The sequence below is a fragment of the Burkholderia sp. YHN3-13 genome (assembly GCF_055810675.1).
Map to the genome: position 1 here is coordinate 286707 of NZ_JBVVNQ010000007.1, position 56526 is coordinate 343232.

Sequence of the window (56526 nt, forward strand, 5' to 3'; positions counted from 1 at the left end):
GAACTGGCCCGTGAGCATGCGGAGGCGCTGTCCGACGCGCTGCTCGACCTCGGCGCGCTGTCGGTGTCCGTCGAGGACGCCGACGCCGACACGCCCGACGAACAGCCGCTCTTCGGCGAGCCGGGCCTCGTGCCCGACCGCACCGCGTGGCAGCACTCGCGCGTGGTCGCGCTGCTGTCGGCCGACCATGAGCCGGCCGTGCTGCTCGCCGCGGCCGCGAACGAGATCGGCATCGCCGAAACGCCGAAGTTCGTCGTCCGCGAAGTCGAGGAACAGGACTGGGTGCGGCTCACGCAATCGCAGTTCGAGCCGATCCCGATCGGCGAGCGGATCTGGGTCGTGCCGTCGTGGCACGACGCGCCCGATCCCGATGCGCTCGTCCTCGAGCTCGATCCGGGCCTCGCATTCGGCACCGGCAGCCACCCCACTACCCGTCTGTGCATGGAGTGGCTCGAACAGTCGGTGAAGCCCGGCCAGTCGGTGCTCGACTACGGCTGCGGCTCGGGCATTCTCGCGATCCTCGCGAAGAAATGCGGGGCGAACCCCGTCATCGGCATCGACATCGATCCGCAAGCCGTCGAATCGGCGCGGCAGAACAGCGAGCGCAACCGTGCGGAAGTCACGTACGGGTTGCCCGACGCATGCCCGGACGGCGAGTTCGACATCGTCGTCGCGAACATCCTGTCGAACCCGCTGAAGCTGATGGCGTCGATGCTCGCATCGAAGGTCAAACCGGGCGGGCGCATCGCGCTGTCGGGCGTGCTCGCACGCCAGGCGGACGAAGTCGCGGCCGTCTACGCGCGCTACGTCGACATCTCGGTCTGGCGTGAACACGAAGGTTGGGTATGCCTCGCCGGAACCCGGCGGGAAAGCCATTAGAATAGCGCTGTCCTTCACTCTGGCCAGCAGGCCGCCCGGCTCGACATGCTTCTTGCGACGCGCTGCCCTCATTGCGAAACCGTCTTCCGGCTGCAGCAGGAACAGCTCTCGCTGCATGACGGGATCGTGCGCTGCGGCCATTGCCACGAAGTCTTCAACGCGTCCGAATCGCTCGTTCCCGAGCACGCGCCGCAGCCCGAACCGGCCCTGACCGACGCGGCTGCGGCGCCGGACCACGGCGACGCGCATCATCAGGCCCCGCCCGCACGGCTGTTCACCGCCGACGCGCCGGCCGCGTCGCCGTCCCACACCGATTACAAGCCGGAAGGCTGGGACATGTGGGCGCCGTGGCTCGATGCCGGCGTCGATCCGTCGCTGCAGCACAGCGTCGAGACCGTCCGCGTCGAGCCGCTGGTGCCGCTCGCGCTCCCGGCCGCGGAAGCCGGCGTCGTTCATCTGTCGGGCACGCCCGTGCCGTTCCCGTCCCCGACCGAACTCGACGCCGCTTCCACTGGCGTCGAGCAACCGGCCGAACCGCATTCGCAGCCGACGGAACACGACACCGCTGCCTCGCCCGCGCCGATCGAGCGCGACCCGCGCGAGCCGCGCTTCGTCGCCCACCTCCCGTCGGAGCCGCAAGCCACGCCCGATGCCGCCGAACCCGCCGGCCACGCGCACTTCGCCGTGCCGGACGACGAACGCGCACCGCGCGAGCCGCGTTTTGCGTTCACGCCGGCGCCGGCCGTCACCGAACCCGAACCCGCAACCGGATCCGGATCCGACGCGTTCCCCCGTCATGATCAGGCCGCGCCCGCGGCGGCAGCCGAGCCGGCGGCACCGTTCCCGGCCGCACTGTCCGACGACGACCGTCCGCACTTCGCCGTCACGCGCGAGACGCGCGCGCCGCAGCCGCGCGGGATGCTCGGCGGTTTCTTCGGCGGCCTCGTCGCGGCGGTGCTGGCCGTGCTGCTCGTCACGCAGCTCGCGTGGTGGCAACGTGAAACGTTGATGATCGACTGGCCCGTCACGCAGGGCTGGTTCCGGCAGGCTTGCGCGCCGCTCGGCTGCACGGTCGCGCCCCCGCGCGCGATCGACGGCCTGCGGCTCGACGCGACCGACCTGCGCCAGCTCGACGGGCCGCGCGAACTCGAATTGAAGGTACCGCTGACGAACCGCTACCGCGTCGCGCTCGCGTACCCGTCGCTCGAACTCACGCTGCTCGACGACGCCAATCGCGTCACCGTGCGCCGCGTGCTCGCGCCGCGCGACTACGTGCGCCCGGGCACGCCGATCGACGCCGGGCTGCCGCCCGGCACCACGCAGACGATGGTCGTCCGCCTCGAAACGAACGGCACGCCCGCCTCGAATTTCCGCGTCCAGATCTTCTATCCGTGACGCACCGCGGCGCGCGCATGCGCGCCCGTCTCAACCCGCGCGCCTCAAGCGGCGCGCTATTTCGGAGCACGAACATGAGCAAAGTTACGCTGGGTGGCAACCCGATCGATCTCGCCGGCACGTTCCCGGCCGTCGGCGCCCAAGCCGCCGATTTCAAGCTGGTCGGCAAGGACCTCGCCGACCTGTCGCTCGCCAGCTTCGCCGGCAAGCGCAAAGTGCTGAACATCGTGCCGAGCCTCGACACGCCGACCTGCGCGACGTCGACCCGCAAGTTCAACGAAGCCGCGTCGTCGCTCGACAACACGGTCGTGGTCGTCGTGTCCGCCGACCTGCCGTTCGCCGCCACGCGCTTCTGCACGACCGAGGGTCTCGCCAACGTCGTGACGGCCTCGACGTTCCGCACCGGCCGCGCGTTCGCGAACGCGTACGGCGTCGACGTGACGAGCGGCCCGCTGAACGGCCTGACCGCCCGTGCCGTCGTCGTGCTCGACGCGCAGGACAAGGTGATCCACGCGGAACTCGTCGGCGAAATCAAGGACGAGCCGAACTACGATGCAGCGCTCGCCGCACTGAAGTAAGCTTTCTACCGCTTTCCCCTGCCGCGCCGCGCCCTTCGCGCGGCGTTGTCGCGCAGGGTCCCTCATTTCTACAGGAACGCACACCTTGGCTACGCTGATTTGCGGCTCGATCGCCTACGACTCCATCATGACCTTCGAAGGGCGGTTCCGCGAGCACATCCTGCCCGACCAGGTGCACCTCATCAACCTGAGCTTCCTCGTGCCGACGATGCGCCGCGAATTCGGCGGCTGCGCGGGCAACATCGCGTATGCGCTGCACCTGCTGGGCGGCGATGCGCGCATGATGGGGACGATGGGCGCGCTCGACGCGCAGCCGTATCTCGACCGGCTCGACCAGCTCGGCCTGCGCCGCGACCACGTTCGCGTGCTGCCCGATACGTATACGGCGCAGGCGATGATCACGACCGATCTCGACAACAACCAGATCGCCGCGTTCCACCCGGGCGCGATGATGCAGTCGCACCTGAACCATGCGGGCGACGCGCCGGACATCCAGCTCGCGATCGTCGGCCCGGACGGCTTCGACGGGATGGTGCAGCACGTGGAAGAACTGGCCAAGGCCGGTGTGCCGTTCGTGTTCGACCCGGGCCAGGGTCTCCCGCTGTTCGACGGTGCGACGCTGCGCCGCAGCATTGAACTTGCGACCTATGTGGCGGTCAACGACTACGAGGCCAAGCTGGTGAGCGACAAGACGGGATGGTCCGAAGATGAAATCGCCAGCCGGGTCGACGCCCTCGTCATTACGCGTGGCGAGCACGGCGCGACCATCCGCCACAAGCAGGGCACGGAGCAGATTCCTGTCGTACCGGCCGAGCGCATCGCCGATCCGACCGGCTGCGGCGACGCCTTCCGGGGCGGCCTGCTGTACGGCATCGAGCATGGCCTCGACTGGGCGACCACGGGGCGCCTCGCCAGCCTGATGGGCTCGCTCAAGATCGCCCACCAGGGGCCCCAGAGTTACGTACTGACGCGCGCGGAAATCGACGCACGCTTCGAGACTGCATTCGGTTACAGTCTCAAATGAATATTGTGGGAGAGCAAAGATGTTGACGAACAAAACCCTCACGCTCGCGGCCATGCTGACGGCCACGCTGACGCTCGCCGGCTGCTTCACGGCACCCGGTTCCGCCGATGTCTATAGCGTCGGCCAGGCGCAGCGCGAACAGACGGTCCGCATGGGCACGGTCGAAAGCGTCCGCGCGGTACGCATCCAGTCCGACGGCGGCGGCAGCGCGATCGGCACGCTCGGCGGCGGCGCACTCGGCGCGGTCGCAGGCAGCGCGATCGGCGGCGGCAAGGGCTCGATCCTGACGGCGATCGCGGGCGGCCTCGTCGGCGCGGTCGCGGGTAACGCCGTGGGCGAAAACCTCAGCACGGCGAACGGTGTCGAAATCACCGTGCGCCTCGACAACGGCGATCTGCGCTCGATCACGCAGGCGGCCAGCGGCGAAGCGTTCCGTGCAGGCGAGCGCGTACGACTGCTGTCGAGCGGCGGCGTCACGCGCGTCACGCACTAACCGGTATCCTCAGCACGCGGCGCAAGCCGCGGTCGAACGCATGTGCGACGCTGCACATGCGTTTTTTTTCGTCCGTACTCACCGCAGCCGACACCTCGGCGAGTACGGACGAAAAAAATCCCGCCACCTGAGCCAGATGGCGGGACTGATTGAGTAGCGCTACTCAACCCGCGGACACCACGTGAGTGTCCGGGTGGTGCTGGTCAGCCGCGATTACGGACGGCTGCCGGTCGGGAACGGCCATGCCGCTGCCGGGTTGAGCGCGGTCTTCACGCCCGATGCCGGCGCAACCGATGCGGTCGACGCGGTCGTTGCCGGCGCAGCCTTCTTCACGACGGCCTTCTTCGGTGCAGCAGCCTTCTTCGCCGGCGCAGCAGCCGCCTTCGCAGGGGCAGCAGCCGCCTTCGCAGGGGCAGCCTTCTTGGCAGGCGCAGCCTTCTTCGCGGCAGCCTTCTTCGCAGGCGCAGCCTTCTTCGCGGCAGCCTTCTTCGCCGGTGCCGCCTTCTTCGCGGCAGCCTTCTTAGCCGGTGCCGCCTTCTTCGCAGCAACCTTCTTCACGGCGACCTTCTTCGCTGCAACTTTCTTCGCAGCAGCCTTCTTCGCCGGTGCCGCCTTCTTTGCAGCAACCTTCTTCACGGCGACTTTCTTCGCTGCGACCTTCTTGGCTGCAACCTTCTTCGTTGCGACCTTCTTGGCTGCAACCTTCTTCGCTGCGGCCTTCTTCGCCGGTGCTGCCTTCTTCGCAGCAACCTTCTTCACGGCGACTTTCTTCGCTGCGACCTTCTTCACTGCAGCGGCCTTCTTCGCCGGAGCAGCAGCCTTCTTCGCAACGGTCTTCTTGGCAGCAACCTTCTTAGCAGCCGGTTTCTTCTTGGCAGTAGCCATGTTGTTCTCCTTCAGGTTCAGATGAGAGTCAGTTCAAACTACACCCTTCGTCAAAACCCGCTTCCCGCGGACGCTGTTCAGGACGTGCGCTTCGAAGCGGGCTATTCATCGGCGTACGCAGATACCGCGCGCTTACGCTAATGAATACGGTATGGCGCGCGTGACCACTCGGCCTCGCGCGCCAAATCAAGTCGGTAGCCGGCGCACCGCGCGCCGCTACCCCTAATCGCTTGATCAAGCGGACCGCCACACGGCCGTCCGCTTTATCCGGAGGGAAGTTTGCCCATCCCACTGAAGGGTTCGCAAAGTGCCTGTCGTATCGTTGGGCCGTTAAGGCACCGGGCATGCTTTGCATCAGGCGTTCTTGCTCCTAAACCTTGGGCCGGGGCCGAGAGGCCACCGGCTGCTCACATCATGTGACGGGTTCGCTGCTGCGGGTTATTCCCAGGACAGCGCGCCCCCCGTCTGATACTCGATCACACGCGTCTCGAAGAAGTTGCGTTCCTTCTTCAGGTCGATCATCTCGCTCATCCACGGGAACGGGTTTTCCTCGTTCGGGTACAGCGGATCGAGGCCGATCTGCTGGCAACGGCGGTTGCTGATGAAACGCAGGTAGCTCTTGAACATCGACGCGTTCAAACCCAGCACGCCGCGCGGCATCGTGTCTTCGGCGTAGCGGTATTCGAGTTCGACAGCCTGCTTGAACAGCTCGCGGATCTCGGCGCGGAATTCCGCGGTCCAGAGATGCGGATTCTCGAGCTTGATCTGGTTGATCAGGTCGATGCCGAAGTTGCAGTGCATCGACTCGTCGCGCAGGATGTACTGATATTGCTCTGCAGCACCCGTCATCTTGTTCTGGCGGCCGAGTGCGAGGATCTGCGTGAACCCGACATAGAAGAACAGGCCTTCCATGATGCAGGCGAACACGATCAGCGACTTCAGCAGCTTCTGATCCGCTTCGAGCGTGCCGGTCTTGAAGGCCGGGTCCGTCAGCGTGTGGATGAACGGAATCAGGAATTCGTCCTTCGCGCGGATCGACGTGACCTCGTGGTACGCGTTGAAGATCTCGCCTTCGTCGAGACCGAGCGATTCGACAATGTATTGGTACGCGTGCGTGTGGATCGCTTCCTCGAACGCCTGGCGCAGCAGGAACTGCCGGCACTCGGGCGCCGTGATGTGGCGGTACGTGCCGAGCACGATGTTGTTCGCCGCGAGCGAATCGGCCGTCACGAAGAAGCCGAGGTTGCGCTTCACGATGCGGCGCTCGTCCTCGGTCAGACCGTTCGGATCCTTCCACAGAGCGATGTCGCGGGACATGTTGATTTCCTGCGGCATCCAGTGGTTCGCGCAACCGGCCAGATACTTTTCCCACGCCCACTTGTACTTGAACGGCACCAGCTGATTCACGTCAGTCTGGCCGTTGATGATGCGCTTGTCGGCGACATTGACCCGCGCTTCCGTACCGCCGGCGGGAACAGCCGATGCTTGCGGCGGCACCGCAAGATCGCCTTCGAAAATGTCACGGACCTGATGGGCGGCAGGCGCAGCGGCCTGCATTCCGACAGCCATCCCGGCGGAGGTGCGCAACGCGTTTTGCTGCGCTCCGCTCGCGGGGGTTACGGCAGTCTTCTCGTCATCCCAGTTGAGCATAAATTCTCACCATCAATTTAGAACGGTTTGTACCATCTTTTCCTGAGCGATAAAAGGGTTCGCTCACGAAAAATCCTTTTTTCGATTCGCGTTGCGACCTCGATACAACACTTTGAGCAACGCATCGTCGTTCATGCAGCGCGCGAAGTGAGTTGCGCATGTATCGCGAGGTGCGCCCGACGCATCGAACGCCGATCGAAACGCGACGCCGTCGGGGATGTTTCGATCGCTTGTCACTGCCTGCAACGCAGGTGGCGCGTTACAGATTCCTTATCATTTTTTTAGTTGAGAGCGGCGCACACTTCAACCTCGATCGGTCGTCGTGTGCGCGGCCTTTGCCTGCTTCTCAGGTCAGGCGCACTGCGTTACTGGCACGCTTCGCACTCGTCGAAGCCCGGATCGCCCGGACGCATCGTGCACACCGGACCGTCCGCCTCGACCGGCGCGAGTGCCGGCGCTGCATTGATCGCGCCCGACGACACATCGCCACCCGCCGCACCGAAGCCGCCTGCCGCGCCTTGCGCGCCGCCGCTGCCCGAACCGCCGTTGCCCGCGCCGCCCGTCGGCACGGCGTTCAGCGCGCCGTGTGCGACCGTCGACTTCTCGACGTGCGTCGCCGCCATCGTGCGGAGGTAGTAGGTCGTCTTCAGGCCGCGCAGCCATGCGAGCTTGTAGACCTCGTCGAGCTTCTTGCCCGACGCGCCGCCCATGTAGATGTTCAGCGACTGCGCCTGGTCGATCCACTTCTGGCGACGCGATGCGGCTTCAACCAGCCACGTCGGGTCGACTTCGAACGCGGTCGCGTAGATCGCGCGCAGGTCGGCCGGGATGCGGTCGATGCGCGACAGCATGCCGTCGAAGTACTTCAGGTCGGCGACCATCACTTCGTCCCACAGGCCGCGTTCCTTCAGGTCGCGCACCAGGTACTCGTTCACCACCGTGAATTCGCCCGACAGGTTCGACTTCACGTACAGGTTCTGGAAGGTCGGCTCGATACAGGCCGACACGCCGATGATGTTCGAGATCGTCGCCGTCGGCGCGATCGCGACGCAGTTCGAGTTGCGCATGCCGTGCGCGGCGATCCGCGAACGCAGGGTCGTCCAGTCGAGCGACTCCGACGTGTCGACCTCGACATAGCCGCCGCGCGCTTCCGTCAGCAGCTTCAGCGTGTCCTGCGGAAGGATGCCGCGATCCCACAGCGAGCCGCGGTAGCTCGAGTAGCGGCCGCGCTCTTCGGCCAGCTCGGTCGACGCGTAGTACGCGTAGTAGCAGACCGCTTCCATCGACCGGTCCGCGAACTCGACCGCCGCTTCCGACGCGTACGGCGTGCGCAGCAGGTGCAGGCAGTCCTGGAAGCCCATGATGCCCATGCCGACCGGGCGGTGCTTCAGGTTCGAGTTACGCGCCTTCGGCACCGCGTAGTAGTTGATGTCGATCACGTTGTCGAGCATGCGCATCGCGACGCTGATCGTGCGCTTCAGCTTGTCGTGGTCGAGCGCGTAGCTGCCGTCGGCCTGCTTCACCAGGTGGGCGACGAGGTTCACCGAGCCGAGGTTGCACACCGCGATTTCGGTGTCGCTCGTGTTCAGCGTGATTTCCGTGCACAGGTTCGACGAGTGGACGACGCCGACGTGCTGCTGCGGCGAGCGGACGTTGCACGGATCCTTGAACGTGATCCACGGGTGACCCGTCTCGAACAGCATGCCGAGCATCTTGCGCCAGAGCTGCTGCGCCGGGATCTTCTTGAACAGCTTGATCTCGCCGCGCGCGACCTTCTCTTCGTAAGCCGTGTAAGCCTTCTCGAAGTCGGCACCGAACTTGTCGTGCAGGTCCGGGCAGGTCGACGGCGAGAACAGCGTCCAGTCGGCGCCTTCCATCACGCGCTTCATGAACAGGTCGGGAATCCAGTTCGCCGTGTTCATGTCGTGCGTACGGCGACGGTCGTCACCGGTGTTCTTGCGCAGCTCGAGGAACTCCTCGATGTCGAGGTGCCACGATTCGAGGTACGCGCAGACCGCGCCCTTGCGCTTGCCGCCCTGGTTCACCGCGACGGCCGTGTCGTTCACGACCTTCAGGAACGGGACCACGCCTTGCGACTTGCCGTTCGTGCCCTTGATATGCGAGCCGAGTGCGCGCACACGCGTCCAGTCGTTGCCGAGGCCGCCGGCGAACTTCGACAGCAGCGCGTTTTCCTTCAGCGCTTCATAGATGCCGTCGAGATCGTCCGCGACCGTCGTCAGGTAGCACGACGACAGTTGCGAGCGGTGCGTGCCCGAGTTGAACAGCGTCGGCGTCGAGCTCATGAAGTCGAAGCTCGACAGCACGTTGTAGAACTCGATCGCACGCGTTTCGCGGTCGATCTCGTTCAGCGACAAGCCCATCGCGACGCGCATGAAGAATGCCTGCGGCATTTCGATGCGGGTGCCTTCGACGTGCAGGAAGTAGCGGTCGTACAGCGTCTGCAGGCCCAGGTAGCCGAACTGCAGGTCGCGGTTCGCGTCGAGGGCTTCGCCGAGGCGCTTCAGGTCGAACTGCAGCAGCTTGTCGTCGAGCAGGCCGGCGTCGACGCCGCGCTTCAGGAACTGCGGGAAGTATTCCGCGTAGCGGGTCGACATCTCGGCCTGCACGACTTCCTCGCCGAGGATCTCGCGACGGATCGTGTGCAGCAGGATGCGGGCCGTGACCTGGCTGTAGGCCGGGTCCTTCTCGATCATCGTGCGCGCCGCGAGGATCGCCGAGTCGTAGACCTGGCTCATCGGCACGCCGTCGTACAGGTTCTTCACCGTCTCCGCGACGATCGGGTCAGGGTTAACCGCAGCACCGAGGCCGTCGCATGCCGACACGATCAGCGCGCGCAGCGCGTTCAGGTCGAGCGGGCGCGTGACGCCGTTGTCGACGACGTTGATGCCGGTGCTCGACTCGCCGCCCGCTGCCGCTGCGTCCTCGCCCGCATGCTGGCGCTCGAGGTGACGCTTCTCGCGATACAGCACGTACGCACGCGCGACGTTGTGCTCGCCGCCGCGCATCAGCGCGAGTTCGACCTGGTCCTGGATGTCTTCGATATGGAACGTACCGCCGTTCGGGCGGCTGCGCACGAGTGCGCGCACGACGTTGTGCGTCAGCTGTTCGACCTGCTCGCGCACGCGCGCCGAAGCCGCGCCCTGCCCGCCGTTGACGGCCAGGAAAGCCTTGGTCACCGCGATCGCGATCTTCGAGGGTTCGAACGACACCACGCTGCCGTTGCGGCGGATCACCTTGTAGTCGGCGAACGTGGCCTGCGGCGCGAGCGCCTTCGCGCCCTGGTCGGTCCCGCCGAGCGGACGGCTCGAGGCGCTCTCGTACTGGGACGTCGCGTTGTCGGTGGTTTGCATGTGCAAAGCTCCTGGTGTTGGATGGTGCGGAGAGAAAGAACCGCGGATTAAAACGAACGCTGCGCAACGCGGTGCGCGAGCGGTAAGAGGCGAGCGATGCGCCGGGGAAGCCGGTTCGGTCGATGCGCGACAACCTGGCCGGTCGTGTGCTTCGTCATGTCTACCCTGCCCCGTCGATGTTCGCTGCGCTGATCGCGACGCCCGGACCGCCCGGCCTGACGCGCCGCCCTGAGAACCCTGTCCGCCGGCGTTGCCCGCCGGCCGGTGCCGCTCGGGTTTTCCCCTGCGACACACACTATATCTAGTACAGAACTGCTCAACTGGCACCAAGTATAGTGGACATTCGGACGAGGTCAAAACGGATAATTTGCGGTGAAGGTCTTGACATCGCTCACGCGCAGACACGACAAGGCATTGGTCGGAGAAAAAACTTTCTCCGCTCAAAAAACCCCGCGATCAGTGCTGACGGAAAGGAAAGTATTCGGCGGAAAAACCGGCATCGCTCGCGAAGCGTTGCCAATCGAAGTGCGGGCCCGGGTCGGTCTTGCGGCCCGGCGCGACGTCCGAGTGCCCGGCGAATGCGTCGACCGGGTAACGCGCGGCGAGCGCGCGGGACAGCGCGGCGAGCACCGCGTATTGCGCGTCGTCGAACGGCACGTCGTCCGCGCCTTCGAGCTCGATGCCGATCGAGAAGTCGTTGCAGCGCGTCCGGCCGAAGAACTCGGACGAGCCCGCGTGCCACGCGCGCTCGTCGCACGACACGAACTGCACGAGCTCGCCGCCGCGGCGGATCAGGAAATGGGCGGACACGCGCACGCCGCGCAGGTGGCGCTGGTAATACGGGTGCGCATCGCAGTCGAGGCGGTTCAGGAACAGCGACTCGATCGCGTCGCCGCCGAATTCGCCGGGCGGCAGGCTGATGTTGTGGACGACCACGAGCGTCGGCACCGCGCCCGCGGGCCGCCTCTCGAAGTTCGGCGACGGCGCATGGCGCGCTTCGCGCACCCAGCCGTTCGCGTCGACCGACAACGTCGGCGCGTCGCTCATCGCACGTCGCGACCGTTCGCGCGCGCGGCGTGGCGCTGCGCGTGCTCGGCGCTGCAGAAGTAGTCGCCGCCCGCGGCGACCGCTTCGCCCTTCGGCGCATGCACGCCGCATTCGGCGCAGCGCACCATCGGCTCGGGCAGCGACCGCGCGTCGCCGTTCGGCCGCGCGGCTCCGGGGCCGCCGGCGCCGGACGCGCCGTCGTAACCGGCGCCGCGGCCGGTGCGCGCCTGCGCATGCTCCTGCGCGTGGCGCAGCTTGCGCGCGAGCCACGAACCCGCGAAGAAGAGAAGGATCAGGAGAAGAATCTGTCGCATCGGAAACCTGCGGTCAAACCACGGAACGGTGCAGCAGCACCTCGAAAACGAACCGGCTGCCGACATACGCGAGCAGCAGCGCGGCGAACGACACGAGCACCCAGCGCGCGGCGCCGCGGCCGCGCCAGCCCGATGTCTTGCGGGCAACCAGCAGGCCGCCGAACATCAGCCACGACAGGATCGCGAACACGGTCTTGTGGTCGAGCCGCAGCGCGCGCGCGTCGATCTGCTCGCTGAACAGGATGCCCGACGCGAGCGTCAGCGTGAGCAGCACGAAGCCGGCGCCGATCAGGCGAAACAGCAGCTTCTCGAGCGTGAGCAGCGGCGGCAGCGTTTCGAGCCAGCTCGCGATCCAGCCCGTCGAGCCGTCGCGGCCGCCGCTGCGCAGCGACTGCAGCCGCCGCTCGACCATCAGCATCAGGATCGCGTGCAGCGCGGCGATCGCGAACAGCCCGTACGCGATGTTCGCAATCAGGAAGTGCAGCTTGAACAGCGGCGCCGCGGCATAAGGAAGCACCCGCACGCCGCCGAACACGAGCGGCAGCAGCGACGCGCCGCACGCGAGCGGCAAGACCAGCAGGCGCAGGCTGTCGAGCGGGAAGAAGAAGCTCTCGATCCAGTAGATGCCGGCGCCGAGCCAGAACATCGCGGACAGCGCGAACGCGAAGCCGAACACCATCGCGTCGTTCGGAAAGATCGTCATGTGGAGCAGTACGCCGTGCGCGACGAGCGCGGCGAACAGCAGCGCGCGGCCGGCCCCGCTCATCCCCGACGCGGCGGACGCGGGAACCGGCACGGCCGGCACGCTCGCGACGAGCGGCGTCGCACCCTGGCGGTGCGTGCGCCAGCCTGCGACGGCGAGGCCGCCGTACAGGAATGCGGTGAGGGCATACAGTACAATATCCATGTTCGAAGTTTACACTAGGCCCCCTTCCCGCGACGGCTCCCTTTGTTCGGTTCCGCCGCGCCTTCGGGCCCCACTGTCCATCGCTCCCCATGCTCGACAATCTCACTCAACGGATGGCGCGCGTCGTCAAGACGCTGCGCGGCGAGGCCCGGCTCACCGAGGCGAACACGCAGGAGATGCTCCGCGAGGTGCGTCTCGCGCTGCTCGAGGCCGACGTTTCGCTGCCGGTCGTCCGCGAATTCATCGCCAAGGTCAAGGAAAAGGCGCTCGGCGAAGAAGTGATCAGCAGCCTGTCGCCGGGCCAGGCGCTCGTCGGCGTGGTCCAGAAGGAACTGACCGCCGTGATCGGCGGCGACTACGAAGGCAAGGCCGCCGAGCTGAACCTCGCGGTCACGCCGCCCGCCGTGATCCTGATGGCCGGCCTGCAGGGCGCGGGCAAGACCACGACCGCCGGCAAGCTCGCGAAGCTGCTGCGCGAGAAGTACAAGAAGAAGGTGCTGACCGTGTCGTGCGACGTGTATCGCCCGGCCGCGATCATGCAGCTGAAAACGGTGAGCGAACAGGTCGGCGCCGACTTCTTCCCGTCCACGCCCGACCAGAAACCCGTCGACATCGCAATTGCGGCCGTCGACTGGGCGAAGCGCCACTACCACGACGTACTGATCGTCGACACGGCCGGCCGCCTCGGTATCGACGAGGCGATGATGCAGGAAATCGCCGCGCTGCACGGCACGCTGAAGCCGGCCGAAACGCTGTTCGTCGTCGACGCGATGCTCGGCCAGGATGCGGTCAACACCGCGAAGGCGTTCAACGACACGCTGCCGCTCACCGGCGTCGTGCTGACCAAGCTCGACGGCGACTCACGCGGCGGCGCCGCGCTGTCGGTGCGCCACATCACGGGCAAGCCGATCAAGTTCGTCGGCGTCGCCGAGAAGCTCGACGGCCTGGAAGTGTTCCACCCCGACCGGATGGCGAACCGGATCCTCGGCATGGGCGACATCCTCGCGCTCGTCGAGGAGGCACAGCGCGGCGTCGACGTGCAGGCCGCGCAGAAGCTGGCCGACAAGGTCAAGAAAGGCGGCGACTTCGACCTGAACGATTTCCGCGCGCAGATCTCGCAGATGAAGAACATGGGCGGCCTGTCGTCCCTGATGGACAAGCTGCCCGCGCAGTTCCAGCAGGCGGCCGCCGGGGCCGACATGGGCCAGGCCGAAAAGCAGATCCGCCGGATGGAAGGCATCATCAGCTCGATGACGCCGGCCGAGCGCGCCAAACCCGAAATCATCAAGGCGACGCGCAAGCGCCGCATTGCAGCCGGCGCGGGCGTGCCGGTGCAGGAAGTCAACCGGATGCTGAACCAGTACGATCAGATGCGTACGATGATGAAGAAGCTGAAGGGCGGCAACATGCAGAAGATGATGCGCGGCCTGAAGGGCATGATGCCCGGCATGCGCTGATTCCGCCCGCCGGCCGGGCGCGCGGGTTTTTGCTGTAGCGCGCGCCCGCCGTTCTGCTTCATTCTTATTTGTATACCGACTGCCCGCCAGAACACATGAACCGCGAAGAAGCCCTCCACATTTTCAACCACTCCGAAGAGATCGTGTCGGCCGATGCCGTCAACGCGTCGATCTCCAAGATGGCCGACGCGATCCGCGCCGAGATCGGCGACGCGTTCCCGCTCGTTCTCTCGGTGATGGGCGGCGCCGCGGTGTTTACCGGGATGCTGCTGCCGCATCTCGATTTCCCGCTCGAATTCGACTACATCCACCTGACCCGCTACCGCAACACGACGCAGGGCAGCCCGGAAATGCACTGGCGCGTCGCGCCGCGCGAATCGGTGAAGGACCGGATCGTGCTCGTGCTCGACGATATCCTCGACGAGGGCGAGACGATGGCCGCGATCCGCGACCGGATCCTCGACATGGGCGCGCAGCGCTTCATGTCGGCCGTGCTGTGCGAGAAGACGCTCGCGAAGGCGAAGCCGCTGCACCCCGACTTCTGCGGCTTCTCGGTGCCGGACCGCTACGTGTTCGGCTGCGGGATGGACGCAAAGGGCTACTGGCGCAACCTGCCGACGATCCGCGCGCTGACCGCCGACGTCTGATCGCCGCCCTGCCGGCCCCATAAGAAAAGCGGCGCGCCGGTTTCCCGGCGCGCCGCTTTTTTTCGTGCGTACGCGGCCTGCCCTACAACTGGTGCACGAACGCGCGAATGCCGGCCAGCAGCATCTCGACCGAGATCGCGACGAGCACGAGGCCCATCAGCCGCTCGAACGCCGCGACCGTCCGCTCGCCGAGCCATTGCTGGATCCGCTCGGCCAGCACCAGCGTGATCGCGCAGACGAGCATCGTGACCGTCAGCGCGCCGGCCCACTCGAGCATCTTGCCGGGCGCCTGCGACGTCAGCAGCATCACCGTCGCCAGCGCGGACGGCCCGGCGAGTGCCGGAATCGCGAGCGGCACGATGAACGGTTCGCCGCCCGCGCGCGGATCGCTGCCGAGCGCGCCGTCCGGGTGCGGGAAGATCATCCGCAGCGCGATCAGGAACAGCACGATCCCGCCGCCAAGCCGCAGCGACAGGTCGGTGAGGCTCATCATCCGCAGGAAGCGGTCGCCGACCACCATGAAGAACAACAGGATCACGAACGCGATCCCCACTTCACGCAGGATCAGCTTCACGCGCCGCTCGCGCGGCACGTCCCGCATCGCCGAAATGAACAGCGGGATGTTGCCGAGCGGATCGGTGATCAGCACCAGGAGCACGGTGGCCGACAGGAACGTGTATTCCATCGTGTCCCCCGGGCGCCGAGCTTAGCGTGCGAGCGCGGCGCGGATCTTCTCCGCGACCGTCGCCGCAGCCGCGTCGGCCGGCAACAGCGTCGCTTCGGCGTCGCGGCGGCCCTGGTACTCGATCTTGCCTTCCTTCAGGCCGCGCTCGCCGATCACCAGGCGGTGCGGCACGCCGATCAGTTCCCAGTCGGCGAACATCACGCCCGGGCGCTCGCCGCGGTCGTCGAGGATCACGTCGATGCCGGCCGCGACGAGTTCCGCGTACAGCTTGTCGGCCGTCTCGCGCACCATCTCGCTGCGGTCATAGCCCATCGGACACAGCACGACTTCAAACGGCGCGATCGACTCGGGCCAGATGATGCCCTTGTCGTCGAAGTTCTGTTCGATCGCCGCGCCGAGAATGCGCGTGACGCCGACACCGTAGCAGCCCATCAGCATCGGCTGCGGCTTGCCCGACTCGTCGAGGAACGTCGCACCCATCGCTTCCGAATACTTGGTGCCGAGCTGGAACACGTGGCCGACCTCGATCCCGCGGCAGATGTCGATCACGCCCTTGCCGTCCGGCGACGCGTCGCCCTTCTTCACGTTGCGCACGTCGGCGACGTCCGGCTCCGGCAGGTCGCGGCCCCAGTTCACGCCGGCGATGTGATAGTCGACCTCGTTCGCGCCGACGACGAAGTCGCTCATGTTCGCGACCGTACGGTCCGCGATCACCTTCACGGGCTTCTTCGTGCCGACCGGGCCGAGGTAGCCCGGCGGCGTGCCGAACCACTCGACGATTTCCTGTTCGGTCGCGAAGCGGTGGTTCTTCAGGCCCGGCAGCTTCGACACCTTGATCTCGTTCAGGTCGTGGTCGCCGCGCAGCATCACCAGCCAGATCGTCGGCTCGGCGCCTTCGTTGTCGGTCGCGAGCACGATCGACTTGATCGTGCGCTCGAGCGGGATCGCCAGCAGTTCGGCAACGGCTTCGCACTTCGCCTTGCCGGGCGTCGCGACCTTTTCCAGCGCTTGCGCCGGCGCCGCGCGTTCGGCGATCAGCGGCAGCGCTTCGGCCGCTTCGATGTTCGCCGCGAAGTCGGAGGTCGGGCAGTAGGCGATCGCGTCCTCGCCGGTGTCGGCGATCACGTGGAACTCGTGCGAGAAATTGCCGCCGATCGAGCCGCTGTCGGCCGCGACCGCGCGGAACTCGAGGCCGAGGCGCGTGAAGATGCGCACGTACGCGTCGTACATCTTGCGATACGACTCGTTCAGGCCGGCCGCGTCCTTGTCGAACGAATACGCGTCCTTCATGATGAATTCGCGGCCGCGCATCACGCCGAAGCGCGGACGGATCTCGTCGCGGAACTTCGTCTGGATCTGGTAGAAGTTCACCGGCATCTGCCGGTAGCTCTTGATCTGGTTGCGCGCGATGTCGGTAATGACTTCCTCGTGCGTCGGCCCGATCACGAAGTCGTTGTCCTTGCGGTCCTTGAAGCGCAGCAACTCGGGGCCGTACTGTTCCCAGCGGCCCGATTCCTGCCACAGCTCGGCCGGCTGCACGGCCGGCATCAGCAGCTCGATGGCGCCCGCCCGGTTCATTTCCTCGCGCACGATCGCCTCGACCTTGCGAATCGAACGCAAGCCGACCGGCAGGTAGTTATAGATGCCGCCGGCGACGCGACGGATCATGCCGGCGCGGACCATCAGCTTGTGGCTGACGATCTCCGCGTCGGCGGGAGCTTCTTTCAGGGTGCCGATAAAGAAACGGGAAGCTTTCATGCGGACGGTTCCAAAAACGGCGCCCCCAGGCGGGGCGCCCGAAAAAGTTTCAAGGTGAAAAAGCTGCGCGCGACGAACGACGATGGCGCAGATGACGTAGCAGACTAATCAGGGACAATTCAGTCGGTGCACCCCGCGCGGTTTCGCTCCGTCACGGTGCGCAGCGCCCGTTATCTGTTTATAATCAAAGCAATTTTAAAGGATTCGAAGGTGGTTGTATGCTGGATCGTGAAGGCTTTCGCCCGAACGTCGGCATCATCCTCTTGAACGCGCGCAACGAGGTGTTTTGGGGCAAGCGGCTCCGCGAGCATTCCTGGCAGTTTCCTCAAGGTGGGATCAAGTACGGCGAGACCCCCATGCAGGCGATGTACCGGGAACTGCACGAGGAAACGGGCCTGCATCCGGAACACGTCAAGATAATCGGCCGCACTCGCGACTGGTTGCGTTACGAGGTGCCTGACAAGTTCATCAAACGCGAAGTACGCGGTCATTACCGCGGCCAGAAGCAGATCTGGTTCCTGCTGCGGATGGTTGGACGCGATTGCGACATTTGCTTGCGCGCGACCGATCACCCGGAGTTCGATGCGTGGCGCTGGAACGAGTACTGGGTACCGCTCGATGCGGTGATCGAGTTCAAGCGGGATGTCTATCAGTTGGCGCTGACGGAACTGTCGCGCTTCCTGCGCCGCCCGGCGCAGCGAGCCGAGAAGCCGCGCGGGCCGCGAATGTCGCGCTATCCGCGCGTCATTGGCGTACAGGCCCAGCAGACGCTGACGATTGTCGACACATCGGTAGTGTGTTCGGAGATCGAAGTGGAGGCGAGCACGCTCGACGAGATGCCGCCCCACGTGATCGTCGGCAAATGACGAGTCGGACTGCATGACCGGGCGCGACCATGGTGTCGCGCCCTTTTTTTACGAGGAATGCATATTGAAAGCGATTGCTCTCGCGCTCGCATCGATCGCCGCGATGGCTGCCCTGGCCGGCTGCGCGAATTCGAAAGCGCCGTCCAACAAGGATGACAGCGAGTTCGTCTATCTGCTGGACCGCCAGGGGAACTGGAAGGAAAACACGGTCGACACGCTGCCGCCGCTGCCGCAAACGGGCGACCTGCTGCCGTTCAACGTATCGCAGAACACGCCGCTCAAGTTCTTCGTCGACGCGAAGTCGCTCGACGTCGGCTCCGATGGCGTCGTGCGCTACGCGGTCGTCATCACGAGCCCGGCCGGCGCGCGCAACGTGAACTACGAAGGCATCCGCTGCGACACCTACGAATGGCGCCAGTACGCGGGCCTGAACTCGGACCACAACGGCTGGGATCGCACGGTCGAGAACGACTGGCGGCGCATCGAGAACGGCGAACTGAACGCTTACCACTCCGCGCTGTATCAGGACTACTTCTGCTCGAACAAGATGCCGCAAGGCTCGACCCGGCAGATCCTGGAAAACATCCGGTTCCACCGCACCGCGATGACGCAGTTGCGTTGACGGCGCACGGTGCGGGCCCTCCGCATCGCATGCCACTCGAAAAAGCCCGCGTCGCGCGGGCTTTTTCATTGGACTGCCTGGACACCCGAAACCTGGCCGGCGATCACACCAGCACGAGGTTGTCGCGATGGATCAGTTCCGGCTCCAGCATGTAGCCGAGCACCGCCTCGATCTCGCCGCTCGGCTTGCGGTGAATCAGCTTCGTTTCCGCGCTGCTGTAGTTCGTGAGCCCGCGCGCCACTTCGCGCCCGTCGGGGCCGACACACGCGATCACCTCGCCGCGCGCGAACGCGCCCTGCACGTCGATCACGCCGATCGGCAGCAGGCTCTTGCCGCCGGCCGTCAGCTTTTCGACCGCGCCGGCGTCGATCACGACATGGCCGCGCACCTGCAGATGGTCGGCCATCCATTGCTTGCGCGCCGCCATGCGCGCGGTACGCGCGATCAGCTGGGTGCCGATCGCCTCGCCGGCCGCCAGGCGCACGAGCACGTCGGCCTCCCGGCCGCTCGCGATCACGGTGTTCGCGCCGCTGTGTGCCGCACGCTTCGCCGCGAGGATCTTCGTCAGCATCCCGCCGCGACCGAGGCTCGAACCGGCGCCGCCGGCCATCGCCTCGAGCTCCGGCGCGCCCGCATTGGCCTCGGCGACGAGCGTCGCGTTCGGGTCCTTGCGCGGATCGGCCGTGAACAGCCCGGTCTGGTCGGTCAGGATGATCAGCGCATCGCCTTCGATCAGGTTCGCGACGAGCGCGCCGAGCGTGTCGTTGTCGCCGAACTTGATTTCGTCGGTGACGACCGTGTCGTTCTCGTTGATGATCGGCACGACGCCGAGCCGCAGCAGCGTGAGCAGCGTCGAGCGCGCATTCAGGTAGCGCTCGCGATCGGCCAGGTCGGCGTGCGTGAGCAGGATCTGCGCGGTGCGGATGTCGTGCTCGGTGAAGCGGCTCTCATAGACCTGCGCGAGCCCCATCTGGCCGACCGCCGCGGCGGCCTGCAACTCGTCGATTTCGCGCGGCCGCTTGCTCCAGCCGAGGCGCTGCATCCCTTCCGCGATCGCGCCCGAACTGACGAGCACGACTTCCTTGCCCTGCGCGCGCAATGCGGCGATCTGGGCTGCCCAGCGGCCGATTGCAGCATGATCGAGCCCCTTGCCGTCGTTGGTCACGAGGCTGGAACCCACCTTCACCACCAATCGCTTCGAATCCGCGATGATCGAACGCATCCTGCACTGTCTCCTGTATCTGATGCCTGCCCGGCAGGGCGCGATTGAACGCCGACGCCGGGCGGCACGCCCGGCGCGTTCCGGAACCGCTCAGGCGTCGTCGCCCGGCGCCGCACCGCCGTTCGCCGGCGGCGCATCGCGGAAACGCACGTCCGCCGCGAGATCTTCCGCTTCCGCCGCACGGTGTGCATCCGAATGCTCGGACAGGTAATCGTAGATCGCGTAGCACAGCGCTTCGCACCCCTGGCCCGTCAACGCCGAAATCTCGAACACGGGGCCGTCCCAGCCGAAACGGTCGAGGAAATCGGCGACGCGCGCCTCGCGCTCGTCTTCCGGCACCATGTCGAGCTTGTTGAGCACGAGCCAGCGCGGCTTTTCGTACAGCGCTTCGTCGTACTTGCGCAGCTCGCCGACGATCGCGGTGGCTTCCGCGACCGGATCGACGCTTTCGTCGAACGGCGCCAGATCGACCAGATGCAGCAGCACGCCGGTGCGCTGCAGGTGGCGCAGGAACTGATGCCCGAGGCCCGCGCCTTCGGCCGCGCCCTCGATCAGCCCCGGGATGTCGGCGATCACAAAGCTCTTGCTCGGGCCGACCCGCACCACGCCGAGGTTCGGCGCAAGCGTCGTGAACGGGTAGTCGGCGATCTTCGGCCGCGCGTTCGACACCGACGAGATGAACGTCGACTTGCCCGCGTTCGGCATGCCGAGCAGACCGACGTCGGCGAGCACCTTCAGCTCGAGCTTCAGCATGCGCCGCTCGCCCGGCTTGCCGTCCGTCTTCTGGCGCGGCGCACGGTTCGTGCTCGATTTGAAATGCAGGTTGCCGAGCCCGCCGGCACCACCCTGGGCAAGCATCACCTGCTGGTCGTGCTCGGTCAGGTCGGCGATCAGCTCGCCGGTATCCATGTCGCTGATGATCGTGCCGACCGGCATGCGCAGCGTAACGTCGTCGCCGCCCTTGCCGTAGCAATCCGAGCCGCGACCGTTTTCGCCATTGCGCGCGAGATGCTTCTTCGCGTATCGGTAGTCGATCAGCGTATTGATGTTGCGGTCGGCGATCGCGTAGACGCTGCCGCCCCGGCCGCCGTCGCCGCCGTCCGGCCCGCCGAACGGGACGAACTTCTCGCGGCGCATCGACGCGCTGCCATCACCCCCGTCTCCGGCGATGACTTCGATTCGTGCTTCGTCAATGAACTTCATTCGTCACTCCGCCCAGTATTTCCGCTATTGTGCCGCGCGCCGGCACGCTTGAACAATCTGCCGTTCGGCCGATCGTACGCCGGTTGCGCGAGGGTCGCCGGCCCGCGCATGCGCCCGGCGACCAAATAAAAAAAGGCCCCGCGAAGACTGCGGGGCCTTTCGGCTACGAAGCCCGTGGGTGCCTGACTTAGGCAGCCGCCGGGACGACGATGACCAGATGCTTCTTGTCCGCGCCCTTCGTCGCGAACTTGACGTGACCGTCGACCAGCGCGAACAGGGTGTGATCCTTGCCCATGCCGACGTTCTCGCCTGCGTGCATGCGCGTACCGCGCTGACGCACGATGATGCCGCCGGCATTGATTGCCTGGCCGCCGTACACTTTCACGCCGAGACGCTTCGACTCGGAGTCGCGGCCGTTCCGGGAAGAGCCGCCTGCCTTTTTGTGTGCCATCTGATTGCTCCTTTACCGAGGCGCTTACGCGTTGATCGCGTCGATGCGCAGCTCAGTGTAGTTCTGGCGGTGGCCGCCGTGCTTTTGGTAGTGCTTCCGGCGACGCATCTTGAAGATGGTGACCTTGGCATGACGACCGTGCGACACAACGGTGGCCTTGACGGAAGCCCCACTGACCAGCGGCGCACCGAACTTAATCGATTCGCCTTCGCCCACTGCGAGAACCTGGTCGAGCGTGATTTCAGCGTCAATGTCAGCCGGTATCTGTTCTACTTTGAGTTTTTCGCCAACGGCAACCTTGTACTGCTTGCCGCCGGTTTTTATGACCGCGTACATTGAGAACCTCACTCTGGATCCAATTTTTCCGCACACCACGCGCGGAAAACACGTGATTATACATGGGGTTAGCACCGAAGTCAAAACCGATCGACGATTGCCGCGCACAAGCCCCGGCCGAACGGCCAAAATCACGGCTGCGGCACGTCTGACAGACCGGGATTTCGCGGATTCGACTTATAATCCGCCGCATCACCCAATTCCATCATCATGTCGTCGTCCACCGCCTCCCCCACCCTCAGCGCCGCCCACCTGCTCGCTCCGATCACCAGCGACATGGAGCAGGTAAATCGCGTTATCCGGCAAAGCCTCGCGTCCGACGTGCTGCTGATCAACCAGATCGCCGAGTACATCATCGGGGCGGGCGGCAAGCGGCTGCGTCCGGCGTTGCTGCTGCTCGTCGCCGGCGCGCTCGGCGAAACGTCGCATCAGCGGCACGTGCTGGCCGCCGTCGTCGAGTTCATCCACACGGCCACGCTGCTGCATGACGACGTCGTCGACGAATCCGAGCTGCGCCGCGGCCGCCAGACCGCCAATGCGCTGTTCGGCAACGCGGCGAGCGTGCTGGTAGGCGATTACCTCTACTCGCGCTCGTTCGAGATGATGGTCGGCGTCGGCAAGATGCGCGTGATGGAGATCCTGTCCGAAGCGACGACGATCATTTCCGAAGGCGAGGTGCTGCAGCTCCTCAACATGCACGACGCGGACGTCGACGAAACGCGCTACATGCAGGTGATCCGCTACAAGACGGCCAAGCTGTTCGAGGCGTCGGCCCGCCTGGGCGCCGTGCTCGCGGGCGCCGATGCGCCGACCGAGGCCGCCGCCGCCGAATACGGGCGCCGCATCGGTACCGCGTTCCAGATCATGGACGACTGGCTCGACTACGCAGGCACCGTCGAGGCCATGGGCAAGAACGCCGGCGACGACCTGCGCGAAGGCAAGCCGACGCTGCCGCTCATCTATCTGATCGAACGCGGCACGCCCGAGCAGTCGGCACTGGCGCGCGAAGCGATCGAACAGGGCGGCACCGATCGTTTCGACACGATCTTCGACGCGATCACGCGCTCCGGCGCACTCGATCACACGCTCGAATGCGCGCGTCAGGAAGCGCAGGCCGCAGCCGCCGCGATCGCCGCGTTCCCCGATTCGATCTACAAGGAGAGCCTGCTCGCGCTGTGCTCGTATTCGACGTCGCGACAGTCGTAAGCCGATCGCGTGCGTCGCCGCCACGGCTGCGACGACGCACCGTCGACACGGGAAATTCACCTGTCTCGAAAATTTTCTTCTCCAAGGCCTTCCCTTTTTAAAGAAACGTCGTTATAGTTATGTTCTTGCTCGACGACGCAGCGGTCTTGAAGAAGACGGCAAAATCGGAAGAGTCCAAATCGGGGTGTAGCTTAGCCTGGTAGAGCGCTACGTTCGGGACGTAGAGGCCGGAGGTTCGAATCCTCTCACCCCGACCAGATTTGTAAAAAACCGTGCACCGTGTGCACGGTTTTTTTTTGCCCGGCCGCCTCAGGCCCCATGTGTCGCGCACGACACATCGCGGTCGCCGGCCTCTGCTATATTCCCTCCATCCCTGTCCTTCACTGCCCATCCGACGCGTGGACCAAATTCCCTTATGGGCGCAAATCGGCGCCGTCTTCCTGCTTCTCCTCTGTTCCAGCTTCTTTTCGATTTCCGAGACCGCGATGATGGCGCTCAACCGCCATCGGCTGAAGCATCTCGCCGGCCAGGGCGCGCTCGGCGCGAAAACCACGCAAGGCCTGCTCACGCGCACTGACCTGCTGCTCAGCGTGATCCTGATCGGCAACAACCTGTTCAACACGATCATCCCGGTCCTGACGACGTCGCTCGCGCTGCATACGTTCGGCCGCAACAACCTCGCGCTGTCGATCGCGACCGGCATCGTCGCGTTCCTGATCATCGTGTTCGCGGAAATCGCACCGAAGATCGTCGGCGCGACCTTCCCCGAACGCATCGCCCTGCCCGCGAGCCTCGTGATCGCGCCGCTGATGCGCGTGTTCAAGCCGGTCGTCTGGTTCGTCAACGCGCTCGCGAACGGCGTGCTGTGGGTGCTGCGCATCAACACGAAGAAGGGTCGCGACCAGCGGATGTCGGCCGACGAGCTGCGCGCCATCGTGCTCGAGTCGAGCAGCTTCATGCCGACCAAGCACCGCAGCATCCTGCTCAACCTGTTCGACCTCGAGAACATCACGGTCGATGACGTGATGGTGCCGCGCCGCCAGATCGAGTCGCTCAACTTCTACGCGCCGCTCGACGACGTCCTGCACCAGCTCGAGACCTGCTATCACAACCGGCTCGTCGTCTACGAAGGCGACATCGACAAGGTGCTCGGCGTGCTGCACGTGCGCAAGACGCTGACCGCGCTCCACAATCAGGAGTTCGACCGCGAGACGCTGCGCACGCTGCTCGCCGAGCCGTACTACGTGCCGTCGGGCACGCCGGTGGTCCAGCAGCTCCAGTTCTTCCAGGAAACACGGCAACGCACCGCGCTCGTCGTCAACGAGTACGGCGAGCTCGAAGGGCTCGTCACGCCCGAAGACATCATCGAGGAACTGATCGGCGAATTCACGACGTCGATGCCGCGCAGCGAACGCGCGGGCGGCTGGGACGAGAACGGCGAATGCATCGTGTCGGCCAGCATGCCGCTGCGCGAACTGAACCGCTGGCTGCACCTGAAGCTGCCGACCGACGGTCCGAAGACGCTGAACGGACTGGTGCTCGAAATCCTCGAGGAAATTCCGGAAGACGACGTGTGCCTGAAGATCGGCGACGTGATGCTCGAGGTGATGCGCAGCGACGATCAGGCCGTGCGCACCGTCAAGCTCTTCAAGCCGCGCGGCGCGCGCACCGCACGCGCCGCCACCCGCTAGCCGAACGGCCGACTGCCGGCACCGCCCGCGACGCGCGACCATCTGCAGGTCACGGTCAACAGGCGGCCAGCGTGCCGGCTCACATGCCTTTTCCTCCTTCCGGGGCGCCGCTGCGCATGCAGCCGCCGCCCGCCCGCTCCGCCGCGCCGCCTGCCGCCGTGCCTCCCGCACTCGACGCGGCCCAGCTCGACGATGCGCCGGCCGTGCGGCTGCTGACGGACACGCTGCACGCGGCACGCGTGCGCGATGCATCCGACATCCACGTCGAGCCGTTCGAAACCGGCTGGCGCATCCGCCTGCGTATCGACGGCGTGCTGCACGACCACGCGCGGCCGCCCGCGCACCTGCGCGACGCGCTCGTCACGCGAATCAAGGTGCTCGCGCGCATGGACATCGCCGAGCGGCGACTTCCGCAGGACGGCAGGCTGCGCATCGCGATCGACGGCGGCACGCGCGGCGACTATCGCGTCAGCTCGCTGCCGACGCTGTTCGGCGAAAAGCTCGTGTTGCGGCGCCTCGACACGCTGCCGCCCGATCTCACGCTCGCCCGTCTCGGCTTCGACGCGCAGCAGGCCGCCGCGATGGAGGCCGCGATACGCGCACCGCATGGCCTCGTGCTCGTCACCGGCCCGACCGGCAGCGGCAAGACGCTATCGCTCTACTGCGCGCTGCAGATGCTCGATCGCGACGCGCACAACGTCTGCACGGTCGAGGATCCCGCCGAGATCCAGCTCGACGGGATCAACCAGGTCGGTGTCGCCGAAAAGGCCGGGCTCACGTTCGCGACGGCGCTGCGTGCGCTGTTGCGGCAGGATCCGGACATCATCATGGTCGGCGAGATACGCGATGCCGAAACGGCCGACGTCGCGATCAAGGCCGCGCAGACCGGCCATCTCGTGCTGTCGACGCTGCACACGAACGACGCGCCGGCCGCCATCGCCCGCATGCTCGATATCGGCGTCGCGCCGTACAACCTCGCGGCCGCGCTGCAGCTCGTCACCGCGCAGCGCCTCGTCCGGCGCCTGTGCGTCGCATGCCGTGTCCCGTCGGACGCACCGGCGCGCGGGCTGCGGGAAGCCGGCTGCGACCCGGCGGCGCTGGCGGCCGGATGGCGGCCGTTCGTCGCGCGCGGCTGCGCCGCCTGTCACGGGATCGGCTATCGCGGCCGCATCGGGCTGCATCAGACGATGCCGGTCTCGCCGGAACTCGCGGAGCGCATCGTCGCGCGCGCAAGCGTCGGGGCGCTCGCGCAATGCGCGGCAGCCGAAGGCGTGCGCAACCTGCGCGATGCCGCATTCGCACGCGTGCGGGACGGCACGACGAGCCTCGCGGAAGCCGTCGCCGCCACCCCCGCCGTATGAGCACGCCCACGCCGCCGCGCGAAACCCGCTTCGCGTGGCGCGGCCGCCGTCGCGACGGCACACCGCACCGCGGAACCGTCGTCGCCTTCGACGCCGCAGCCGCGCGCGCCACGCTCGCACGCGACGGCATCGCGGTGTTGTCGCTCGACGTCCGCGGGCCGGCCCGACCGCCGACGGCCGGCGCGCGGGAGATCACGCGTTTCACGCGCCAGCTCGCGAGCCTGTTGCAGGCCGGGCTGCCGATCGCACCGTCGCTCGAGATGCTCGCGCGTACACGGTCGCGCGACGGCGTGCCGCGCATCGCCGCGGGCCTCGCCCGCGAGATCGTCGGCGGGCGGCGCTTCGCCGACGCGCTCGCGCGCTATCCGTCGCAGTTCGGCACGCTGTACCGTCAGTTGATCGAAGTCGGCGAAGCGTCCGGCTCGCTCGGGATCGTGCTGACGCGCGTCGCCGAACACCGCGAGCGCGCCGATACGCAATGGCGCAAACTGCGGGCCGCCCTCGCGTATCCGGCCGCCGTCATCCTGTTCGCGCTCGCGATCTCGGCCGCGCTGATGGTGTGGGTCGTGCCGACGTTCCGGCAGATCTTCGACGGTTTCGGCGCAGCCCTGCCCGCGCCGACCCGCGTGCTGCTCGCGCTGTCTTCCGCATTGTCGGCGTGGGGCGGCGCGCTCGTGGCCGGCGCCGCGGCAGCGGCACTCGCCGCGCATCGCGCGCTTCGGCGGTCCGCACCGTTGCGCCATGCGGTCGCGCGCCGCCTGCTGCGGGCGCCGCTCGCGGGCAGCGCGCTCGAGCGATACGCGGCCGCACGCTGGTGCCGTTCGCTTGCAACGCTGCTCGGCGCCGGCGTGCCGCTCGCCGACGCCTTCGCCACCCTCGAGCGCACGGCCGGCCATCCGGTGTTCGCGCACGCCACCGCGCACGTCGCGGCACGCGTGTTGCGCGGCGCGCGCCTCGCCGATGCGATGCGCTCGGCCGGCTGCTTTCCGGACGACGTCGTCCAGCCGATCGCCGTCGCCGAGGAAACCGGTGCGCTCGACACGATGCTCGCCGACATCGCGGCGCTCTGCGAACGCCAGCTCGACGCGCGTCTCGATGCGCTCGCGGCGCTCGGCGAACCGCTGATCGTGATCGTCCTGGGCGCACTCGTCGGCGGCCTCGTGATCGCGATGTACCTGCCCATCCTTCAGCTCGGCAACGTGGTGTAGCATCGCAACCGATTCTGTCGCCTTTTAAGTCCGAACCTTGAGCCTCATGACGCCCGCGCCCCTGTCCGCCGTTTCCGAATCGCCCGAGAGCACGCTGCTCGTGCTGGCGATGCTGCCGCCCGCGCTGCAGTACGCGTTCGCGGTCGTCATCGGCCTGTGCGTCGGCAGCTTCCTGAACGTGGTCGTGCACCGGCTGCCCGTGATGATGCAGCGCGCGTGGCAGGCCGAGATCGACGAAGCGACCGGCAACGCCGGCGCCGCGCCCGACGACGGTTATCCGCCGCGCTACGACCTGTGGCGCCCGCGCAGCGCCTGCCCGCATTGCGGCCACGTGCTGCGCGCATGGGAGAACATCCCGCTCGTCAGCTATCTGATGCTGCGAGGGCGCTGCCGCCGCTGCGGCCACGCGATCGGCATCGGTTATCCCCTCGTCGAGCTCGCGTGCGCGCTGCTCGCTGCCGGCTCGCTCGCCGCGTTCGGTCCGACCGTCGCCGCGCTCGCCGCATTCGCACTGTGCGCCGCGCTGCTCGCGATGAGCGCGATCGACATCCGCACCGGCTACCTGCCCGACTCGATGACGCTGCCGCTGCTCTGGGCCGGGCTCGTGCTGAATCTCGGCGGCACGTTCACGTCGCTGCGCTCGGCCGTGATCGGCGCGATGGCCGGCTATCTGTTCCTGTGGTCCATCTACTGGCTGTTCAAATGGCTGCGCGGCATCGAGGGCATCGGCTTCGGCGACCTGAAGCTGCTTGCCGCGCTCGGCGCGTGGATGGGCTGGGCCGCGCTGCCGCAGGTCGTGCTGTTCGCCGCCGTGACGGGCGCGATCGTCGGGCTCGTCGCGACCTGGCGCGGCCGCATGCGCTTCGAGGAGCCGATTCCGTTCGGCCCGTTCCTCGCGGCCGGCGGCGCCGCGACGCTGTTTTTCGGCACGCCGTTCTATTTCGCGCTCGGAGGCTGACATGTACGCAGTAGGACTCACGGGCGGCATCGGCAGCGGCAAGACGACCGTCGCCGACCTGTTCGGCGCCCGCGGCGCGTCGCTCGTCGATACCGATCTGATCGCCCACCGCATCACCGCCCCCGGCGGCCTCGCGATGCCCGCGATCGAACAGGCGTTCGGCCACGACTACGTTGCCGCCGACGGCTCGCTCGATCGCGCGAAGATGCGCACGCTGATCTTCAGCGACGACGATGCGCGCCGGCGCCTCGAAGCGATCACGCATCCGCTGATCCGCGCGGAAACCGATCGCGAAGCACGCGACGCGCAGGGCCCGTACGTGATGTTCGTCGTGCCGCTGCTCGTCGAGTCGGGCAACTGGAAGGCGCGCAGCGATCGCGTGCTCGTCGTCGATTGCCCGGTCGAAACGCAGATTGCGCGCGTGATGCGGCGCAACGGCTTCACACGCGAGCAGGTCGAAGCGATCATCGCGCGACAGGCGTCACGCGAAGCCCGCCTCGCGGCGGCCGACGACGTGATCGTCAACGACGCGGTGACGCCCGATGCACTCGCCGCGCAGGTCGATGCACTGCACCAACGTTATGTCGCGTTCGCGGCCGCCGCGCACTGAGCATCGCGCGCGATCGTGATGGTGTACGAAATTGGCGCGTTGCTAGGGTAGAGAGTGAGCATTAGAATGTCCTGCATTGTTTCCATCCCTACCCAAGAGGCGAGCGCGCTTGATTCTTTACGAGTATCCGTTCAACGAGCGAATTCGCACGCTGTTGCGCCTCGAAGATCTGTTCGAGCGCTTCGCGTTCTTTTTGGCTCAGGAGGACCCGCGTGAACACCACGTCGCGCTGACGACGCTGTTCGAAATCGCCGAGGTAACGGGCCGCGCGGACCTGAAATCGGATCTGATGAAGGAGCTCGAACGTCAACGCCAGACGCTCGCCCCCTTTCGCGGCAATCCGGGCATCGAGCAGAACGCGCTCGAAGCCGTGCTCGGCGAAATCGAGCAGACGCTGGCCAATCTCGCGCAGATGCAGGGCAAGACCGGCCAGCACCTCGTGGACAACGAATGGCTCGCCAGCATCCGCAGCCGTGCGGTGATTCCCGGCGGCACGTGCAAGTTCGACCTGCCGTCGTACTACGCGTGGCAGCAATGGCCCGCCGAGCAACGGCGCCGGGACATCGCGAAATGGATTCTGCCGATGCTGCCGCTGCGCGACGCCGCGTCGATCGTGCTGCGGCTCGCGCGCGAATCGGGTCAGGCGTCGAAGGTCATGGCGATGCAGGGCAGCTACCAACAGATGCTGTCGGGCCGCACCTACCAGCTGATGCAGGTCCGCGTGCCGCCGGAGCTGCGCGTCATTCCCGAAGCGAGCGCCAACAAATACATGCTGTGGGTACGGTTCACCATGCAGGACGGCGATGTGCGGCCGCGCGCGGTGGATATCGACGTGCCGTTCCATCTGACACTGTGCAATCTGTAACGGCCGTGTGCCGGATCGCTTTCGTATGACTACCGTTGTGAAATGCCCGTCGTGCGGCGCCGCAGTGCGCTGGACGCCTGAAAATCAGTTCCGCCCGTTCTGTTCGGCCCGCTGCAAGCAACTCGACCTCGGGGCCTGGGCCGCGGAAAAGTACCGGATCGGCGGGTCTTCCGACGAGGGCCCCTCGTCGGAAGAAGACGGCACGGACGACCGTCGCAATAGCTGAGACAGCCGAGCGGCACCGCCCGTCGGCGATATGGCCCGCCTTTCCGGCAGGCCGCCACGGCGTCAGTTCGACGCCGCTTCCTTCTCGAGCAATTCGAGCACCGGCAGCGCCGCCGGCAGCAGCGGCGCAACGGCGACCGGCAGTTTCTGCCAGACGAACGCCTGCCCTTCCTTGCTGTGCGGCTCGCCCGTCCAGCCCGTCACCTTGCAGAAATAGAGCCGCACGTACGCATGCGGATAATCGTGCTCGAGCGTGTGCCAGCGATGGCTGGCCGTGACCTCGATGCCGAGCTCCTCGTGGAGTTCGCGCGCGAGCGCGTCCTCGACGCTTTCGCCGGCCTCCAGCTTGCCGCCCGGAAACTCCCAGTACCCTTCATACGGCTTGCCCTGCAGGCGTTGCGCGAGCAGGTAGCTGCCGTCCGGCTGAACCATCACGCCGACCGCGACTTCCGTCACCTTGCGGCCGTCCGGTGCGCGCACGGCGCCTTGTGCGAGATCCGCGCTCATGCCTGCTCCTTGCGGCCCGACCAGTCACGCGCGAACTGCCACGCGACGCGCCCCGACCGCGAACCGCGCTCGAGCGCCCACACGAGCGCGTCGCCGCGCGCGGACTCGATCTCCGCGTCCGGGCAGCCGAAGTGGCCCAGCCAGTGCCCGACGATGTCGAGATAATCGTCCTGCTTGAACGGATAGAAGCTGACCCACAGGCCGAAGCGCTCCGACAGCGAGATCTTCTCCTCGACGACTTCGCCGGGGTGAATCTCGCCATCCGGGAGATGCTTGTACGACTCGTTGTCGCTCATGTACTCGGGCAGCAGATGGCGGCGGTTCGACGTCGCGTAGATCAGCACGTTGTCCGACTGCGCGGCGATCGAGCCGTCGAGCGCGACCTTCAGCGCCTTGTAGCCCGATTCGCCCTCCTCGAACGACAGGTCGTCGCAGAACACGATGAACCGCTCCGGACGCTGCGAGATCAGGTCGACGATGTCGCCGAGATCGTGCAGGTCGTCCTTGTCGACTTCGATCAGGCGCAGCCCGTCGTTCGCGTACGCGTTCAGGCATGCCTTGATCAGCGACGACTTGCCGGTACCGCGCGCGCCGGTCAGCAGCACGTTGTTGGCCGGCTTCTTCTGCACGAACTGCCGCGTGTTCTGCTCGATCAACCCTTTCTGGCGATCGATGTTGTGCAGGTCGGCGAGCGTGATCGACGACACGGCCGGCACCGGCTGCAAGTAGCCGCGCCCCTGGCGCTTGCGCCAGCGGAATGCGTGGGCGGCGTTCCAGTCGACGGCCGCCGGCGCGGGCGGCAGCATCCCCTCGAGGCGGCCAAGCAGCGCTTCGGCGCGGGTCAGAAACTGTTCAAGCTTGTCCATGGCGTTCGAACGCCCCCGATCAGGAGCGGTAATCCGCGTTGATGCTCACGTAATCGTGCGACAGGTCGCACGTCCAGACGGTGGCCTGCGCGTCGCCGCGGCCGAGCAGCACGCGAATCGTGATTTCGCTCTGCTTCATCACGCGCTGGCCGTCCTCTTCCTGGTAGGCCGGGTTGCGGCCGCCCGACTTCGCGACGAGCACGTCGTCGAGATAGAGGTCGATCTTGCCGACGTCGAGATCCGCGACGCCAGCATAGCCGATCGCCGCGAGAATCCGGCCGAGGTTGGGGTCAGATGCGTAGAAAGCCGTCTTCACGAGCGGCGAATGGCCGATCGCATAGGCGATCTGGCGGCATTCGGCGACGCTCTTGCCGCCTTCGACCTGCACCGTCATGAATTTCGTCGCGCCTTCGCCGTCGCGCACGATCAGTTGAGACAGCACCTGCGCGACCTGCGTGACCGCGTCGCGCAGCGCCGCATAAGCCGGCGAATCGGTCGACGTGATGGCCGGCAGCGTGCCCTTGCCCGATGCGATCAGGATGAACGAGTCGTTCGTCGACGTGTCGCCGTCGATCGTGATGCAGTTGAACGAGCGGTCGGCGACTTCCTTCACGAGCGTGTCGAGCACCGGCTGCGCGACGTTCGCGTCGAATGCGAGGAAGCCGAGCATCGTCGCCATGTTCGGCTTGATCATGCCCGCGCCCTTGCTGATGCCCGTCAGCGTGACCGTGTGGCCGTCGATCGTCACCTGGCGCGACGTGGCCTTCGGCAGCGTGTCGGTCGTCATGATCGCCTGCGCGGCATCGAACCAGTTCGCGGCCTTGCGGTTCGCGAGCGCGGCCGGCAGCCCGGCCTTCAGGCGGTCGATCGGCAGCGGCTCGAGGATCACGCCGGTCGAGAACGGCAGCACCTGCGCCGGCTCGATGCCCGCGAGGCGCGCGAGTTCCGTGCAGGTTTCGCGCGCGTTCGCGAGGCCCGGCTCGCCGGTACCGGCGTTGGCATTGCCCGTATTCACGACGAGCGCGCGAATGCCTGCACCGCCCGCGCGCACCTTCGCCAGATGCTCGCGGCAGACGATGACCGGCGCGGCGCAGAAGCGGTTTTCGGTGAACACGCCCGCGACCGTTGCGCCTTCGTCGACGGAGATGACCAGCACGTCCTTGCGATTCGGCTTGCGGATATTCGCTTCCGCCCAGCCGAGCGTGACGCCGGCGACGGGATGCAGTTGGGCGGGATCGATCGACGGAAAATTGACAGCCATGGGGCACACCTGCCGGATGGAAAATGCCGGCATACGCCGGCATCGATTGGAAGAACCGGCGGCCGCACGCGCGGGCCGCCGCAACTCACATCAGTCACGCGAAGCTGGATCGAAGCGGCACGCGTGACGCGCGCCGCCGCCGATCATGAAAGCTTCCCGTGACACTGCTTGTACTTCTTGCCGCTGCCGCACGGGCACGGGTCGTTGCGGCCGACCTTCGGCATCTCGCCGCCGGGGCCGCTGTGCGTCATCGCGCTGCCGACCATGTCGGCCGTCGCCGTGGCGGCCGCGGCAGCCGTGACGTTCGCCACCGGCGCACCGGCGTCCGCGTAGTCGGCGTGCTGATACTCGACGTTCTCGAGATGACCGGCGCGTTCCTCGATCTGCTCGGCGGCTTCCTCGAGCTGCTCCGGCGACTGGATCTGCACGTTCATCACGACACGCGTGACTTCCTGCTTGATCGCCTCGAGCATCGCGGCGAACAGTTCGAACGCCTCGCGCTTGTATTCCTGCTTCGGGTTCTTCTGCGCATAGCCGCGCAGGTGGATGCCCTGGCGCAGGTGGTCGAGCGCCGCGAGGTGTTCGCGCCACAGGCGGTCGACCGTCTGCAGCATCACCGAGCGCTCGAACGCGCTGAACGATTCGCGGCCGACCATCGCGACCTTGCTCTCGTACTGCTCGTCGGCGGCCGTCATCACGGCATCGAGAATTTCCTCGGCCGTGATCGACGACGACTCGTTCACCATTTCCTGAATCGCGAGGTCGAGCTGCCAGTCGTTGCGCAGCGCTTCCTCGAGCTCGGGCACGTCCCACTGCTCTTCGATGCTGCCTTCCGGCACGAACTGGCGGACGACTTCGGTGATCACGCCATGACGCATCGCGGTGATCGTCTCGGTGATGTCGTGCGCTTCGAGCAGCTCGTTGCGCTGCTGGTAGATCACCTTGCGCTGGTCGTTCGACACGTCGTCGTATTCGAGCAGCTGCTTGCGGATGTCGAAGTTGCGCGCTTCGACCTTGCGCTGCGCGGATTCGATCGAGCGCGTGACGATGCCGGCCTCGATCGCCTCGCCTTCCGGCATCTTCAGGCGATCCATGATCGAGCGCACGCGGTCGCCCGCGAAGATGCGCAGCAGCGGATCGTCGAGCGACAGGTAGAAGCGCGACGAGCCCGGATCGCCCTGGCGGCCCGCACGGCCGCGCAGCTGGTTGTCGATCCGGCGGGATTCGTGGCGCTCGGTGCCGATGATGTGCAGGCCGCCCGCCGCCTTCACCTGCTCGTGCAGCGTTTCCCACTCGTCGTGCAGCTGCTGGATGCGGCGCGCCTTTTCGTCGGCCGGGATCGCGTCGTCGGCCTCGATGAACGCGGCCTGCTTCTCGGCATTGCCGCCGAGCACGATGTCGGTACCGCGGCCGGCCATGTTGGTCGCGATCGTCACGCGGTTCGGCCGGCCGGCTTCCGCGACGATCGCGGCTTCACGCTCGTGCTGCTTCGCGTTCAGCACTTCGTGCGGCAACCCGGCCTGCTTCAGCAGATGCGACAGCAACTCGGAGTTCTCGATCGACGTCGTGCCGACCAGCACCGGCTGGCCGCGCTCGTAGCAGTCGCGGATGTCGCGGATCACCGCGTCGTAGCGCTCCTTGGCCGTCTTGTAGATCTGGTCCTGTTTGTCGATCCGCTTCGGCGGACGGTTGGTCGGGATCACGACCGTTTCGAGACCGTAGATCTCGTTGAATTCGTACGCTTCGGTGTCCGCGGTACCGGTCATGCCGGCCAGCTTCGCGTACATCCGGAAGTAGTTCTGGAACGTAATCGACGCGAGCGTCTGGTTCTCGCTCTGGATCTTTACGTGCTCCTTGGCCTCGACCGCCTGATGCAGGCCGTCGGACCAGCGGCGGCCGGCCATCAGGCGGCCCGTGAATTCGTCGACGATGACCACTTCGCCGTTCTGCACGACGTAGTGCTGATCCTTGTGGAACAGCGTGTGCGCGCGCAGCGCCGCGTACACGTGGTGCATCAGCGTGATGTTCTGCGGCGCGTACAGGCTCTCGCCCTCGCCGATCAGGCCCCATTCGGCGAGCAGGCGCTCGGCCTTCTCGTGGCCCGACTCCGTCAGGAACACCTGGCGCGCCTTCTCGTCGAGCGTGTAGTCGCCCGGCTTCTCGACGCCCGTGCCGTCGGCCTTCTCTTCGCCAATCTGGCGCTCGAGCAGCGGCGGCAGCGCATTCATCCGCACGTACAGCTCGGTGTGATCCTCGGCCTGGCCCGAAATGATCAGCGGCGTGCGCGCCTCGTCGATCAGGATCGAGTCCACTTCGTCGACAACCGCAAAGTTCAGCGCCCGCTGCACGCGCGCATCGGTCTCGTAGACCATGTTGTCGCGCAGGTAGTCGAAGCCGAACTCGTTGTTCGTGCCGTACGTGATGTCCGCGGCGTACGCCTGCTGCTTCTGGTCGTGCTCCATGCCGGACAGGTTGATGCCGACCGACAGACCGAGGAAGTTGTAGAGGCGCGCCATCCATTCGGCGTCGCGCTGCGCGAGGTAGTCGTTGACGGTCACGACGTGCACGCCGCGGCCGGCGAGCGCATTCAGGTACACGGGCAGCGTCGCGACGAGCGTCTTGCCCTCGCCGGTGCGCATTTCCGCGATCTTGCCGTAGTGGAGCACCATGCCGCCGATCATCTGCACGTCGAAGTGCCGCATCTTCAGCACGCGACGGCTGGCCTCGCGACAGACCGCGAACGCCTCGGGCAGCAGCTTGTCGAGCGACTCGCCGGCCGCGACACGCTGGCGGAATTCGTCCGTCTTGCCGCGCAACTGGTCGTCCGTCAGCTTCTCGATCTGCGTTTCGAGCGCATTGATCGTCGCGACGGTCTTTTGGTATTGCTTGACGAGCCGCTGGTTGCGGCTGCCAAAAATTTTCTGGAGAAAACCGGTTGTCATCGGATCGGATCCTGCGTCGCAGCACCGGCGCCCGGCGCGTGTTGCGCGCCCCGGCGCCCGAGCCTCGGCGGCTTAGCGAATTAGTGGACTCAAACGTCGAATTTTAGCACGCGGGGAAGCGCACGCCTGTCTCTCGGCGGGACGGGCGCCGCACGCCGACGGCCGGGCCGGCGGGGCGAAAGCCGCCCGGGCATGGGCCGGCGCGGGTACAATCGGCGGCAACGTCCGCGCGCGTGCGCGCCCGAAGAATGCCTCGATGAACCGATTTTCCAAGCGTTTCGGCCCGCTCGCCGTCTATCGCCCGCAACCCGTGTCGGAAGTGCTCGGCCGCACCGACGCGTTCGCGGCGCTGCGCGCCGGCGTCGAGCAGATCGCGTCGCTGCAGCGCGATCTCGCCGCGCTCCTGCCCGACTACCTCGCGAATCACATCGAACCGGGCTTCATCAAGGACGGCACCCTGACCCTCTTTGCCGCGCACAATGCGCTGGCTGCCCGGTTGCGGCAGGTCGAGCCGCGGCTGCTCGGCGATCTGCAGAAGCGCGGCTGGCCCGTGACGACGCTGCGCGTGCGCGTGCGGCCGAAGGACGCGCCGGAGCCGCCGCACGTGAAGCAGGCGCGGATGACCTCGGTCGGCGCCGCCGCCCTGCGCGATCTCGCCGATCATCTCGAACCATCGCCGCTGCAGGCCGCGCTTGCCCGCATGGCGGCCCGGCACGGCGCCAAGTCACGCTGACGGCGCCTTTGGCCGGCAGCGGCCGGCCAACAAAAAAGCGGCCCGAAGGCCGCTTTTTTATCGCTTGCGCAACGCGCCGGTTACGCAAAGGCCGTCTGCGCGTCGAACGCGAAGCCCTTCGGCGCGGCCTGCGGATCGTCGAACGTCACGATCTCGTACGCGTCTTCGTGCGCGAGCAGCTCGCGCAGCAACGCGTTGTTCAGGCCATGACCCGACTTGTACGCGGTGTACGACGCCAGCAGCGGGTGACCGATCACGTACAGGTCGCCGATCGCGTCGAGCATCTTGTGCTTCACGAATTCGTCGTCGTAGCGCAGCCCGTCGTTGTTCAGGATGCGGTACTCGTCGAGCACGATCGCGTTCTCCATGCTGCCGCCGCGCGCCAGGCCGATCTCGCGCAGCATCTCGGCTTCGTGCGCGAAGCCGAACGTGCGCGCACGCGCGATCTCGCGCACGTACGACGTGGTGGCGAAATCGACTTCGAGCTCCTGGCCCGTCTTGTCGACGGCCGGGTGACGAAAATCGATCGAGAACTTCAGCTTGAAGCCGAAATACGGGTCGAGACGCGCGAACTTGTCGCCATCGCGGATTTCGACCGGCTTCTTCACCTTGATGAAGCGTTTCGGCGCGTTCTGCTCCTCGATGCCGGCGGACTGGATCAGGAACACGAACGTTGCCGCGCTGCCATCCATGATCGGGATTTCCTCGGCCGTCACGTCGACATACAGGTTGTCGATGCCGAGCCCCGCGCACGCCGACATCAGATGCTCGACGGTCGACACGCGCACGCCATCCTTCTGGAGCACCGACGCGAGCCGCGTGTCGCCGATCGACATCGCCGAGGCGGGAATGTCGACGGGCGTGGGCAGGTCGACGCGTGAAAAGACGATGCCCGTGCCGGGCGCGGCGGGACGGAGCGTCAACTCGATCTTGCGACCCGAGTGGACACCGATACCGACGGTCTTCACGATGGACTTGATGGTGCGCTGCTTCAACATGGTGTTCTTCGTCTTGATTGAAGATATCAATCAGGAGTTATATTCGATAGGCGGGATTATAGCGTAATTCCCTATTCAACGCTGTTTGAAACTGCGTATCAATCTGTTTCGACAGTTTACCCGTGCCGATACGGGACGGGCCGATGCCCGGAACGGAGGCGTTTCCGGTCATCAGCCCGTGTTACAACTGCCCTGAGGCCGGTGAGCAGCGTTGCCGGCAGGCAACGGCGCACCGCACGATCAGGACGTCAACGTCGCGAGAACACTCGCCGCATCGCTCACTTCGAATTTGCCCGGCGCCTCGACGGCCAGCGTCTTGACCACACCGCCGTCAATCACCATCGCGTAGCGCAGGGAACGAATCCCCATGCCACGCGCGGACAAATCCTGCGTCAGCCCCAGCGCAAGAGTGAAAGCCGCGCTGCCGTCCGCCATCATGCGCACCTTGCCCGCGGTGTGCAGATCACGTCCCCATGCGCCCATCACGAATGCGTCGTTGACGGACACGCACCAGATCTCGTCGATACCCGCCGCGCGCAATTGCTCGGCGTGTTCGACGTAGCCCGGTACATGCTGCGCCGAGCAGGTCGGCGTGAACGCGCCCGGCAATCCGAAGATCACCACCCGCTTCCCCGCAACCTGGTCGCGCACGCTGTAGGCGTTCGGCCCCAGCGTGCACCCTTCGCGCGCGTCGTCGATGAACTCGAACAACTGCGCGTCGGGCAGCGCGTCGCCCACTTGAATCATGGCTGGTCCCTCATAGCGATACGGTTTTTCAGCGTGTTGCGGACAGCACGGCCCATCCCGCCCCGCCTGAGCGAAGAGGGCACGTTTCCCGGCCCGGCGTCGCAGCCGACGCGGCCTGTCCTGGTCCGTAGCATCCGTCACGCCGGCGATACCGCGGCGGTTTCGCCGCGGCTTCGCCTGTGTTTGCGTCAGTCAGCCTGCTTGCGCAGGAAAGCCGGGATGTCGTACGTGTCGACACCCTTCTCCTGCAGCGCCTGCACATGCGATGCCGCGGTTTCGCGCGAATTGCGCCACACTGCCGGCGTATCCAGCGCGCCGTAGTCCGCCGTGCTGACGTGATGAGCCGGTGCATAGCCGTGCGACACCGCGCTGACCGGCTGGTTGTCCGTCCCCGTGCGCAGCAGCGTCATCGGTGCCGACTGCTGCTTCTTCGCCGCACGGCCCAGACCCGTTGCCACGACCGTCACGCGCAGCGCATCGCCCATCGCGTCGTCGTACACCGCACCGAAGATCACCGTCGCATCTTCCGCCGCGTAGCTCTTGATCGTGTTCATCACTTCGCGGGTTTCCGACAGGCGCAGCGAACGACTCGACGTGATGTTGACCAGCACGCCGCGCGCGCCCGACAGATCGACGCCTTCGAGCAGCGGGCTCGCCACGGCCTGTTCCGCCGCGAGGCGTGCGCGATCGACGCCGGCAACCGTCGCCGTGCCCATCATCGCCTTGCCCTGCTCGCCCATCACCGTCTTCACGTCTTCGAAGTCGACGTTCACGAGGCCATCTACGTTGATGATTTCAGCGATGCCGGCGACCGCGTTGTTCAACACGTCGTCCGCGCACTGGAAGCACTTGTCCATCTCGGCGTCGTCGCCCATCACGTCGAACAGCTTGTCGTTCAGAACGACGATCAGCGAGTCGACGTGATCCTCCAGTTGCTGCGAACCTGCTTCCGCGACGCGCATGCGCTTGCCGCCTTCGAACTCGAACGGCTTGCTGACGACGCCAACCGTCAGGATGCCCATCTCCTTCGCGATCTGCGCGACCACCGGTGCCGCGCCCGTGCCCGTGCCGCCACCCATGCCGGCGGTGATGAACACCATGTGCGCGCCGCGCAGTGCGTCGGCGATGCGCTCACGCGCTTCTTCCGCTGCCGCGCGGCCCATTTCCGGCTTCGCGCCGGCGCCGAGGCCCGTGTTGCCGAGCTGGATCACCGACGATGCGCGCGAACGCGACAGCGCCTGGGCGTCCGTGTTCATCACGATGAAGTCGACGCCCTGCACGCCGCGGTTGATCATGTGCTGGACGGCATTGCCGCCAGCGCCGCCAACGCCGACCACCTTGATGATGGTGCCGTTGGTCTCGGTTTCCAGCATTTCGAATTCCATGTTGCCTCCGTCAAGAGAAAAACTGCTAATCGGCCGTTATTCGGCAGGAGATCGGGCAACCTCCTGTCGCGCGCCAGCCGCCGGCACCAGCGCGAATTTCGATTCGGTTCGTCAAAAGTTGCTCAGGAACCATTCCTTCATCCGCGAGAACACCTGCCCCGCGTTGCCGGACTGCACGGCGACCTTGCGGCCGCGCATGCGCTGAGCACTGCCTTCGACCAGCAGCCCCATCGCCGTCGAGTAGCGCGGATTGCGCACGACGTCGGAGAGGCCGCCTGCATATTCCGGCGCGCCGATGCGCACCGGTTTCAGGAAAATGTCTTCGCCGAGCTCGACCATGCCGGGCATCATCGACGCACCGCCGGTAATGACCACGCCGGAGCTCAACAGTTCTTCGTAACCCGATTCGCGCACGACCTGCTGCACGAGCGAGAACAGTTCCTCGACGCGCGGCTCGATCACGGCCGCGAGCGCCTGGCGCGACAGCGTGCGCGGGCCGCGTTCGCCGAGGCCCGGCACTTCGACCATTTCGTCCGGATCGGCGAGCGCCTGCTTCGCGATTCCGTAGCCGACCTTGATGTCTTCCGCATCCGGCGTCGGCGTGCGCAGCGCCATCGCGATGTCGCTCGTGATCTGGTCGCCGGCGATCGGAATCACCGCGGTGTGACGGATCGCGCCTTCGGCGAAGATCGCGATGTCCGTCGTGCCGCCGCCGATGTCGACCAGCACCACGCCGAGATCCTTCTCGTCTTCCGTCAGCACCGCCAGCGACGACGCAAGCGGCTGCAGGATCAGGTCGTTCACTTCCAGCCCGCAGCGGCGCACGCACTTGACGATGTTCTGCGCGGCGCTCACCGCGCCCGTCACGATGTGCACCTTCACTTCCAGCCGGATACCGCTCATCCCGATCGGCTCGCGCACGTCTTCCTGGCCGTCGATGATGAATTCCTGCGTGAGGATGTGCAGCACCTGCTGGTCGGTCGGGATGTTGATCGCCTTCGCGGTCTCGATCACGCGCGCGACGTCCGTCTGCGTGACTTCCTTGTCCTTGATCGCGACCATCCCGCTCGAGTTGAAGCTGCGGATGTGGCTGCCCGCGATCCCCGTGAACACGTTGGTGATCTTGCAGTCGGCCATCAGCTCCGCCTCCTCGAGCGCGCGCTGGATCGACTGCACGGTGGCCTCGATGTTGACCACCACACCTTTCTTCAGACCCTTCGACTCGCTCTGGCCGAGACCGATCACCTCGTAGTGACCCTCGCCCTTCAGCTCGGCGACGATGGCCACCACCTTCGACGTGCCGATGTCGAGGGAAACCAGCAGATCCTTGTAGTCTTTGCTCATAAAGTGCTCTTGCGTGTGATCTCTCGTTACTTCTTGCGCTTGTCGGTATCGGTCAGGAACCGCATGCCTGCCGCGCGAATCGCGAATCCGTTCGGATAGCGCAGGTCCGCGTACTCGATGTCGTTGCCCCAACGCTCCGTGACGGCCGGCCAGGCCGCGACCAGGCGCTGGCTCCGGTCATGCAACGTGTCGCTGTTGCGTTCCTTGCCCAGCTCGACCTGCATGCCGTTCGACAGCTTCACCGTCCACGCGTACCGCGCCGACAGCGTCACTTCTTCCGGCGCCGCCTTCAGCGGCGCAAACCATTTCCCGAAGTCGCGGTACCGCGTGACGACTTCCTTCGCACTGCCTTCCGGGCCGTCGAACGCCGGCAGTTCCTGCTCCAGCTCGCCCTGGTTCGCGGTGAACAGCTCGCCGTCGACGCTCACCAGCTGGTCGCTGCCCCAGGTCCCGAGCGGTTTGTACTCCTCCAGCGTGACAGCCAGCGCATTCGGCCACACCCGGCGCACGCTCGCATGGCGCACCCACGGCATCTGCTCGAACGCGGCGCGCGCCGCATCGAGATCGACCGTGAAGAAATTGCCCTTCAGCCGGCCGACCACGCCCGCGCGCACCGTCGGCGAGTTGATGTGCTCGGTATCGCCGTCGATCCGGATTTCCCGCAGCGCGAACGTCGGGCGCTGGATCAGCCAGTAGCAACCGGCCGCCGCCAACACGAGCAGCAGCAGCGCGTACAGCGCGCTGGCGGCAAGGTTGAGTTGGCGAACGTTGTTCCACATACGTCGTTCCGTTCCTGCGTCAGTCGTTGAGCGTGAGCGACAGCACCTTCACGACCAGCTCCGAATAGCTGATGCCGACCGCGCGCGCCGCCTTCGGCGGCAGCGAGTGGTCGGTCATCCCGGGGGCCGTGTTCACTTCCAGGAAATACGCATTGCCGGCCGCGTCGAGCATGAAATCCGCGCGGCCCCAGTCGGTACAGCCGAGCACGTCGAACGCGCGGCGCGCGATGCGCTTCAGTTCCGCCTCCTGTTCGGCCGGCAGGCCGCACGGGATCAGGTACTGCGTGTCGTCGGCGACGTACTTCGCGTGGTAGTCGTAGAACTCGCCCGCCGGCACGATCTTGATCAGCGGCAGGTCGAGATCGCCGGCGATGCACGCGGTGTATTCGCCGCCGCCCTCGATGCTCTTCTCGACGATCACGATCTTGTCGTGCGTGGCGGCCTCTTCCAGCGCGGCCGGCAACGCGTCGGCCGTCTTCACCTTCAGCACCGCGACGCTCGAGCCTTCGCTCGCCGGCTTCACGAACAGCGGCAGGCCCAGCTTCGCGACGATGTCGGCCGCGCGCGCGGCCAGATCGTCGCCGCGCATCACCGTCTCGAACGGCGGCGTCGGCACGCCCGTCTGCTGCCATACGAGCTTCGTGCGGAACTTGTCGAGGCCGAGCGCCGACCCGAGCACGCCGCTGCCCGTGTAGCGAATGCCGTAGAAATCGAGCGCGCCCTGGATCTGGCCGTTCTCGCCGTAGCCGCCGTGCAGCGCGTTGAACGCGCGCACGAAACCTTCGTCCTTCAGCGCCGACAGCGGCCGCTCGGCCGGGTCGAACGGATGCGCATCGACGCCCGCGTCGCGCAGGCCCTGCAGCACGAGGCGGCCCGAGGTGAGCGACACCTCGCGCTCGGCGGATTCCCCGCCGAACAACACCGCCACCTTGCCGAAACGTTTCGGATCGATTCCGCTCATGCCAGCCTCCGCCGGGCCACCCCAAGCAGGCTGACCGCCCTCGCGGGGGGCGCCTTGCACGGGACCGGAGTAAGCGCTAAAGCGCCAACTCCGGTCGACAGCGAACGAAGTGAGCGTGGGGGTCGTTTCATGTCATGCCTTCTGTTGAATGTGTTGCACGAGCTTCGCCGGCACGCCGCCGATCGAGCCCGCGCCCATCGTGATCACCACGTCGCCGTTCTGAGCGACCTTCACCAATGCATCCGGCACGTCGTCGACCGTCGCGACGAACACCGGGTCAACCTTCCCGACCGCGCGCAGCGCGCGCGACAGCGCGTCGCCGTTGGCCGTCGGGATCGCGGCCTCGCCGGCCGCGTAGACTTCCGTCAGCACCAGCGCGTCGACCGTCGACAGCACGTTGACGAAATCGTCGAAGCAGTCGCGCGTGCGCGTGTAGCGGTGCGGCTGGAACGCCAGCACGAGGCGGCGGCCCGGGAACGCGCCGCGCGCGGCCGCGATCGTCGCGGCCATCTCGACCGGGTGATGACCGTAGTCGTCGATCAGCGTGTACTGGCCGCCGTCGGCGGTCGGCACCTCGCCGTAGCGCTGGAAGCGCCGGCCGACACCGTTGAATTCGGCCAGCGCCTGCTGGATCGCGTCGTCCGCCACGCCGAGATCGGTCGCGATCGCGATCGCCGCGAGCGCGTTCTGCACGTTGTGCAGGCCCGGCAGGTTCAGCACGATCGCGAGCGGCGCGCGCCCTTCGCGGATCACCGTGAAGTGCATCCGGCCGTCGCGCGCGTCGATGCCTTCCGCGCGCACCTGTGCGTCCGGCGACAGGCCGTAGCGCACGACCGGCTTCGAGATGAACGGGATGATCTGCCGCACGTTCGGATCGTCGACGCACACGACCGCGCTGCCGTAGAACGGCAGGCGTTGCGTGAATTCGATGAACGCCTGCTTGAGCCGCGCGAAATCGTGGCCGTAGGTGTCCATGTGGTCGGCGTCGATGTTCGTGATGACTTCGATCACCGGATACAGGTTCAGGAACGACGCGTCCGACTCGTCGGCCTCGGCGACGATGAAGTCGCCCGTGCCGAGCCGCGCGTTCGCGCCGGCGCTGATCAGCCGCCCGCCGATCACGAAGGTCGGGTCGAGCCCGCCCGCCGCGAGCACGCTCGCGACGAGGCTCGTCGTCGTGGTCTTGCCGTGCGTGCCGGCGATCGCGATGCCCTGCTTCAGGCGCATCAGCTCCGCGAGCATCACCGCACGCTGCACGATCGGCACGCCCTGGCTGCGGGCGGCCAGCACTTCCGGGTTGTCCGAGCGCACGGCCGTCGACACGACGACCGCGTTCGCGCCCGCGATGTTCGCCGCGTCGTGGCCGATCGCGATCCGTGCGCCGAGCGCCAGGAGGCGATCGGTCACCGCGTTGCGCGAGAGATCCGAGCCGCTGACCTCGTAGCCGAGGTTGACGAGCACTTCGGCGATGCCGCTCATGCCCGCGCCGCCGATCCCGACGAAATGAATGTGTTTGACGATGTGTTTCATAGTGTTTCCAGGTGCGCGCCGGCCGCCTTCGCGCACACGCGCGCGACTTCGTCGGTAGCCTCGGGCTTCGCCAGCGAGCGCGAACGTTCCGCCATGTCCGCGAGCGATGCCCGCGACTGGCCGCGCAGCCAGTCGGCGAGCAGTTCCGCCGACAGGTCGCGTTGTTGCACCAGCACCGCCGCGCCCGCATCGGCGAGGAACGCGGCATTGGTCGTCTGGTGATCGTCGACCGCGTACGGGAACGGCACGAACAGCGCCGCCACGCCCACCGCCGCGATCTCCGACACCGTCATCGCGCCCGACCGGCAGATCACCAGATCCGCCGCCGCGTACGCGGCCGCCATGTCGTCGATGAACGGCACGAGCCGCACGTCCTCGCCGGCCGCGAAACCGGCCGCTTCGTAATTCGCCTTCAATGCGTCGATGTGCTTCACGCCGGCCTGGTGCACGACGCGCGGGCGTTCGCCCGGCGTCAGCAGCGCCAGCGCGCGCGGCACGACTTCGTTCAGCGCGGCCGCCCCGAGGCTGCCGCCGACGACCAGCACGTTCAGCGGACCGCTGCGCGACGCATAGCGTGCTTTGGGCGGTTCCGTGTGCGCAAGTTCCGCGCGAATCGGGTTGCCGGTCCATTCCGCGTGCGGCAGTGCGCCGGGGAACGCGACGAGCACGCGCTTCGCGAGTTTCGCGAGCACCTTGTTCGTCAGGCCCGCGATCGAATTCTGTTCATGCAGCACGAGCGGACGCCCCGACAGCGCGGTCATCACACCCGCCGGGAACGTGATGTAGCCGCCCATCCCGAGCACGACGTCCGGCCGCACGCGGCGCAGCGCGCCGAGGCTCTGCCAGCACGCGCGCAACAGGTTGACCGGCAGCGTCAGCTTGGTCTTCAGGCCCTTGCCGCGCAGCCCGCCGAACCGCACGTATTCCATCGGAATGCCGTGCTTCGGCACGAGCGTCGCTTCCATCCCGGCCGGATTGCCGAGCCACACGACGCGCCAGCCCGCCGCTTCCATCCGGTGCGCGACCGCGAGCCCCGGGAACACGTGGCCCCCGGTGCCGCCTGCCATCACCATCAGCGTGCGTTGCGACGCGGTCATACCTTCCCTCCGCGCATCAGCACCCGGTTTTCGTAGTCGACCCGCAGCAGCACCGCCAGCGCGACGCAGTTCAGCAGGATGCCCGAGCCGCCGTAGCTCACCAGCGGCAGCGTCAGGCCCTTGGTCGGCAGCAGCCCGAGGTTCACGCCCATGTTGATGAACGTCTGCGCGCCGAACCAGATGCCGATACCTTTTGCCATCAGGCCCGCGAACGTGCGGTCGAGCGCGAGCGCCTGGCGGCCGATCTCGAACGCGCGGCGCACGATCCAGTAGAACAGCAGGATCACGACCAGCACGCCGACGAAGCCGAGTTCCTCGCCGATCACCGCGAGGATGAAGTCGGTGTGCGCTTCCGGCAGGTAGTTCAGTTTCTCGACGCTGCCGCCAAGGCCGACGCCGAGCCATTCGCCGCGGCCGAATGCGATCAGCGAGTGCGTGAGCTGGTAAGCCTTGCCCTGTGCGTAGCGCTCGTCCCACGGATCGAGATACGCGAAGATCCGCTCGCGACGCCACGGCGACAGCCACACCAGCATCGTGAACGTGCCGACCGCCGTTGCGACGAGGCCGCCGAACAGCTTGCCGTTCACGCCGCCGAGGAACAGCACGCCCATCGCGATCGCGGCGACCACCATGAACGCGCCCATGTCCGGCTCGAGCAGCAGCAGCGCACCGACCAGGCCGACCGCGAACGCCATCGGCAGGAAGCCCTTCGCGAAGCTCTGCATGTATTCCTGCTTGCGCACCGTGTAGTTCGCCGCGTAGATCGTCACCGCGAGCTTCATGATTTCCGACGGCTGCATGTTCGTGATGCCGAGCGGAATCCAGCGGCGCGCCCCGTTCACGCCCTTGCCGACGTGCGGGATCAGCACGATCACGAGGCCGACGAGCGCGATCAGGAAGAGATGCGGCGCGTACTTGTCCCATGTCGAGACGGGCACGCGGAACGCGATCACCGCCGCGACGAACGCGACGCCGAGCGAAATGCAGTGGCGCATCAGGAACGCGTAATCGTGATACGACGCGTATTTCGGCGAATCAGGCATCGCGATCGACGCCGAATACACCATCACGACGCCGAGGCCGAGCAGCGCGATCGCGACCCACAACAGCGAGTAGTCGAAGTCGAGCATCCGCGAACGGCTCGGGCGCACGCCGTTGACGACGCTCGCGAGGCCGCCCGTTGCGGCGCGCGTGGCCGACGCGACGCGGCCGCCCGCGGCATTGCCGCCGGTGTCGCGCCGGTCGTTGAACCGGGAGACGAGGCGATCGGACCAGCTCATGGCGTCGCTCCTTTGTCGATGGCGATTTCGTCGACCGCCGCGCGGAACACCTCCGCGCGATGGGCGTAGTTCCTGAACATGTCGAGGCTCGCGCATGCGGGCGACAGCAACACCGCGTCGCCCGGCTCGGCGAGATCGGCCGCCGCGTGCACCGCGCTTTCGAGCGTCGCGTGATCGGCGAGCGGCACGCCCGTTTCGGCGAGCGTGTCGCGGATTGCCGGCGCGTCGCGGCCGATCAGCATCACCGCGCGGCACCAGCGTGCGACCGGTGCGACCAGCGGTGCGAAATCCTGGCCCTTGCCGTCGCCGCCCGCGATCAGCACGATCTTCTGCGCGAGCCCATCGAGCGCGGCGACCGTCGCGCCGACGTTGGTGCCCTTGCTGTCGTCGACGTAGTCGACGTCGTCGATCGTCGCGATCACTTCGACGCGATGTGCTTCGCCGCGATATTCGCGCAGCGCGTGCAGCAGCGGCGCGGCCGGCAGGTCGATCGCGCGGGCAAGCGCGAATGCGGCCAGCGCGTTCGCCGCGTTGTGCAGCCCGCGGATGCGCAGCGCGTCGGCCGGCATCAGGCGCTTCTGCGCGATGTCGGGCGTATGCGCGGCGTCGCGCCTGCGCCGGCGGGTCGTCGTCACTTCATCCGGTGCGTCGCGATCGACGGCTTCCACCAGCCATGCAATGCCGTTGTCGCGCGACAGCCCGTAGTCGCCGTCCTGCACCGGCTCGTTCAGGCCGAACGTGACCGTGCGCGGCGCGTCGGCCGCGCCGGCTGCCGGCGCGAACTTCATCACGGCCGCATCGTCGCGGTTCAGCACGCGCGTCGTCGTCGCACCGAAGATCCGGCCCTTTGCCTGCGCATACGCGTCGAAGCTGCCGTGCCAGTCGAGGTGGTCCTGCGTGATGTTGAGGATCGCGGCGGCATCGGGTGCAAACGTGCGCGCGGTCTCGAGCTGGAAGCTCGACAGTTCGAGCACCCACACGTCGGGCAGCGCGGTTTCGTCGATCGCGTTCGCGAGCCGGTCGAGCATCGCCGGGCTGATGTTGCCCGCGACGGCGACCTTCTTGCCCGCGCGCCGGCACAGCAGGCCCGCGAGGCTCGTCGTCGTGGTCTTGCCGTTGGTGCCGGTGATCGCGAGCACCTTCGGCTGGTAGCCGCTCGTGCCGAGCGCGCGCAATGCCTGCGCGAAGAATTCCAGCTCGCCCCACACCGCGATCCCGCGCTCGTGCGCGGCCGCGACCAGCGCCGCAAGTGCCGGTTCGAGCGGCGACAGCCCGGGGCTCAGCCCGACGATCTCGACGCCGCCGTCGAGCAGTGCGGGCGTGAATGCCCCGCCGACGAATTCCGCATCGATGCCTTCGGCCTGCAGCGCGGCAAGGTTCGGCGGCGCCTCGCGGGTATCGGCAATACGCAGCCGGCACCCGTGCCTCGCGCACCATCGCGCGATCGCGAGACCCGATTCACCGAGCCCCAGTACGAGCACCATCGGCCGTTGCCGATCTCCAAACATCTCGCCAGACATCCTTGTTACCTTTCCTTTACCGCAGCTTGAGGGTGGTCAGACCAAACAGGCACAGCATCAGCGTGATGATCCAGAAACGCACGACCACCTGCGTTTCCTTCCAGCCGGACAATTCGAAATGGTGATGCAGCGGCGCCATCTTCAGCAGGCGCCGCCCTTCGCCGTAACGCTTCTTCGTGTACTTGAACCACGAAACCTGCAGCATCACCGACAGCGTTTCCGCGACGAAGATGCCGCCCATGATGAACAGCACGATTTCCTGGCGCACGATCACCGCGACCGTGCCGAGCGCGCCGCCGAGCGCCAGCGCGCCGACGTCGCCCATGAACACCTGCGCGGGGTGCGTGTTGTACCAGAGGAACGCGAGCCCTGCCCCGCCCATCGCGGAGCAGAAGATCAGCAGTTCGCCCGCGCCCGGGATGTGCGGGAACAGCAGGTATTTTGAATAGACCGCACTGCCCATCACGTACGCGAACACACCCAGCGACGCGCCGACCAGCACGACCGGCATGATCACGAGGCCGTCGAGGCCGTCGGTCAGGTTCACCGCGTTGCTCGCGCCGACGATCACGAAGTAGGTCAGCACGATGAAGCCCCACACGCCGAGCGGGTAGCTGATCGATTTCAGGAACGGCAGCATCAGGTCGGCACGTGCGGGCAGCCCCATCGACAGGCCGCTCCTCACCCATGCCATGAACAGGTCGAACACACGCACGTTGTTCGCCTCGGACACGCTGAAGGCCAGGTAGACGGCCGCGAACAGCCCGATCACCGATTGCCAGAAATACTTCTCGCGCGACGACATCCCGCGCGGGTCCTTGTGGACGACCTTGCGGTAATCGTCGACCCAGCCGATCACGCCGAAGCCGAACGTGACGAGCATCACGATCCAGATGAAACGGTTCGTCAGGTCGCCCCACAGCAGCGTCGCGACCGCGATGCCGATCAGGATCAGCACGCCGCCCATCGTCGGCGTGCCGGACTTGACGAGGTGGGTCTGCGGGCCGTCCTTGCGCACGGCCTGCCCGACCTTCATTTGCGTCAGCTTGCGGATCACCCACGGTCCGCACACGAGCCCGATCCCGAGCGCGGTGATGGTGGCCATCACCGCACGGAACGTGAGGTACGTGAACAAGCGCAAAAAGCTTGCGTCTCCTTGCAGCCATTGCGCCAGCGCCAGCAGCATGCTTCCTTCCTTCTACTCAGTGTGCGGCGGGCGCCGTGCCCGCCGCGGGTTGGTTCGTCAGCGCGTCGACCACGCGCTCCATCTTCATGTACCGCGAGCCCTTCACCAGCACCGTCGCCGGTGCGCCGTATCCGGCCGCGAGCAGCGCCGACACGAGCGCGCCGACGTCATCGAAATGGCGGGCCGTGTCGCCGTACGCCGTGCACGCGTCGCGCGACGCGTCGCCGAGCGCGAACAGCGCATCGATCCCGCGATCGCGCGCATAGGCGCCGATCTCGCGGTGGAAAGCCGGCCCTTCTTCGCCAACCTCGCCCATGTCGCCGATCACCAGCACGCGCGGCCCCGATTGCGCGGCGAGCACGTCGATCGCGGCGCGCATCGAATCGGGGTTCGCGTTGTACGTATCGTCGACGACCGTCGCACCCGCGAGGCTCCCGGCAATCGCCTGCTTCACCTGCAGCCGGCCCTTGACCGGTTCGAACGATTCGAGGCCCTGCCGGATCGCCGACAGCGAGACGCCGGCGCCGAGCGCCGCGGCCGTCGCGGCCAGCGCGTTGCGTGCATTGTGCTCGCCGAGCGCGCGCAGCCGCACCGTGACGGCACCCGCCGGCGTGTCGATCGCGAGTTCGCCGCCGTGCAGACGGCCGACGACCTGCGCGTCGTTCTGCCGTTCGGCGTCGTGCAGCGCGAAATCGAGGATCCGGTTGCCGGTCGCCGCGACGCGCCAGATGCCCGCGTACGCGTCGTCGGCCGGGAACACCGCGACGCCGTCCGGCGGCAGCGCGTGAATCACGGCCGCGTGTTCGAGCGCGACGGCTTCGACCGTCGACATGAATTCCTGGTGCTCGCGCTGCGCGTTGTTGACGAGCGCGACCGTCGGCGCCGTGAGGCGCGCGAGGACTTCGGTCTCGCCCGGATGGTTCATCCCGATCTCGATCACCGCGAGACGATGGGCGGCCGACAGGCGCAACAGCGTCAGCGGCAGGCCGACATCGTTGTTCAGGTTGCCGGCCGTCGCGAGTCGCGCGTCGGCGCCGACCGCCGCCGCGAAGATCGACGCGATCATTTCCTTGACCGTCGTCTTGCCGTTGCTGCCCGTCACCGCGACGAGCGGCAGCGGGAATCGCATGCGCCAGCCGTGCGCGAGCGCGCCGAGCGCGGCACGCGTTTCGCCGCCCACGATCGCCGGCATCGTGACGCCCGCCGGCACGTGCACGACGAGTGCCGCGGCGGCACCGCGCGCGGCGACGTCGCCGAGGAAGTCGTGCGCGTCGAAGCGCTCGCCCTTCAGCGCGACGAACAGGTCGCCCGGCCCGGCCGTGCGGCTGTCCGTCGACACGCGGTCGAACGTGACGCCCGCGTCGCCGTGGACGGTGGCGCCGGGAATCAGGCGGGCGGCTTCGCCGAGACTGAGCATCGTCATTCGCCGCCTCCCTTGCCGTGCGTCGCGCGCGCCGCCAGCGCGAGCCGCGCGTGATCCTGATCGGAGAACGTACGCTTCTTGCCCATGATTTCCTGCGTGGCCTCGTGGCCCTTGCCGGCCAGCACGACGACATCCTCGCGTGCGGCGCCGCGCACGGCCTGCAGGATCGCGCTCGCGCGATCCTCGATGCGGCGTGCGTGATCGGGTGCGGTCATGCCCGCGACGATCTGGTCGATGATGCGCTGCGGATCCTCGCTGCGCGGGTTGTCGCTCGTGACGACGGTCTCGTCGGCGAGCCGCTCCGCGATCGCGCCCATCAGCGGGCGCTTCGTTGCGTCGCGATCGCCGCCGCAGCCGAACATGCAGACGAGCCGGCCACCGCGTGCCGTGGCGATCGGGCGCAACGCGTCGAGCGTCTTTTCGAGCGCGTCGGGCGTGTGCGCGTAGTCGATCACGACGAGCGGTTCGTCGTTCTGCAGCCGGCCGCCGAGCCGCTGCATCCGGCCGTTGACCGACTCGAGCCGCTCGATCTCGGCGAGCGCCGCGTCGAACGGCACATCGGCCGCGAGCAGCGAGCCGAGTACGGCAAGCAGGTTGCTGACGTTGAAGGTGCCGAGCGTGCCGACCTCGACCTCCGCGTCGCCCCACGACGAACGCAGGCGGAATGCGGTGCCGGTGGCGGTCGCACGCACGTCGAGCGCGACCAGCTCGCGATCGGCGTCGGGTGCCGCCGCGTCGCCGATCCCGTACGCGATCGTGCGCACGCGGCCGGCCAGCTTCTCGAGCAGGCGCCGGCCGGCTGCGTCGTCGCGATTGATCACCGCCGCGCGCAGGCCGCGCCACGCGAACAGCTTCGCCTTCGCGGCTTCGTACGCATCGAAGGTGCCGTGATAGTCGAGGTGATCCTGCGTGAGGTTCGTAAATACCGCGATATCGAAGGCCGTGCCGTTCACGCGGCCCTGATGCAACGCGTGCGACGACACTTCCATCGCCACCGCCTTCGCACCGGCGTCGCGCAACTGCGCGAGGCTGCGCTGCAGTTGCGGCGCGTCGGGCGTCGTGAAGCCGGTCGGCACGAGCTGGCCGGGCGTCCCGCTGCCGAGCGTGCCGATCACCGCGCACGGCTGGTGCAACGCCGTCAGCGCGACAGCGAGCCATTGCGTGCACGACGTCTTGCCGTTCGTGCCCGTGACGCCGACCGCGAGCAGGCTGTCGCTCGGATCGCCGTACCAGCCGCTGGCGATCTCGCCGGCGAGCTGGTCGAGCGCCGGCACCGCGAGCGCGACGGGTACGGCCGGCGCGGCGGCCAGCCCTTCCGGCTGATACAGCACGGCGGCCGCACCTTGTGCGACGGCGTTGGCAATGAAGGCGCGATTGTCTGCCCCGTCGACCGCATACGCGACGAACACGTCGCCAGCCTTGAGACTGCGCGTGTCGGCATGCAGTTGCGCCGCGGGGGCCACATGCTGACGCAGCCACGCAAGCGCGGCTGCGATCTGCTGATGCGCCGGATGGGAACTGCGGGCGGCGCTCATCGAACAACTCCTGGTGAATTACGCGTCGTGCTGGACACGATCATATGCCTCGCACCGCTCCCCGCGGCCAGCTTTTGCGGCCCCGTTGCGCTCGGCGCTGCCGGCGAATCGTCAGACACGACGAGTTGCTTGATCGGCATGTTCGGCGGGACGTTCAACGCACGCATCGTGTCGCCGGCGATCGCCGAGAATACGGGGCCGGACACTTGGCCGCCGAAGTGGCTGCCGGCGGTCGGCTCGTCGACCGACACCGCGACGACGATGCGCGGATTCGGCATCGGCGCCATCCCGACGAACGACGCACGGTACTTGCGCGTGTAGCCGTGCCCTTCATGCTTGTACGCGGTACCGCTCTTGCCGCCGACGCGATAGCCCGGCACGGCCGCATCCGGCGACGTGCCGCCCGGCGCGACCACCGTCTCGAGCATCGCGCGCACTTCGCGCGCGGTGGTCGGGTTGAATACCTGCGTGCCCGTGATCGGCTGATTGGGGTCGGTCTTGAAAATGGTCACGGGCATCAGCTCGCCGTCGTGCGCGATCGCCGTGTAGGCGCGCGCGAGCTGGAACAGCGACACCGACAGGCCGTAGCCGTACGACATCGTCGCCTGCTCGATGCGGCGCCAGCTCTTCCACGGACGCAGGCGGCCGGCCACCGCGCCCGGGAACCCGACCTTCGGCGCCTGGCCGAGGCCGATGCTCGTATACATATTCCACATTTCCTCGGGCCGCATCGTCATCGCGATCTTCGTCGCGCCGATGTTGCTCGACTTCTGGATCACGCCGCCGACCGTCAGCGTGCCGAAACCCGCGTCGTCGGTGATCGGCGCGCCGTCGAGCACGAAATGCCCGTTGCCCGTTTCGACGAGCGTGTTCGGCGTCACGCGGTGCAGATCGAGCGCGAGCGACACCGTGAATGGCTTCATGATCGAGCCCGGCTCGAACACGTCGGTCATGATCCGGTTGCGCAGTTGCTCGCCCGTCATGCGCGAGCGGTCGTTCGGGTTGTACGTCGGGTAGTTGACGAGCGCGAGCACTTCGCCGGTACGCACGTCGACGACCATCGCCGCGCCGGCCTTTGCCTTGAACTTCTCGACGGCGGCCTTCAGGTTCGCGTACGCGATGTACTGGATCTTGCTGTCGATCGACAGGTCGACGTCGGTCCCGTTGTGCGGCGGGATCTGCTCGGCGACGTCCTCGACGATGTGCCCCATCCGGTCCTTGATCACGCGCCGCACGCCCGACGTGCCGGACAGCAACTTCTGGTCGCCGAGCTCGACGCCTTCCTGCCCTTCGTCCTCGACGTTCGTGAAGCCGATCAGGTGAGCGGTGATCTCGCCTTCCGGATAGAAGCGCTTGTATTCGTTGCGCTGGTAGATGCCGGGAATGTCGAGCGCGGCGACCTTGTCCGCGACGTCGAGCGGCACCTGGCGCTTCACGTAGACGAAACCCTTGTCTTCCGACAGCTTCACGCGCAGTTCCTTCGGCGTCATGCCGAGGAGCTTGCCGAGCTGGTTGATCTTGTCGGCGTCGAGATCGTCCGGCACCGCGTCGGGAATCGCCCAGATCGCGCGCACGGGCAGGCTCGTCGCGAGCACGAGCCCGTTACGGTCGAGGATCTTGCCGCGCGTCGCGGGCAGCTCGAGCGTGCGCTGGTAGCGGCTTTCGCCCTGCTTCTGATAGAACGCGTTGCCGGGCCCCTGGATCCAGAACGCCCGCGCGGCCAGCGCGACGAACGCCATGAACAGCAGGAACACGACGAACTTCGAGCGCCACATCGGCAGGTGCACGCCCAGCACGGGGCTCGACGAGAACTTCACGTTCTGGCGTTTCTGGGACGGCTTCATCGCGCGCCCCCCTTGCCCTTGCCTGCCGTGTCGGCCGACGCCGGGATCGGCGCGTCGATCGCCTTCGCCGCGCCCGGCGGCAGCGTCAGGTATTGCGTGCGGCCGGTCGAGATCGCCTGCATCTTCAGCGAATCGTTCGCGAGTTGCTCGATGCGCGACGTCTTCGACAGCGCGCTCTGCTGATATTGAAGCTGCGCGTAGTCCTGCTGGAGCTGGCGCTCCTGCGACTGCGCGCGCTGCAGCTGGATGAAGATCTGCCGCTGCTGGTTCGTCGAGTTGACGACCGACAGCGCGCAACCCATCACGATGATCAGCAGGAAGATATTGAAGCGGCTCATGGCGTGACGCGCTCCGCAATGCGCATCACGGCCGAGCGGGCGCGCGGATTCGCGGCGACTTCCGCTTCACTCGGAAACTGACGGCTGATGATCTTGAGCGGCGGGCTCGGGAGGTCGACGGCGCGGATCGGCAGGCGACGATCGACCGCAGGCGCACTGGCGTGCGCCTGCATGAATCGCTTGACGATCCGGTCCTCGAGTGAATGAAAGCTGATCACCACCAGCCGCCCCCCTTGCTCCAGCAACGACAGTGCCGCGTCTAGTACGACTTGCAGGTCCGCAAGCTCTTGATTGACGTGAATCCGTATAGCCTGAAAGGTGCGGGTTGCCGGATCCTTGCCCTTCTCACGGGTTTTGACGACGTGACCCACGATTTGGGCAAGCTCGCCCGTGGTGTCGAGAGGCCCAAGACGGTCGGACTCTGCCCGGCGAGCAACAAGCGCCTTTGCAATCTGAAAAGCAAACCGTTCTTCCCCATAATCCCGTATCACCTCCGTCAATTCCTGCACCGAAGCCCGCGCGAGCCATTCGGCCGCCGACTCGCCACGCGTCGGATCCATTCGCATGTCCAGCGGACCATCGGCGCGGAAGCTGAAGCCGCGCGCCGGATCGTCCACCTGCGGCGAGGACACGCCCAGGTCCAGCAACACACCCGCCACCTTCTCGACGCCGCGCGCCGCAAGCGCGTCGCGCATCGATGCAAAGCTGTCATGCACGATCGAGAAGCGCGCATCCTCGATGCCCTGCGCCGTCTCGATCGCCCTCGGGTCCTTGTCGAACGCGATCAGCCGCCCGGCCGGCGCGAGCCGCGCGAGCACCGCGCGGCTATGCCCGCCCCGCCCGAACGTACCGTCGACGTACACGCCGTCCGGCCGCGTCACGAGCGACTCGACCGCCTCATCCAACAGCACCGTCCGATGCCGCAATTCATTTCCCATCGCGGGCGTCTCCGTCACCGCAATCAGAACGTGAAATTCTTCAGCGCGTCGGGCATGCCCTGCGCCATCGCTGCCTGCTCCTTCGCGTTGTAGGTTTGCGAATCCCACAGCTCGAAGTGACTACCCATTCCCAACAACATGACTTCCTTTTCCAGTCCGGCTGCCATGCGCAGCTCGGGCGATACGAGAATCCGGCCCGCGCTGTCGAGATCGACGTCCATCGCATTGCCGAGAAAAATGCGCCGCCACCAGTGCGCGTCCATCGGCAGCGCGGCGATCTTGGCGCGGAATACTTCCCATTCGGGGCGCGGAAACAGCAACAGGCAGCCGTCCGGGTGCTTGGTCACAGTCACCCGTCCTTCTGCCTGTCCTTGCAGCGCTTCGCGATAGCGAGCCGGCACCGACATCCGCCCTTTCGCATCGAGCGTCAGCGCCGACGCCCCTTGGAACACTTTCCGCTCTCCCGTTCAGGGCACCGAAGCACCCGCTCAATGCTGAGAATTTAGCCGGAATAGCCCGCTAAATCACACAAAAATACACTTTCTCACACTGTCTCCCACTTTAGAGGAAGGGTGTGGCACGGTCAAGGGAGCGGCCCGCTTTTTTGACGAATTTTGTTAGTTAGAACAAGGACTTACGCGCACATGCTCATGCGGCCCCTCATACCAAAAACCGTTATAAATGAATGAGCTAGTGCAACTTGTGAAGGTGATACGTGAGAAAGACGGGCCAGACAGGCGTGCGGACGGGGCTTTCGGGGGCGGGAAAACGAGGGGTCGGCGGGCGGTATCGGGGGCGGTGAACCAGGGCGGCGTCATGCGTCGCCCCGGCGCAATTCTCAGAGATAGTACGCAGTGCTCGTCATGACTTTCGACGCGGCGCGCATCAGCATCCGCGCGGGCAGCGGCAACTCGATCCCGCCTGCGTCGGTCGCGGCCTTGCCGTGCTTCACCTCGTCGATCCGCATCTGGTCGACGATCGCGCGCGACGCCGCGTCGGTCGCCGGCAGCTCGGACATATGGCCTTCGAGATGATTCTCGACCTGCCGCTCCGTCTCGGCCATGAAGCCGAGGCTGACCTTGTCGCCGAGCGTACCGGCCGCGACGCCGATCGCGAGCGCGCCGGCATACCACAGCGGATTCAGCAGGCTCGGGCGCGAGTCGAGTTCCTTCAGGCGGTGCGCGGTCCACGCGAGGTGATCCTCTTCCTCGCGCGCGGCCTCCTCGAACATCGCCTTCGCCGACGCCGTGCGCGCGGTGAGCTTCTGCGCCTGGTAGAGCGCCTGCGCGCAGACCTCGCCGACGTGGTTCACGCGCATCAGCCCGGCGGCATGCGTCCGTTCGGCCGGCGTCAGCTCGACGTCGGGCGCCTCGGCCGGCGTGGGCACCGGGCGGCTCA

Annotated in this window: 53 protein-coding genes and 1 tRNA gene (2 of these 54 running past the window's edge); 19 read left to right on the plus strand and 35 right to left on the minus strand. The window is 66.7% G+C overall.

Annotated elements, in window-relative coordinates:
• From prmA to AC0KUR_RS18805, 5 genes are all read left to right on the plus strand, one after another.
• Positions 1-879, plus strand: partial view of a 50S ribosomal protein L11 methyltransferase gene (gene prmA, locus AC0KUR_RS18785; RefSeq protein ID WP_034186386.1) — the 3' portion only. Its footprint begins 24 nt before the window's first position; only the last 879 of its 903 coding nucleotides appear in the window; the start codon falls outside the window, past its left edge; its stop codon occupies positions 877-879.
• Between the two features lie 45 nt (positions 880-924).
• Positions 925-2274 (plus strand): zinc-ribbon and DUF3426 domain-containing protein, encoded by a 1350-nt coding sequence (locus AC0KUR_RS18790; RefSeq protein WP_473376285.1) that lies wholly within the window; start codon positions 925-927, stop codon positions 2272-2274.
• A gap of 74 nt (positions 2275-2348) precedes the next feature.
• Positions 2349-2852 (plus strand): thiol peroxidase, encoded by a 504-nt coding sequence (gene tpx / locus AC0KUR_RS18795; protein WP_034182673.1) that lies wholly within the window; start codon positions 2349-2351, stop codon positions 2850-2852.
• An 85-nt stretch (positions 2853-2937) separates the two neighbouring features.
• Positions 2938-3876 carry a carbohydrate kinase family protein gene (locus AC0KUR_RS18800; protein ID WP_034186384.1) on the plus strand — a complete coding sequence of 313 codons (939 nt, stop codon included), beginning with the start codon at positions 2938-2940 and terminating at the stop codon, positions 3874-3876.
• A 19-nt stretch (positions 3877-3895) separates the two neighbouring features.
• On the plus strand, positions 3896-4369 hold the full coding sequence (locus AC0KUR_RS18805; RefSeq protein ID WP_034186383.1) for an outer membrane lipoprotein: 474 nt from the start codon (positions 3896-3898) through the stop codon (positions 4367-4369).
• Positions 4370-4582: 213 nt separating this feature from the next.
• Here AC0KUR_RS18805 and AC0KUR_RS18810 read toward each other — a convergent pair whose 3' ends face one another.
• From AC0KUR_RS18810 to AC0KUR_RS18840, 7 genes are all read right to left on the minus strand, one after another.
• Positions 4583-5254 (minus strand): histone H1-like DNA-binding protein, encoded by a 672-nt coding sequence (locus tag AC0KUR_RS18810; RefSeq protein WP_473376286.1) that lies wholly within the window; start codon positions 5252-5254, stop codon positions 4583-4585.
• Between the two features lie 28 nt (positions 5255-5282).
• A complete protein-coding gene (locus AC0KUR_RS18815; RefSeq protein WP_080287729.1) occupies positions 5283-5609 on the minus strand; it encodes a hypothetical protein in 327 nt (108 codons plus the stop codon).
• An 83-nt stretch (positions 5610-5692) separates the two neighbouring features.
• Positions 5693-6904 (minus strand): ribonucleotide-diphosphate reductase subunit beta, encoded by a 1212-nt coding sequence (locus AC0KUR_RS18820; protein ID WP_034186381.1) that lies wholly within the window; start codon positions 6902-6904, stop codon positions 5693-5695.
• 365 nt (positions 6905-7269) lie between these two features.
• Positions 7270-10275, minus strand: coding sequence for a ribonucleoside-diphosphate reductase subunit alpha (locus AC0KUR_RS18825; RefSeq protein ID WP_059558061.1), 3006 nt, complete (start codon positions 10273-10275; stop codon positions 7270-7272).
• A 456-nt stretch (positions 10276-10731) separates the two neighbouring features.
• Positions 10732-11322 carry a 1,6-anhydro-N-acetylmuramyl-L-alanine amidase AmpD gene (gene ampD, locus AC0KUR_RS18830; RefSeq protein ID WP_034186379.1) on the minus strand — a complete coding sequence of 197 codons (591 nt, stop codon included), beginning with the start codon at positions 11320-11322 and terminating at the stop codon, positions 10732-10734.
• A complete protein-coding gene (locus AC0KUR_RS18835) occupies positions 11319-11636 on the minus strand; it encodes a PP0621 family protein (protein WP_034186378.1) in 318 nt (105 codons plus the stop codon). Before AC0KUR_RS18835 ends, ampD begins: the two co-directional genes overlap by 4 nt.
• A gap of 13 nt (positions 11637-11649) precedes the next feature.
• On the minus strand, positions 11650-12543 hold the full coding sequence (locus AC0KUR_RS18840; RefSeq protein ID WP_034186377.1) for a cytochrome C assembly family protein: 894 nt from the start codon (positions 12541-12543) through the stop codon (positions 11650-11652).
• Positions 12544-12632: 89 nt separating this feature from the next.
• Between AC0KUR_RS18840 and ffh the strand changes: the two genes are divergently transcribed.
• Positions 12633-14000: a signal recognition particle protein gene (gene ffh / locus AC0KUR_RS18845; RefSeq protein ID WP_034186376.1), complete on the plus strand. Its 1368-nt coding sequence runs from the start codon at positions 12633-12635 to the stop codon at positions 13998-14000.
• Between the two features lie 95 nt (positions 14001-14095).
• Positions 14096-14647, plus strand: coding sequence for a hypoxanthine-guanine phosphoribosyltransferase (locus AC0KUR_RS18850; protein WP_034186375.1), 552 nt, complete (start codon positions 14096-14098; stop codon positions 14645-14647).
• An 82-nt stretch (positions 14648-14729) separates the two neighbouring features.
• Here AC0KUR_RS18850 and AC0KUR_RS18855 read toward each other — a convergent pair whose 3' ends face one another.
• Together AC0KUR_RS18855 and AC0KUR_RS18860 are read right to left on the minus strand one after the other, a co-directional pair.
• On the minus strand, positions 14730-15332 hold the full coding sequence (locus AC0KUR_RS18855; protein WP_034186374.1) for a MarC family protein: 603 nt from the start codon (positions 15330-15332) through the stop codon (positions 14730-14732).
• Positions 15333-15353: 21 nt separating this feature from the next.
• A complete protein-coding gene (locus AC0KUR_RS18860; RefSeq protein ID WP_049030429.1) occupies positions 15354-17090 on the minus strand; it encodes a proline--tRNA ligase in 1737 nt (578 codons plus the stop codon).
• 218 nt (positions 17091-17308) lie between these two features.
• On the opposite strand from AC0KUR_RS18860, the gene AC0KUR_RS18865 reads away from it, so the two are divergent.
• On the plus strand, positions 17309-17956 hold the full coding sequence (locus AC0KUR_RS18865; protein WP_034186372.1) for an RNA pyrophosphohydrolase: 648 nt from the start codon (positions 17309-17311) through the stop codon (positions 17954-17956).
• A 13-nt stretch (positions 17957-17969) separates the two neighbouring features.
• Entirely contained in the window at positions 17970-18578 is a 609-nt protein-coding gene (locus AC0KUR_RS18870) for a CNP1-like family protein (protein WP_034186371.1), read from the plus strand.
• Positions 18579-18681: 103 nt separating this feature from the next.
• On the opposite strand, the gene proB is transcribed toward AC0KUR_RS18870, so the two are convergent.
• From proB to rplU, 4 genes are all read right to left on the minus strand, one after another.
• A complete protein-coding gene (gene proB / locus AC0KUR_RS18875; protein ID WP_034186370.1) occupies positions 18682-19800 on the minus strand; it encodes a glutamate 5-kinase in 1119 nt (372 codons plus the stop codon).
• Positions 19801-19890: 90 nt separating this feature from the next.
• Complete coding sequence (gene obgE / locus AC0KUR_RS18880) at positions 19891-21003, minus strand: GTPase ObgE (protein ID WP_034186369.1); 1113 nt, start codon at positions 21001-21003, stop codon at positions 19891-19893.
• 187 nt (positions 21004-21190) lie between these two features.
• Entirely contained in the window at positions 21191-21454 is a 264-nt protein-coding gene (gene rpmA / locus AC0KUR_RS18885; RefSeq protein ID WP_006476999.1) for a 50S ribosomal protein L27, read from the minus strand.
• A gap of 24 nt (positions 21455-21478) precedes the next feature.
• On the minus strand, positions 21479-21790 hold the full coding sequence (gene rplU / locus AC0KUR_RS18890; RefSeq protein ID WP_027783472.1) for a 50S ribosomal protein L21: 312 nt from the start codon (positions 21788-21790) through the stop codon (positions 21479-21481).
• Positions 21791-22000: 210 nt separating this feature from the next.
• Here rplU and AC0KUR_RS18895 point away from each other — a divergent pair, with 210 nt between their 5' ends.
• From AC0KUR_RS18895 to AC0KUR_RS18935, 9 genes are all read left to right on the plus strand, one after another.
• The gene (locus AC0KUR_RS18895; RefSeq protein WP_031398933.1) at positions 22001-22996 is read left to right on the plus strand and encodes a polyprenyl synthetase family protein; all 996 of its coding nucleotides are present in this window, start codon (positions 22001-22003) and stop codon (positions 22994-22996) included.
• Between the two features lie 180 nt (positions 22997-23176).
• Positions 23177-23253 (plus strand) — tRNA-Pro (locus AC0KUR_RS18900).
• 141 nt (positions 23254-23394) lie between these two features.
• Positions 23395-24687 (plus strand): HlyC/CorC family transporter, encoded by a 1293-nt coding sequence (locus tag AC0KUR_RS18905; RefSeq protein WP_197423871.1) that lies wholly within the window; start codon positions 23395-23397, stop codon positions 24685-24687.
• Between the two features lie 83 nt (positions 24688-24770).
• Positions 24771-26048: a GspE/PulE family protein gene (locus AC0KUR_RS18910; protein WP_226251548.1), complete on the plus strand. Its 1278-nt coding sequence runs from the start codon at positions 24771-24773 to the stop codon at positions 26046-26048.
• Positions 26045-27256: a type II secretion system F family protein gene (locus tag AC0KUR_RS18915; protein WP_059558069.1), complete on the plus strand. Its 1212-nt coding sequence runs from the start codon at positions 26045-26047 to the stop codon at positions 27254-27256. Before AC0KUR_RS18910 ends, AC0KUR_RS18915 begins: the two co-directional genes overlap by 4 nt.
• A gap of 46 nt (positions 27257-27302) precedes the next feature.
• Positions 27303-28214 (plus strand): prepilin peptidase, encoded by a 912-nt coding sequence (locus tag AC0KUR_RS18920; protein ID WP_049034947.1) that lies wholly within the window; start codon positions 27303-27305, stop codon positions 28212-28214.
• 1 nt (position 28215) lies between these two features.
• Entirely contained in the window at positions 28216-28824 is a 609-nt protein-coding gene (coaE, locus tag AC0KUR_RS18925; protein ID WP_059558070.1) for a dephospho-CoA kinase, read from the plus strand.
• A 109-nt stretch (positions 28825-28933) separates the two neighbouring features.
• A complete protein-coding gene (zapD, locus tag AC0KUR_RS18930; RefSeq protein ID WP_473376287.1) occupies positions 28934-29689 on the plus strand; it encodes a cell division protein ZapD in 756 nt (251 codons plus the stop codon).
• Positions 29690-29714: 25 nt separating this feature from the next.
• Positions 29715-29915, plus strand: coding sequence for a DNA gyrase inhibitor YacG (locus tag AC0KUR_RS18935; RefSeq protein ID WP_473376288.1), 201 nt, complete (start codon positions 29715-29717; stop codon positions 29913-29915).
• A 62-nt stretch (positions 29916-29977) separates the two neighbouring features.
• Here the strand turns inward: AC0KUR_RS18935 and AC0KUR_RS18940 are convergent, their stop codons facing one another.
• From AC0KUR_RS18940 to secA, 4 genes are all read right to left on the minus strand, one after another.
• Positions 29978-30421, minus strand: a complete 444-nt coding sequence (locus AC0KUR_RS18940; RefSeq protein WP_034186362.1) for an NUDIX domain-containing protein — start codon at positions 30419-30421, stop codon at positions 29978-29980.
• Entirely contained in the window at positions 30418-31287 is an 870-nt protein-coding gene (locus AC0KUR_RS18945) for an ATP-binding protein (protein WP_473376289.1), read from the minus strand. The genes AC0KUR_RS18940 and AC0KUR_RS18945 overlap by 4 nt, the downstream gene beginning before the upstream one ends.
• 19 nt (positions 31288-31306) lie before the next feature.
• Positions 31307-32548 (minus strand): bifunctional glutamate N-acetyltransferase/amino-acid acetyltransferase ArgJ, encoded by a 1242-nt coding sequence (gene argJ, locus AC0KUR_RS18950; protein WP_124609721.1) that lies wholly within the window; start codon positions 32546-32548, stop codon positions 31307-31309.
• A gap of 143 nt (positions 32549-32691) precedes the next feature.
• Entirely contained in the window at positions 32692-35490 is a 2799-nt protein-coding gene (secA, locus tag AC0KUR_RS18955; RefSeq protein WP_034186359.1) for a preprotein translocase subunit SecA, read from the minus strand.
• A gap of 256 nt (positions 35491-35746) precedes the next feature.
• Here secA and AC0KUR_RS18960 point away from each other — a divergent pair, with 256 nt between their 5' ends.
• Positions 35747-36223 carry a DciA family protein gene (locus tag AC0KUR_RS18960; protein ID WP_226251547.1) on the plus strand — a complete coding sequence of 159 codons (477 nt, stop codon included), beginning with the start codon at positions 35747-35749 and terminating at the stop codon, positions 36221-36223.
• An 80-nt stretch (positions 36224-36303) separates the two neighbouring features.
• Here the strand turns inward: AC0KUR_RS18960 and lpxC are convergent, their stop codons facing one another.
• The 18 genes from lpxC to coq7 form a co-directional block, all read right to left on the minus strand.
• On the minus strand, positions 36304-37221 hold the full coding sequence (gene lpxC, locus AC0KUR_RS18965) for a UDP-3-O-acyl-N-acetylglucosamine deacetylase (protein ID WP_473376290.1): 918 nt from the start codon (positions 37219-37221) through the stop codon (positions 36304-36306).
• Between the two features lie 240 nt (positions 37222-37461).
• A complete protein-coding gene (locus AC0KUR_RS18970; RefSeq protein WP_034186357.1) occupies positions 37462-37968 on the minus strand; it encodes a peroxiredoxin in 507 nt (168 codons plus the stop codon).
• A gap of 188 nt (positions 37969-38156) precedes the next feature.
• On the minus strand, positions 38157-39353 hold the full coding sequence (gene ftsZ / locus AC0KUR_RS18975) for a cell division protein FtsZ (protein WP_021159911.1): 1197 nt from the start codon (positions 39351-39353) through the stop codon (positions 38157-38159).
• A 111-nt stretch (positions 39354-39464) separates the two neighbouring features.
• Positions 39465-40697 (minus strand): cell division protein FtsA, encoded by a 1233-nt coding sequence (gene ftsA / locus AC0KUR_RS18980; RefSeq protein ID WP_006487138.1) that lies wholly within the window; start codon positions 40695-40697, stop codon positions 39465-39467.
• A 26-nt stretch (positions 40698-40723) separates the two neighbouring features.
• Positions 40724-41476: a cell division protein FtsQ/DivIB gene (locus AC0KUR_RS18985; protein ID WP_034186356.1), complete on the minus strand. Its 753-nt coding sequence runs from the start codon at positions 41474-41476 to the stop codon at positions 40724-40726.
• 19 nt (positions 41477-41495) lie between these two features.
• Positions 41496-42437 carry a D-alanine--D-alanine ligase gene (locus tag AC0KUR_RS18990; protein WP_034186355.1) on the minus strand — a complete coding sequence of 314 codons (942 nt, stop codon included), beginning with the start codon at positions 42435-42437 and terminating at the stop codon, positions 41496-41498.
• A gap of 132 nt (positions 42438-42569) precedes the next feature.
• Entirely contained in the window at positions 42570-43967 is a 1398-nt protein-coding gene (gene murC, locus AC0KUR_RS18995; protein WP_473376291.1) for a UDP-N-acetylmuramate--L-alanine ligase, read from the minus strand.
• Positions 43964-45064, minus strand: coding sequence for an undecaprenyldiphospho-muramoylpentapeptide beta-N-acetylglucosaminyltransferase (gene murG / locus AC0KUR_RS19000; RefSeq protein ID WP_049032744.1), 1101 nt, complete (start codon positions 45062-45064; stop codon positions 43964-43966). Before murG ends, murC begins: the two co-directional genes overlap by 4 nt.
• Positions 45061-46344: a putative lipid II flippase FtsW gene (ftsW, locus tag AC0KUR_RS19005; protein ID WP_034186352.1), complete on the minus strand. Its 1284-nt coding sequence runs from the start codon at positions 46342-46344 to the stop codon at positions 45061-45063. The genes murG and ftsW overlap by 4 nt, the downstream gene beginning before the upstream one ends.
• Positions 46341-47852 carry a UDP-N-acetylmuramoyl-L-alanine--D-glutamate ligase gene (gene murD, locus AC0KUR_RS19010; protein WP_473376292.1) on the minus strand — a complete coding sequence of 504 codons (1512 nt, stop codon included), beginning with the start codon at positions 47850-47852 and terminating at the stop codon, positions 46341-46343. Before murD ends, ftsW begins: the two co-directional genes overlap by 4 nt.
• Positions 47853-47880: 28 nt before the next feature.
• Positions 47881-49050 carry a phospho-N-acetylmuramoyl-pentapeptide-transferase gene (mraY, locus tag AC0KUR_RS19015; RefSeq protein WP_006477019.1) on the minus strand — a complete coding sequence of 390 codons (1170 nt, stop codon included), beginning with the start codon at positions 49048-49050 and terminating at the stop codon, positions 47881-47883.
• Positions 49051-49066: 16 nt separating this feature from the next.
• Entirely contained in the window at positions 49067-50473 is a 1407-nt protein-coding gene (locus AC0KUR_RS19020; RefSeq protein ID WP_034186350.1) for a UDP-N-acetylmuramoyl-tripeptide--D-alanyl-D-alanine ligase, read from the minus strand.
• Positions 50470-52008, minus strand: coding sequence for a UDP-N-acetylmuramoyl-L-alanyl-D-glutamate--2,6-diaminopimelate ligase (locus tag AC0KUR_RS19025; RefSeq protein WP_473376293.1), 1539 nt, complete (start codon positions 52006-52008; stop codon positions 50470-50472). The genes AC0KUR_RS19020 and AC0KUR_RS19025 overlap by 4 nt, the downstream gene beginning before the upstream one ends.
• Positions 52005-53852 carry a peptidoglycan D,D-transpeptidase FtsI family protein gene (locus AC0KUR_RS19030; protein ID WP_069706777.1) on the minus strand — a complete coding sequence of 616 codons (1848 nt, stop codon included), beginning with the start codon at positions 53850-53852 and terminating at the stop codon, positions 52005-52007. Before AC0KUR_RS19030 ends, AC0KUR_RS19025 begins: the two co-directional genes overlap by 4 nt.
• Positions 53849-54190: a cell division protein FtsL gene (ftsL, locus tag AC0KUR_RS19035; RefSeq protein WP_034186347.1), complete on the minus strand. Its 342-nt coding sequence runs from the start codon at positions 54188-54190 to the stop codon at positions 53849-53851. The genes AC0KUR_RS19030 and ftsL overlap by 4 nt, the downstream gene beginning before the upstream one ends.
• Positions 54187-55128, minus strand: a complete 942-nt coding sequence (rsmH, locus tag AC0KUR_RS19040) for a 16S rRNA (cytosine(1402)-N(4))-methyltransferase RsmH (RefSeq protein WP_034186443.1) — start codon at positions 55126-55128, stop codon at positions 54187-54189. The genes ftsL and rsmH overlap by 4 nt, the downstream gene beginning before the upstream one ends.
• A 23-nt stretch (positions 55129-55151) precedes the next feature.
• A complete protein-coding gene (mraZ, locus tag AC0KUR_RS19045) occupies positions 55152-55580 on the minus strand; it encodes a division/cell wall cluster transcriptional repressor MraZ (RefSeq protein WP_006487094.1) in 429 nt (142 codons plus the stop codon).
• A 386-nt stretch (positions 55581-55966) separates the two neighbouring features.
• Positions 55967-56526: the 3' portion of a 2-polyprenyl-3-methyl-6-methoxy-1,4-benzoquinone monooxygenase gene (gene coq7, locus AC0KUR_RS19050; RefSeq protein ID WP_034186346.1), read on the minus strand. It continues 64 nt past the right edge of the window; the window shows 560 of its 624 coding nt (coding positions 65-624); the start codon falls outside the window, past its right edge; the stop codon is at positions 55967-55969.

Excerpts from the sequence above, each read along its gene's own strand:
- AC0KUR_RS18990 (WP_034186355.1), bottom strand. The coding sequence starts at position 42,437 with ATGAGCGGAATCGATCCGAAACGTTTCGGCAAGGTGGCGGTGTTGTTC.
- lpxC (WP_473376290.1), bottom strand. The coding sequence starts at position 37,221 with ATGTTGAAGCAGCGCACCATCAAGTCCATCGTGAAGACCGTCGGTATC.
- AC0KUR_RS19025 (WP_473376293.1), bottom strand. The coding sequence starts at position 52,008 with ATGAGCGCCGCCCGCAGTTCCCATCCGGCGCATCAGCAGATCGCAGCC.
- AC0KUR_RS18850 (WP_034186375.1), top strand. The coding sequence starts at position 14,096 with ATGAACCGCGAAGAAGCCCTCCACATTTTCAACCACTCCGAAGAGATC.
- ampD (WP_034186379.1), bottom strand. The coding sequence starts at position 11,322 with ATGAGCGACGCGCCGACGTTGTCGGTCGACGCGAACGGCTGGGTGCGC.
- AC0KUR_RS18920 (WP_049034947.1), top strand. The coding sequence starts at position 27,303 with ATGACGCCCGCGCCCCTGTCCGCCGTTTCCGAATCGCCCGAGAGCACG.
- murD (WP_473376292.1), bottom strand. The coding sequence starts at position 47,852 with ATGTTTGGAGATCGGCAACGGCCGATGGTGCTCGTACTGGGGCTCGGT.
- proB (WP_034186370.1), bottom strand. The coding sequence starts at position 19,800 with ATGCGTTCGATCATCGCGGATTCGAAGCGATTGGTGGTGAAGGTGGGT.
- ftsW (WP_034186352.1), bottom strand. The coding sequence starts at position 46,344 with ATGAGCTGGTCCGATCGCCTCGTCTCCCGGTTCAACGACCGGCGCGAC.
- ftsL (WP_034186347.1), bottom strand. The coding sequence starts at position 54,190 with ATGAGCCGCTTCAATATCTTCCTGCTGATCATCGTGATGGGTTGCGCG.
- AC0KUR_RS18895 (WP_031398933.1), top strand. The coding sequence starts at position 22,001 with ATGTCGTCGTCCACCGCCTCCCCCACCCTCAGCGCCGCCCACCTGCTC.
- AC0KUR_RS18790 (WP_473376285.1), top strand. The coding sequence starts at position 925 with ATGCTTCTTGCGACGCGCTGCCCTCATTGCGAAACCGTCTTCCGGCTG.
- ftsA (WP_006487138.1), bottom strand. The coding sequence starts at position 40,697 with ATGAGCAAAGACTACAAGGATCTGCTGGTTTCCCTCGACATCGGCACG.
- AC0KUR_RS18860 (WP_049030429.1), bottom strand. The coding sequence starts at position 17,090 with ATGAAAGCTTCCCGTTTCTTTATCGGCACCCTGAAAGAAGCTCCCGCC.
- rplU (WP_027783472.1), bottom strand. The coding sequence starts at position 21,790 with ATGTACGCGGTCATAAAAACCGGCGGCAAGCAGTACAAGGTTGCCGTT.
- AC0KUR_RS18815 (WP_080287729.1), bottom strand. The coding sequence starts at position 5,609 with ATGCAAAGCATGCCCGGTGCCTTAACGGCCCAACGATACGACAGGCAC.
- AC0KUR_RS18970 (WP_034186357.1), bottom strand. The coding sequence starts at position 37,968 with ATGATTCAAGTGGGCGACGCGCTGCCCGACGCGCAGTTGTTCGAGTTC.
- AC0KUR_RS18870 (WP_034186371.1), top strand. The coding sequence starts at position 17,970 with ATGACCGGGCGCGACCATGGTGTCGCGCCCTTTTTTTACGAGGAATGC.
- AC0KUR_RS18915 (WP_059558069.1), top strand. The coding sequence starts at position 26,045 with ATGAGCACGCCCACGCCGCCGCGCGAAACCCGCTTCGCGTGGCGCGGC.
- AC0KUR_RS18940 (WP_034186362.1), bottom strand. The coding sequence starts at position 30,421 with ATGAGCGCGGATCTCGCACAAGGCGCCGTGCGCGCACCGGACGGCCGC.
- murG (WP_049032744.1), bottom strand. The coding sequence starts at position 45,064 with ATGACCGCGTCGCAACGCACGCTGATGGTGATGGCAGGCGGCACCGGG.
- AC0KUR_RS18945 (WP_473376289.1), bottom strand. The coding sequence starts at position 31,287 with ATGGACAAGCTTGAACAGTTTCTGACCCGCGCCGAAGCGCTGCTTGGC.
- AC0KUR_RS18810 (WP_473376286.1), bottom strand. The coding sequence starts at position 5,254 with ATGGCTACTGCCAAGAAGAAACCGGCTGCTAAGAAGGTTGCTGCCAAG.
- AC0KUR_RS18985 (WP_034186356.1), bottom strand. The coding sequence starts at position 41,476 with ATGTGGAACAACGTTCGCCAACTCAACCTTGCCGCCAGCGCGCTGTAC.
- ffh (WP_034186376.1), top strand. The coding sequence starts at position 12,633 with ATGCTCGACAATCTCACTCAACGGATGGCGCGCGTCGTCAAGACGCTG.
- tpx (WP_034182673.1), top strand. The coding sequence starts at position 2,349 with ATGAGCAAAGTTACGCTGGGTGGCAACCCGATCGATCTCGCCGGCACG.
- secA (WP_034186359.1), bottom strand. The coding sequence starts at position 35,490 with ATGACAACCGGTTTTCTCCAGAAAATTTTTGGCAGCCGCAACCAGCGG.
- AC0KUR_RS18805 (WP_034186383.1), top strand. The coding sequence starts at position 3,896 with ATGTTGACGAACAAAACCCTCACGCTCGCGGCCATGCTGACGGCCACG.
- murC (WP_473376291.1), bottom strand. The coding sequence starts at position 43,967 with ATGAAACACATCGTCAAACACATTCATTTCGTCGGGATCGGCGGCGCG.
- AC0KUR_RS19030 (WP_069706777.1), bottom strand. The coding sequence starts at position 53,852 with ATGAAGCCGTCCCAGAAACGCCAGAACGTGAAGTTCTCGTCGAGCCCC.
- mraY (WP_006477019.1), bottom strand. The coding sequence starts at position 49,050 with ATGCTGCTGGCGCTGGCGCAATGGCTGCAAGGAGACGCAAGCTTTTTG.
- AC0KUR_RS18855 (WP_034186374.1), bottom strand. The coding sequence starts at position 15,332 with ATGGAATACACGTTCCTGTCGGCCACCGTGCTCCTGGTGCTGATCACC.
- AC0KUR_RS19020 (WP_034186350.1), bottom strand. The coding sequence starts at position 50,473 with ATGACGATGCTCAGTCTCGGCGAAGCCGCCCGCCTGATTCCCGGCGCC.
- AC0KUR_RS18935 (WP_473376288.1), top strand. The coding sequence starts at position 29,715 with ATGACTACCGTTGTGAAATGCCCGTCGTGCGGCGCCGCAGTGCGCTGG.
- AC0KUR_RS18840 (WP_034186377.1), bottom strand. The coding sequence starts at position 12,543 with ATGGATATTGTACTGTATGCCCTCACCGCATTCCTGTACGGCGGCCTC.
- rpmA (WP_006476999.1), bottom strand. The coding sequence starts at position 21,454 with ATGGCACACAAAAAGGCAGGCGGCTCTTCCCGGAACGGCCGCGACTCC.
- rsmH (WP_034186443.1), bottom strand. The coding sequence starts at position 55,128 with ATGGGAAATGAATTGCGGCATCGGACGGTGCTGTTGGATGAGGCGGTC.
- AC0KUR_RS18865 (WP_034186372.1), top strand. The coding sequence starts at position 17,309 with ATGCTGGATCGTGAAGGCTTTCGCCCGAACGTCGGCATCATCCTCTTG.
- coaE (WP_059558070.1), top strand. The coding sequence starts at position 28,216 with ATGTACGCAGTAGGACTCACGGGCGGCATCGGCAGCGGCAAGACGACC.
- obgE (WP_034186369.1), bottom strand. The coding sequence starts at position 21,003 with ATGAAGTTCATTGACGAAGCACGAATCGAAGTCATCGCCGGAGACGGG.
- AC0KUR_RS18835 (WP_034186378.1), bottom strand. The coding sequence starts at position 11,636 with ATGCGACAGATTCTTCTCCTGATCCTTCTCTTCTTCGCGGGTTCGTGG.
- ftsZ (WP_021159911.1), bottom strand. The coding sequence starts at position 39,353 with ATGGAATTCGAAATGCTGGAAACCGAGACCAACGGCACCATCATCAAG.
- AC0KUR_RS18960 (WP_226251547.1), top strand. The coding sequence starts at position 35,747 with ATGAACCGATTTTCCAAGCGTTTCGGCCCGCTCGCCGTCTATCGCCCG.
- AC0KUR_RS18910 (WP_226251548.1), top strand. The coding sequence starts at position 24,771 with ATGCCTTTTCCTCCTTCCGGGGCGCCGCTGCGCATGCAGCCGCCGCCC.
- AC0KUR_RS18820 (WP_034186381.1), bottom strand. The coding sequence starts at position 6,904 with ATGCTCAACTGGGATGACGAGAAGACTGCCGTAACCCCCGCGAGCGGA.
- AC0KUR_RS18825 (WP_059558061.1), bottom strand. The coding sequence starts at position 10,275 with ATGCAAACCACCGACAACGCGACGTCCCAGTACGAGAGCGCCTCGAGC.
- argJ (WP_124609721.1), bottom strand. The coding sequence starts at position 32,548 with ATGGCTGTCAATTTTCCGTCGATCGATCCCGCCCAACTGCATCCCGTC.